Annotated in this window: 45 protein-coding genes and 2 tRNA genes; 2 read left to right on the top strand and 45 right to left on the bottom strand. The window is 58.4% G+C overall.

Translation table 11 applies throughout. From position 1 onward, the window contains the following. Position 1: 1 nt before the first annotated feature. The 21 genes from rpmF to AAAV44_RS03310 form a co-directional block, all read right to left on the bottom strand. Complete coding sequence (gene rpmF / locus AAAV44_RS03410) at positions 2-181, bottom strand: 50S ribosomal protein L32 (protein WP_022094017.1); 180 nt, start codon at positions 179-181, stop codon at positions 2-4. A gap of 64 nt (positions 182-245) precedes the next feature. After that, entirely contained in the window at positions 246-800 is a 555-nt protein-coding gene (locus AAAV44_RS03405; protein WP_128620683.1) for a DUF177 domain-containing protein, read from the bottom strand. Then, on the bottom strand, positions 800-1,297 hold the full coding sequence (locus AAAV44_RS03400) for an ATPase (RefSeq protein WP_040358176.1): 498 nt from the start codon (positions 1,295-1,297) through the stop codon (positions 800-802). Before AAAV44_RS03400 ends, AAAV44_RS03405 begins: the two co-directional genes overlap by 1 nt. Before the next feature lie 68 nt (positions 1,298-1,365). Beyond that, a complete protein-coding gene (gene coaD / locus AAAV44_RS03395) occupies positions 1,366-1,863 on the bottom strand; it encodes a pantetheine-phosphate adenylyltransferase (RefSeq protein ID WP_349114569.1) in 498 nt (165 codons plus the stop codon). Beyond that, complete coding sequence (gene rsmD, locus AAAV44_RS03390) at positions 1,856-2,506, bottom strand: 16S rRNA (guanine(966)-N(2))-methyltransferase RsmD (RefSeq protein ID WP_349114568.1); 651 nt, start codon at positions 2,504-2,506, stop codon at positions 1,856-1,858. Before rsmD ends, coaD begins: the two co-directional genes overlap by 8 nt. Further along, the gene (gene recG, locus AAAV44_RS03385) at positions 2,503-4,680 is read right to left on the bottom strand and encodes an ATP-dependent DNA helicase RecG (protein ID WP_349114567.1); all 2,178 of its coding nucleotides are present in this window, start codon (positions 4,678-4,680) and stop codon (positions 2,503-2,505) included. The genes rsmD and recG overlap by 4 nt, the downstream gene beginning before the upstream one ends. A 10-nt stretch (positions 4,681-4,690) precedes the next feature. Then, positions 4,691-6,352, bottom strand: a complete 1,662-nt coding sequence (locus AAAV44_RS03380) for a DAK2 domain-containing protein (RefSeq protein ID WP_006234030.1) — start codon at positions 6,350-6,352, stop codon at positions 4,691-4,693. Between the two features lie 27 nt (positions 6,353-6,379). Continuing rightward, positions 6,380-6,736, bottom strand: coding sequence for an Asp23/Gls24 family envelope stress response protein (locus AAAV44_RS03375; protein WP_022093773.1), 357 nt, complete (start codon positions 6,734-6,736; stop codon positions 6,380-6,382). Positions 6,737-6,931: 195 nt separating this feature from the next. After that, positions 6,932-7,006 (bottom strand) — tRNA-Asn (locus AAAV44_RS03370). Between the two features lie 33 nt (positions 7,007-7,039). Further along, a tRNA-Asn gene (locus AAAV44_RS03365) sits at positions 7,040-7,114 on the bottom strand. A gap of 188 nt (positions 7,115-7,302) precedes the next feature. After that, positions 7,303-8,664: an RNA polymerase sigma factor RpoD gene (gene rpoD / locus AAAV44_RS03360; protein ID WP_195520470.1), complete on the bottom strand. Its 1,362-nt coding sequence runs from the start codon at positions 8,662-8,664 to the stop codon at positions 7,303-7,305. Positions 8,665-8,774: 110 nt separating this feature from the next. Further along, positions 8,775-10,883 (bottom strand): DNA primase, encoded by a 2,109-nt coding sequence (dnaG, locus tag AAAV44_RS03355; RefSeq protein ID WP_349114566.1) that lies wholly within the window; start codon positions 10,881-10,883, stop codon positions 8,775-8,777. Then, entirely contained in the window at positions 10,876-11,883 is a 1,008-nt protein-coding gene (ribF, locus tag AAAV44_RS03350; RefSeq protein WP_349114565.1) for a riboflavin biosynthesis protein RibF, read from the bottom strand. The genes dnaG and ribF overlap by 8 nt, the downstream gene beginning before the upstream one ends. After that, positions 11,880-12,812: a tRNA pseudouridine(55) synthase TruB gene (gene truB, locus AAAV44_RS03345; RefSeq protein WP_349114564.1), complete on the bottom strand. Its 933-nt coding sequence runs from the start codon at positions 12,810-12,812 to the stop codon at positions 11,880-11,882. The genes ribF and truB overlap by 4 nt, the downstream gene beginning before the upstream one ends. Positions 12,813-12,827: 15 nt before the next feature. Continuing rightward, entirely contained in the window at positions 12,828-13,871 is a 1,044-nt protein-coding gene (locus AAAV44_RS03340) for a DHH family phosphoesterase (protein ID WP_349114563.1), read from the bottom strand. Further along, positions 13,864-14,274, bottom strand: coding sequence for a 30S ribosome-binding factor RbfA (rbfA, locus tag AAAV44_RS03335; RefSeq protein ID WP_117647311.1), 411 nt, complete (start codon positions 14,272-14,274; stop codon positions 13,864-13,866). The genes AAAV44_RS03340 and rbfA overlap by 8 nt, the downstream gene beginning before the upstream one ends. 11 nt (positions 14,275-14,285) lie before the next feature. Continuing rightward, positions 14,286-17,000 carry a translation initiation factor IF-2 gene (infB, locus tag AAAV44_RS03330; RefSeq protein ID WP_349114561.1) on the bottom strand — a complete coding sequence of 905 codons (2,715 nt, stop codon included), beginning with the start codon at positions 16,998-17,000 and terminating at the stop codon, positions 14,286-14,288. A 91-nt stretch (positions 17,001-17,091) separates the two neighbouring features. Then, positions 17,092-18,339 carry a transcription termination factor NusA gene (nusA, locus tag AAAV44_RS03325; protein ID WP_006234042.1) on the bottom strand — a complete coding sequence of 416 codons (1,248 nt, stop codon included), beginning with the start codon at positions 18,337-18,339 and terminating at the stop codon, positions 17,092-17,094. Between the two features lies 1 nt (position 18,340). After that, positions 18,341-18,835: a ribosome maturation factor RimP gene (gene rimP / locus AAAV44_RS03320; RefSeq protein WP_349114560.1), complete on the bottom strand. Its 495-nt coding sequence runs from the start codon at positions 18,833-18,835 to the stop codon at positions 18,341-18,343. A gap of 258 nt (positions 18,836-19,093) precedes the next feature. Continuing rightward, complete coding sequence (gene leuS, locus AAAV44_RS03315; protein WP_349114559.1) at positions 19,094-21,670, bottom strand: leucine--tRNA ligase; 2,577 nt, start codon at positions 21,668-21,670, stop codon at positions 19,094-19,096. Positions 21,671-22,044: 374 nt separating this feature from the next. After that, positions 22,045-23,556, bottom strand: coding sequence for an IMP dehydrogenase (locus AAAV44_RS03310; RefSeq protein WP_006234046.1), 1,512 nt, complete (start codon positions 23,554-23,556; stop codon positions 22,045-22,047). A 193-nt stretch (positions 23,557-23,749) separates the two neighbouring features. On the opposite strand from AAAV44_RS03310, the gene AAAV44_RS03305 reads away from it, so the two are divergent. Continuing rightward, positions 23,750-24,094, top strand: coding sequence for a LysR family transcriptional regulator (locus AAAV44_RS03305; RefSeq protein ID WP_349114557.1), 345 nt, complete (start codon positions 23,750-23,752; stop codon positions 24,092-24,094). A 133-nt stretch (positions 24,095-24,227) separates the two neighbouring features. Here AAAV44_RS03305 and AAAV44_RS03300 read toward each other — a convergent pair whose 3' ends face one another. The 18 genes from AAAV44_RS03300 to AAAV44_RS03215 form a co-directional block, all read right to left on the bottom strand. Next, positions 24,228-25,220: a PLP-dependent transferase gene (locus AAAV44_RS03300; protein ID WP_349114555.1), complete on the bottom strand. Its 993-nt coding sequence runs from the start codon at positions 25,218-25,220 to the stop codon at positions 24,228-24,230. A gap of 96 nt (positions 25,221-25,316) precedes the next feature. Then, positions 25,317-26,858 carry a glycoside hydrolase family 32 protein gene (locus AAAV44_RS03295; protein WP_349114553.1) on the bottom strand — a complete coding sequence of 514 codons (1,542 nt, stop codon included), beginning with the start codon at positions 26,856-26,858 and terminating at the stop codon, positions 25,317-25,319. Positions 26,859-26,965: 107 nt separating this feature from the next. Beyond that, the gene (locus AAAV44_RS03290) at positions 26,966-28,366 is read right to left on the bottom strand and encodes a PTS transporter subunit EIIC (RefSeq protein WP_349114552.1); all 1,401 of its coding nucleotides are present in this window, start codon (positions 28,364-28,366) and stop codon (positions 26,966-26,968) included. Between the two features lie 184 nt (positions 28,367-28,550). Beyond that, entirely contained in the window at positions 28,551-29,522 is a 972-nt protein-coding gene (locus tag AAAV44_RS03285) for a LacI family DNA-binding transcriptional regulator (protein ID WP_349114651.1), read from the bottom strand. Positions 29,523-29,770: 248 nt separating this feature from the next. Then, the gene (locus AAAV44_RS03280; RefSeq protein WP_349114550.1) at positions 29,771-30,436 is read right to left on the bottom strand and encodes a DUF4956 domain-containing protein; all 666 of its coding nucleotides are present in this window, start codon (positions 30,434-30,436) and stop codon (positions 29,771-29,773) included. Positions 30,437-30,439: 3 nt separating this feature from the next. Next, positions 30,440-31,231, bottom strand: a complete 792-nt coding sequence (locus AAAV44_RS03275; protein ID WP_349114548.1) for a polyphosphate polymerase domain-containing protein — start codon at positions 31,229-31,231, stop codon at positions 30,440-30,442. Beyond that, positions 31,218-32,987 carry a CotH kinase family protein gene (locus AAAV44_RS03270; protein ID WP_349114547.1) on the bottom strand — a complete coding sequence of 590 codons (1,770 nt, stop codon included), beginning with the start codon at positions 32,985-32,987 and terminating at the stop codon, positions 31,218-31,220. Before AAAV44_RS03270 ends, AAAV44_RS03275 begins: the two co-directional genes overlap by 14 nt. Further along, positions 32,977-34,521, bottom strand: coding sequence for an exopolysaccharide Pel transporter PelG (gene pelG / locus AAAV44_RS03265; protein ID WP_349114546.1), 1,545 nt, complete (start codon positions 34,519-34,521; stop codon positions 32,977-32,979). Before pelG ends, AAAV44_RS03270 begins: the two co-directional genes overlap by 11 nt. A 3-nt stretch (positions 34,522-34,524) precedes the next feature. Further along, positions 34,525-35,952: a GT4 family glycosyltransferase PelF gene (gene pelF / locus AAAV44_RS03260; RefSeq protein ID WP_349114545.1), complete on the bottom strand. Its 1,428-nt coding sequence runs from the start codon at positions 35,950-35,952 to the stop codon at positions 34,525-34,527. Continuing rightward, positions 35,949-37,829: a DUF2194 domain-containing protein gene (locus tag AAAV44_RS03255; protein ID WP_349114543.1), complete on the bottom strand. Its 1,881-nt coding sequence runs from the start codon at positions 37,827-37,829 to the stop codon at positions 35,949-35,951. Before AAAV44_RS03255 ends, pelF begins: the two co-directional genes overlap by 4 nt. Continuing rightward, positions 37,826-38,731 carry a hypothetical protein gene (locus AAAV44_RS03250; protein ID WP_349114541.1) on the bottom strand — a complete coding sequence of 302 codons (906 nt, stop codon included), beginning with the start codon at positions 38,729-38,731 and terminating at the stop codon, positions 37,826-37,828. Before AAAV44_RS03250 ends, AAAV44_RS03255 begins: the two co-directional genes overlap by 4 nt. After that, the gene (locus AAAV44_RS03245) at positions 38,728-39,396 is read right to left on the bottom strand and encodes a hypothetical protein (RefSeq protein ID WP_349114539.1); all 669 of its coding nucleotides are present in this window, start codon (positions 39,394-39,396) and stop codon (positions 38,728-38,730) included. Before AAAV44_RS03245 ends, AAAV44_RS03250 begins: the two co-directional genes overlap by 4 nt. Next, entirely contained in the window at positions 39,344-40,864 is a 1,521-nt protein-coding gene (locus tag AAAV44_RS03240) for a DUF4118 domain-containing protein (RefSeq protein ID WP_349114538.1), read from the bottom strand. Before AAAV44_RS03240 ends, AAAV44_RS03245 begins: the two co-directional genes overlap by 53 nt. A gap of 288 nt (positions 40,865-41,152) precedes the next feature. Beyond that, complete coding sequence (locus AAAV44_RS03235) at positions 41,153-41,737, bottom strand: hypothetical protein (RefSeq protein ID WP_117820295.1); 585 nt, start codon at positions 41,735-41,737, stop codon at positions 41,153-41,155. Then, positions 41,730-42,941: an ATP-binding protein gene (locus AAAV44_RS03230; protein WP_117820296.1), complete on the bottom strand. Its 1,212-nt coding sequence runs from the start codon at positions 42,939-42,941 to the stop codon at positions 41,730-41,732. The genes AAAV44_RS03235 and AAAV44_RS03230 overlap by 8 nt, the downstream gene beginning before the upstream one ends. A gap of 237 nt (positions 42,942-43,178) precedes the next feature. Then, positions 43,179-44,534, bottom strand: coding sequence for a hypothetical protein (locus tag AAAV44_RS03225; protein WP_349114537.1), 1,356 nt, complete (start codon positions 44,532-44,534; stop codon positions 43,179-43,181). A gap of 96 nt (positions 44,535-44,630) precedes the next feature. Continuing rightward, positions 44,631-45,710: an AbiH family protein gene (locus AAAV44_RS03220; RefSeq protein WP_099431616.1), complete on the bottom strand. Its 1,080-nt coding sequence runs from the start codon at positions 45,708-45,710 to the stop codon at positions 44,631-44,633. Between the two features lie 179 nt (positions 45,711-45,889). Further along, the gene (locus AAAV44_RS03215; protein ID WP_349114536.1) at positions 45,890-46,696 is read right to left on the bottom strand and encodes a UDP-N-acetylglucosamine 2-epimerase; all 807 of its coding nucleotides are present in this window, start codon (positions 46,694-46,696) and stop codon (positions 45,890-45,892) included. A 429-nt stretch (positions 46,697-47,125) separates the two neighbouring features. Between AAAV44_RS03215 and AAAV44_RS03210 the strand changes: the two genes are divergently transcribed. Further along, positions 47,126-47,911 (top strand): hypothetical protein, encoded by a 786-nt coding sequence (locus AAAV44_RS03210; protein ID WP_349114535.1) that lies wholly within the window; start codon positions 47,126-47,128, stop codon positions 47,909-47,911. Between the two features lie 276 nt (positions 47,912-48,187). On the opposite strand, the gene AAAV44_RS03205 is transcribed toward AAAV44_RS03210, so the two are convergent. From AAAV44_RS03205 to AAAV44_RS03180, 6 genes are all read right to left on the bottom strand, one after another. Continuing rightward, entirely contained in the window at positions 48,188-48,892 is a 705-nt protein-coding gene (locus AAAV44_RS03205) for a hypothetical protein (RefSeq protein WP_099431614.1), read from the bottom strand. A gap of 273 nt (positions 48,893-49,165) precedes the next feature. Continuing rightward, positions 49,166-52,822, bottom strand: a complete 3,657-nt coding sequence (locus tag AAAV44_RS03200) for a hypothetical protein (RefSeq protein WP_349114532.1) — start codon at positions 52,820-52,822, stop codon at positions 49,166-49,168. 325 nt (positions 52,823-53,147) lie between these two features. Next, a complete protein-coding gene (locus tag AAAV44_RS03195) occupies positions 53,148-54,983 on the bottom strand; it encodes a P-loop NTPase fold protein (RefSeq protein ID WP_349114530.1) in 1,836 nt (611 codons plus the stop codon). A 168-nt stretch (positions 54,984-55,151) separates the two neighbouring features. Continuing rightward, complete coding sequence (locus AAAV44_RS03190) at positions 55,152-55,763, bottom strand: DUF1524 domain-containing protein (protein WP_349114528.1); 612 nt, start codon at positions 55,761-55,763, stop codon at positions 55,152-55,154. A gap of 122 nt (positions 55,764-55,885) precedes the next feature. Then, positions 55,886-56,800, bottom strand: a complete 915-nt coding sequence (locus AAAV44_RS03185; RefSeq protein WP_349114527.1) for a DUF262 domain-containing protein — start codon at positions 56,798-56,800, stop codon at positions 55,886-55,888. Continuing rightward, on the bottom strand, positions 56,790-56,921 hold the full coding sequence (locus AAAV44_RS03180; RefSeq protein WP_255413097.1) for a hypothetical protein: 132 nt from the start codon (positions 56,919-56,921) through the stop codon (positions 56,790-56,792). The genes AAAV44_RS03185 and AAAV44_RS03180 overlap by 11 nt, the downstream gene beginning before the upstream one ends. Positions 56,922-57,671 lie beyond the last annotated feature (750 nt).

The raw sequence follows: 57,671 nt of genomic DNA, 5'->3' as shown, positions 1-57,671 counted from the left end.
GTTACTCGGTAACGATAACCTCGCGGTCCTTGTAGAAACCGCAGCTGGGGCACACGTGGTGCGGAAGCTTAACAGCGCCGCAACGGGGGCACGTGGACTGAGCCGCAGCCGAGATCTTCATGTTGGCGGAACGACGGGTGTGAGTGCGGATACGACCCTGCTTTTGTTTAGGTACGGGCATAGTGACCTTCCTTATGAACTATCCAGTGTGGCGATTACGCGCAAGTAGCGATACTACCACAGTTTTACTCATCAAGCTTGAGATTCTTCAATGCTGCAAATGGATTTTCCGTGGCTTCGGCCCATTCTGCCTCTGCCTGGGCGGCGCAATCGCATTGTTCGACGTTGAGATTGCAACCGCAAGTGGGGCACAGACCGCGACAATCGGGCTTGCAAAGCACCACAAACGGCGTGTCCATAACGACCGCGTCATTGATGGGCTCGCCCAGATCGACGATGCGGTCCTCACCCAGGAGCTCGTAGCCATCCTCGTAGGCCTCGGGATCCTCGGGCTCTTCAAAGAGGTAGAACTCCTCGATCTCGCCGGCGATATCAAACGAGGCGGGCTCCAGGCAACGGTCGCACTCGCCGGTGGCGTGCGCACGGACCATGCCCGTGAGCAAGACACCGGTACCGGCATTGGTAAAGACAACGTCGTAGTCGATGCCGTCCTGTAGCTGGTACTCCTTCTCGCCCACCGTGTAGGTGGCGACATCGACCTTACCGGTCAGCGGATACGAATCTCCAGGAAACTCGAGCTGCTCGGAAAGATCGACGGTAACGCTCGGGAACTCAGCCATTACCACTGACCATTCTGTTGGGCGGCACCCTCGTTGAGCTGCTGACGGCAACGGGTAACGGTGCCGGTCAGGCTCTTGAGGTTCTCCTCCAGGTGCGTAAAGACCTGCTCTGCGTAGTCCTCGGCAGCATAACGCGTCTCGCGCTCGTACTGCTGGGCACGATCGCGGATGTCGTCAGCCTGCTGCTGCGCAAGGCGGACGATCTCCTGCTCACCGGCAATGGTGAGGGCCTGCTGCTGAGCGTCGGCGATGATGGAATCGGCCTGAGCGGCGGCGGAAGCCATAAGCTCCTCGCGCTCCTTAAGGATACGGCGGGACTTCTGCCACTCCTCGGGATAGCTCATGCGGATCTCGTCGAGGATGTTGAAGAACACGTCGGCGTCGATGACCTTGAACTGAGCGTTCTTGCCGAAAGGCGGCTTGGCTTCCTCGATCAGCCCTTCGAGCTCATCGACCAAGCTGACGATCCTATCGCCAGGAAAATTCTCGCCCGGCATCCGGTCTCCTTTCATAGGTAACATATCATCGTGCTAGTTTACCACATGCCACCAGGCAATAAGAAACGTCACGAAAAGCGATGTCTGAGCGCTTCGACCACGTTGGGCGGCACAAACGTCGATACATCGCTCCCAAGCGACGCAATCTGGCGTACCACCGAGCTCGAGATGTAACCGTACTGCGGAGCACTCATGACAAAGATTGACTCTAGCTCGTTATCCAAGCGGTAGTTGAGGTCGGCTTGCTGCAGCTCATACTCAAAGTCGGTCATGGCGCGCAGGCCCTTGACCACGGCACCAGCGCCCTGCTCGCGAGCAAAGTCGACGAGCAGTCCGGTAAAGGGCAAGACCTCGACGCCATCGATATCACCGAGTGCCTCACGGGCCAGCGCCACGCGTTCATCGAGCGTAAACGTGGTGCCCACACCGTTTTTGCCCTGCGACTCGGCAACGGCCACGATCACACTGGGAAAAATGCGGCGGGCGCGGCGGATGACGTCGATATGGCCAAACGTGATGGGATCGAAGGTACCCGGAACGATGACGCGGTTAATGGTGTCACTCATGGGCATCCCCCTGAAACGTCGTGCCGTCGCTGTCATCGGCATCGGTGGCGGTATCGTCATCCTCGCCCTCGCCGACCCAACGGAGCAGGTCGACCGAGGTGATGCCATAGCGTTTCTCACGCACGGTTACAAAGCCGGCAGGATGTGCACCCGCGTCGGCGGCAGCATGCTCAAACAGGGCAAAAGCGCCAGGTGCAAACAGACCCTGCTGAGCCAGGTTCTGCAGCAGTTCCTCGACCGGCTCGGCACCAAAAGCATAGGGCGGGTCGAGCAGGACCAGATCAAAGGGGCCGCCCGGCACACGACCGCGCGAGGCACTCGCCAGCATGTCGCCCGTGACCACACGCCAACGTGAACGGTCACGGCAGAGCGACTCGATATTCTTGGTAATGAGCCGCGCGGCGTTGCGATCGATCTCAAACGTCGTGAGCGAGCGGGCCCCACGAGAGAGCATCTCTAACCCTAAGGCGCCGGAGCCGCCAAAGGCATCCAGCACGCGGACCTCGTCCAGATCGAAGTCGAATGCCGACATGACCATAGATGCGCACGCCTCGCGCACGCGATCAGTCGTGGGGCGGGTGACATCGCGACCACGGGGCTCCTCGATCTTACGACCGCGCCATTCGCCGCCGATGATTCTCATCCTCCGCTGACCTCCTTAAAAATGTGTCGATATCGCATGGCGACCGCATCGCGCAGGGGGCGCGTCGCCACGGAGTCAAGGGTGCAAGCATACCGCAAGAGCTCGACCGCGTCCAAATGGGCCCACTCGATCAGCTCCTCGTCGGCATCCAGGTCGACAAAACGCAGGGTCACACCACCATGCTGGCGATAACCCAGGATCTCGCCTTCATGGCGCAGTCGCAGGTCCATCTGGGCGAGCGTAAAGCCGTCCGAGGTCTTTTCGAGCGATTGCAGGCGATCTTGCGCTGCCGAAGCGCCGCCGTTGCCCTTGGAGTGCGTCATGACCAGACACGTGCCCGACACGCTGCCACGGCCCACGCGACCGCGCAGCTGGTGCAGGGCAGCCAAACCAAAGCGCTCGCCGTTCTCGATGACCATGACGGTGGCGTTAGGCACGTCGACGCCCACCTCGACCACCGTAGTCGAGACGAGCACGTCAATCTCGCCACGCTTAAAGGCATCGATAACCTGGTCCTTCTCCCCCGCTGGCATACGGCCGTGAAGACGCTCGATGGCAAGACCCGGCAACGCCAAACGCAGGCGATCGAGCTCGGTCGCCGTATCGTGCAGCGGCACGGGGACGGTTACGCGGCCCTCATCGTCGCGGGCAATACCGGGCACGTCTTCCAGCTCATCGGCCGAGTCACTCGGCTCCACGAGTGGGCAAATCACGTAGGCCTGCTGACCCTTTTCATGCGCCTCGCGGATGGCTCCATAGGCGAGGTCACGGCTCGACTCGGTGAGCACACGCGTCGTAACGCCCGCCCCCGGAACGGGACGATGGCGGATGATGCTCGTGTCCAGGTCGCCATAGACCGAAAGCGCCAGCGTGCGCGGGATGGGCGTTGCCGTCATAACGAGCAGATCGGCACCGGGGCCCTTCGCGCGCAGGGCGTTGCGCTGGCCCACACCAAAACGGTGCTGCTCGTCGATGACCACGAGTGACAGATGCTTGAACGTAACGTTATCCGAAAGCACCGCGTGGGTGCCAAAGAGGACGTCGAGCTCACCCGATTCCAGCTGTGCATGGATGCGCTCGCGCTCTGAGGCCGGCGTGGCACCCGTCAGAAGCGCCCAGGACATGCCGGCCTGCGAGAGCAGAGGGCCGGTCTTATCGGCATATTGGCGCGCCAGCACGCCCGTGGGCGCCATAACGCAGGCCTGCGTGCCGCTATCGGCAGCCACAGCCAGCGCGCAGGCGGCAACGGCGGTCTTACCGGTACCGACATCGCCCAGCAGCAGACGGTTCATCACGCGCCCGCCATCGCACATATCGTGCAGGATATCCTGGAACGCGGCCTCCTGCTCGTCGCTCAGCGAAAACGGCAGGGCTTGCTTGAGCACGGCCAGATGCTCGCCCGCGGTGTGGGCATAGGGCACCACATCGACCAGGCCGCCGTCGTTGCGCAGGCGCAGCGCCAGCTGCAGGTAGAGGCACTCCTCGTAGGCAAGCCGTGCGCGCGCGATATCGCGCTCGGCCATACTCGATGGAAAATGGATCGAACGCAACGCGCGGGCATTGCTCATGAGCTTCCGCTTTGCGCGCAGCGGCGCGGGAATCGGATCGAACGGATTGCCGACGACCTCGAGCGCGCCGCTTACGATGCGGCGCATCCACGCCTGGCTCACACCATCACTCACGTAATGGACCGGCAGGATAGTGCCCGCGGCACGCCCTTCCTCGAGCTTTTCAAAGTGCGGCGAGGCCATCTGCTTAAAACCGTAGGCAAACTCAACCTTGCCCATCACGGCCAGGCGGTCGCCCTGCTTAAGCTGCTGGGCAATCCAGGGTTGGCGGAAAAAGGCGACCTGCAGCACGCCCGTCTCGTCAACGAGTGAGACCTCGGTAACCTGCATGCGCGGACGCGGCTGCTTTTGGACGATACGATCGACCGTGGCGATGATGGTGCACACGGTACCGATGGGCGCCATCTCGATGGACCACGAACGGGTAAAGTCCAGGTATCGATGAGGGATATGGAGAAGGAGGTCCCCCACCGTCCGAATTCCCAGACGGCGAAGGGCCTCCTCACGTTTACCCGAAACATATTTGAGCCGCGCGATATCCTCGTCGAGCGCATTGCTCTGGGCAAAGCGCTCCGACACGCGCGGCACGGAGCACAGCTCGGACATGGGCAGTTGCCTACTCGATCGAGAAGATCACGGGATAGAGCGGCTGCTCGCCACGATGGGCGTCGATCTCCAGATCGGGCTGAGCCTCCTCGATAGCGTCGACGATCTCCTGGAAGGCCTCATCGGACAGCTCCTCGCCGGCCAGAATCGTCAGCGCGTCGCCCTCCTCTTCCTCCTGCATGCGGTTGATGCAGTCGAGCGTGACCTGCTTCACGTCAGAGCCGACCACGTCGATGGAGCCGGCGATGATACCCATAACGTCACCGGAGTGAATCGGAGAGCCGTCAGAGGCGCTGGAATCGCGCACGGCGCGGGTGACCTCGCCATCGCGGACCTCGCTGATGGCGTCGACCATGGCGGCGACGGCGTCCTCGAGCTCGGAATCGGGCAGGACCGCGAACAGCGCGGAGAACGCCTGCGGAACGGTCTTGGTGGGAACGACGGCGACCTTCTTGTCGGTGCAGGCAGAGGCTGCGGCCTCGGCAGCCATGCGGATGTTGCCGTTATTGGGCAGGATGATGACCGAGGTCGCGTTGACCTGGTCCACCGCGCCCAGCAAGTCGGCAGTCGAGGGATTCATAGTCTGGCCACCCGAGACGATCACGTCGACGCCAAGGGACTTGAGGATGTCGGCCTCGCCGGAACCGGCGGCAACGGCGACAAAGCCCAGCGCCTTTGCGGGCTCGGCGGCCTTTTCCTGATCCTCGTGGATCTTGGCGGTACGGTCGTGGGCCTCCATCTCCATGTTGTGGATAAAGACCTCATAGATCTGACCGAGCTGCAGCATGTGCTCGAGCACCAGGTTGGGGGTGTTGGAGTGCACATGGATCTTGTAGTCAGGATAGGCGCCCACGAGCAGCTCACAGTCGCCCATGGAGCCTAGGAACTTAAGGCACTCGTCCTCGTCAAACGGGGCGTCGGCCTTAAAGAGGAACTCGTTGCAGTAGCGGAACTCCGAGCCCTCCCAGTCGTCGTTAGCCTCGATCTCAACACGGCCAAGAGCGGCATCGCGGGCAGAGCCGGCGGAGTCAAACGTAGCGGAGAAATCCTCGACCACGGTGCTGCGACCAAGCGCGGCAGCCACAAAGTTCTCGAGGAAAATGGCAAATCCAAAGGCGCCGGAGTCGACCACGCCGTTCTCCTTCAGAACGGGCAACAGATCGGGTGTGCGGGCGACGGACTGGTACGCCTCGACGACGATGGCATCGAGCGCATCCTCAGCCGAGAACTTCTTCTTCTCGCACTCATCGGCCTTGGTCGAGACATCGCGCAGGACCGTGAGGATCGTGCCCTCGATGGGCTTGCGGACAGCCTGGAAGGCGACCTTGACGGCGCGACGGAAGGCGAAGGCAATGTTGGCGGACGTAATGGGCTCATCGGCAGAGACAAGGCCCTCGGCCACGCCGCGCAGAATCTGCGAGGTGATGACGCCGGAGTTACCGCGGGCGCCCATCAGGGAGCCGTGGGTGATGGCGCCGGCGATGGCTTCCATGTCGGCGTCGGCAGGAAGGGCGGAGAGCTCCTTAGTCACCGAGGCGAGCGTGAGCGACATGTTGGTACCGGTGTCGCCGTCGGGTACGGGGAAGACGTTGAGCTTGTTGATCTCCTCGGCCTTGTCGGAAACGGCAGCCGCAGCGATCGGAAAACAGGTGCGAATGGTCTTTGCAATCATGGGTATTTGAATCTCCGTTTTCGGATGCTAGTTCAGACGGCTCTTGAGCGCGTCGATATGGATGCCGATCTTAAGGCTGGCGGGATCGATCTGGGCGATCTCCTGCAGGGTGAAGGCAACGGAGCTCGAAAGATTGTGGCAGACGGACTTCATGTTGACGCCGTTCTCGAGCACGACGTGAAGATCGACCGTAAGGCCGTTCTCGTCGGCGGAGACAAGCACGCCCTTGCGGAGGCGCTGACCGGCAAGCAGGCGCACGCTCTCGGCGCCCTGGAGCTGCTCAGCCATACCGACAACGCCATAGCACGTCATCGCGGCATAACCGGCAATATCGGCAATAACGTCGTTCGAGACGCTCAGGCTGCCGTTAATGGTCTCAGACACAAGAATCTCCTTTTCTTGGTGCTCGCGGCACCATGTCGTGGGAGCAATCATTGCAATATTCTACAACGACCGCGCCATGTTGAGGTGGCGGGCCTCGTGATTACATCCTCGACACGAAATGTTGATACGGTAACGTTCGCGAACGGCGATCGCGGCATGAAAAAACCCGTCGCATAAGCGACGGGTTTTACAACCTGGCTCCCCGGGTAGGACTCGAACCTACAACAGCGCGGTTAACAGCCGCGTGCTCTACCATTGAGCTACCGAGGAATTTAAACCCCAACGGAAAGGGCTGGAAAATTCTGGCTCCCCGGGTAGGACTCGAACCTACAACAGCGCGGTTAACAGCCGCGTGCTCTACCATTGAGCTACCGAGGAATAGGTGCGTGCTCTCAAGCAACGAAGTTTATTATACGGACGAATCAGCTCAGGGCAAGAACTTTTTTAAGAAATTTTCCGACCTAATCATTGGGGACGTTCTTAAACGACTAGTCATTCAAGAACGTCCCCAACGACTACATGAAAGCGCCCCCAAGCGAATGTGCTTGAGGGCGCCTCTTGCTTGACTAACTTTCGATATAGTCCTTGAGCTTGCTGCTGCGGCTCGGGTGGCGGAGCTTGGCCAGGGTCTTGGACTCGATCTGGCGGATGCGCTCGCGCGTGACACCAAACTCGCGGCCGACTTCCTCGAGCGTACGGGGATGTCCGTCGACAAGGCCAAAGCGCAGCTCGATAACCTTGCGCTCACGATCGGCAAGCGAGTCGAGCACCTGCGTGAGCTGCTCCTGCAGCATGGAGAAGCTGGCCGCATCGGGCGGAACGATGGCCTGGGAGTCCTCGATGAAGTCGCCCAGCTGAGAATCCTCTTCCTCGCCGATGGGGGTCTCGAGCGACACGGGCTCCTGCGAGATCTTCTGGATCTCGCGGACGCGGTCGGCGCTCATGTCCATCTCGGCACCGATCTCCTCGGGGGTCGGGTCGCGGCCCAGGTCTTGAAGGAGCTGACGCTGCACGCGTACGAGCTTGTTGATGGTCTCGACCATGTGCACGGGAATACGGATGGTACGGGCCTGGTCGGCGATAGCGCGCGTGATGGCCTGACGGATCCACCACGTGGCGTACGTGGAGAACTTAAAGCCCTTCTGGTAGTCGAACTTCTCGACGGCGCGGATCAGACCGAGGTTGCCCTCCTGAATCAGGTCCAGGAACAGCATGCCGCGACCGACATAGCGCTTGGCGATGGAGACGACCAGACGCAGGTTTGCACTGATGAGCGCCTGCTTGGCTTCGAGGCCCACGTTCTCAATGCGCGTAAGACGACGCATCTCGGCACGCGTAAGCTCGAGCTCACCAGCATCGGCAGCCTCGAGCTTCTCGGTAGCCTCGAGACCGGCCTCGATCTTCATAGCCAGATCGACCTCTTCGGAGGCGGTCAACAGGTCGACCTTGCCGATCTCCTTGAGGTACATACGGACCGGGTCGCCGGTCAGCATCACCGTGGAGGCATCGATGCCACGCACGCGGGAGCGTGAACGGGACGTGCGCACGGTGCGCTTCTTCTTGTTCTTGGAAGAACCCATCTCAGCGTCGGCCTGACGGGCCATCTTGAGCTCGTGATCGTCGAGCGAGCCGGAATCGTGCTCGTCGTCGTCATCGAAATCGTCGGTATCGGTATCGGTATCGGTATCGGTATCGTCATCGTCGACACCCATGGGGGCGTCGTCGTTACCGCTCGCGGAGATAATCTGGATGCCGCTGTTGCGCAGCGCGGAATACACCGCGGTGAGCTGCTCGTCAGAAACATCGATATCCTTCAGGGCGACCTGAATCTCGTCCTCGGTTACCGAAGTCCTGTTTGAGCCGTTGCCCATGAGCTTTGCAACGTAGGATTCCAGCCCAGTACCCGTGCTCTCAGTCTTTTTTGGCACAGATTCTCCCTTCATAGTCCACAGGACTCAATACTTTAGCACACACATTGACGTCTATACCCAAAAAGAAGACTGGATATAGGCGAGAATACGCTGGTTGACCACAACATCTAGGCTTGTTCGGTGCCCGCGGCCTCCAGGCCGATCAAACGGAACGGGTCCGCCACGCCGCCGATCGACTTTTGCAGTTCGCGTTGACGCTGCGAATCCTGCGCGGCCTGCACGGTCAGCGCACGACGAGCCTCATCATCGAGCGAACGATCCTGGCGCAGCTTGGCCTGTGCGGCACGCATGCGGCGCTTGATGGTGTAGAGCTCGAGCGTATCCAGCATAAACACGATGTTCGTCTCGGTAGGGTGTTTGCTCGTCGCCGAGATGCGCCCGGCACTCACAAGCGTTGCCGCATCGGGACACACTGAGCGCGCCGCATCCATGCAGGCTGCAGGATCGGTTCCCGGCGGCGTTGCCAGAACGGCCCATGCAATGGACTCGTGACGCGGGTCAACCCACTCGATGGAGCAGATGCGGTCGGCATACGTGCGGAACAGGTCGGGGTAGCTCGTGAGCATCGTCAGCAGCTCGCGCTCCCCTGCCAAGGACTTGCGTTCAAGATCGGTAAGAACCATCGGCGCCGCCGCAGCCGGTGCGCCCGAACCGTCAGCCACAGGCACAGCGCCCATACCATCAGGCACATCGATCGGCGGCAGGTCGTCGACGACCTCCACGGGCGCGGCGCCGTAGGCATCGAGCGGGACGTAGTCGTACGGCTCTTCTTCGACCGGCGCGGACACCGGCGGCGTCGCGCCCGATGCCCAAGCACCGCGACCGGCATCGCGAGAACCCGACGCCCGACCGCCCGCGCTACCGGACCGCTCAGTCTGTGCCCGCTGGCGCTCATAGTTCTGCTCACGACGTCGTTCCGCATCCTCGCGCTTGGCGACATCGCGAAACACACGACCCGAGCTCGCGCGCACCGTCTCCAGATCCAAACCCAGCAGATCGGCAATCTGGATAAAGTACGTGTCGATCATATAGCTGTTGCGCAACGGATAGATAAGCGTCAGCGCATCTTCCAGCGCCTTAGCGCGACCGCCCGGCGTGGTGATGTCACTCGACTCCTGCAGCGAACGGTAGACAAAGTCCATAAGCGGCTCGGCCGCGTCGATGCGCGCCTGCAGCTCCTGGCCGCCGTGCGCCGTAATAAACTCCATAGGGTCGTTGCCGTCGGGCAGTACCACGCAGCGCAGGTCCATGGAATCCTGCTCGATAAACTGAATCGCGCGACGGGCGGCCTTCTGGCCCGCTGCATCGCCGTCGAACATATACACGATGCGCTTGGCAAAGCGAGTGAGCGTCTTGACGTGATGCTCCGTGAGGGCGGTGCCCAGCGTGGCGACAACGTTTTTAATCCCCGCCTCCCAGCAGGCGATGCAATCGGTATAGCCCTCTACCACGATGGCGGTATCCTGCGCGACGATAAACTCCTTGGCCCAATTAAAGCCGTAGAGGTTTCGCTTTTTATGAAACACGCTCGTCTCGGCGGTGTTGAGATACTTAGGCTGGCCGTCGCCCATAATGCGACCGCCAAAGGCAATGTTGTGACCCTGCTCGTCAAAGATGGGGAACATCACGCGGTCGTAAAAGCGGTCGGCAAGCTGCCCGCGCCCGCGACTCACGGCAACGTTGGCGTCGATCATCTCCTGCGGGGTAAAACCCGCCTGGGACAGGTGCGACACCAGCGCGTTACGGCCCGGTGCAAAGCCCAGGCAGTAGCGGCGGCAGACGTCGCCGCCCATGCCGCGGCTGGCAAAGTACTCGCGCGGACGGCCGTCCTTACCGCGCATGAGCATGGTGTGGTAGAACTGGGCGGTCTCGGCGCACAGATCGTAGATGCGGGCACGCTTGGTGCCGCGCTCGCGGCGATCTCCGGTGTCATGCAGCTCAATACCCGCGCGATCGGCCAAGTAACGGATTGACTCGGGAAAGCTCAGGTTCTCGCGCTTCATGATATACGTGAAAACGTCGCCACCCTCGCCGCAACCAAAGCAATGCCACACCTGCGTGGCGGGGATAATGTGGAAGGACGGCGTCTTCTCGCCATGGAAGGGGCAGCATCCCCAAAACTCATGGCCGCGAGGCTTGAGCTCGACCGTTTCCTGCACGATGGCAACCAGGTCAGACGCAGCGCGTACCTGGTCTTTTTCCTCATCGCTAATCACGGATGCTCACCCCCTGATCGCCCAAGTTGTGACGAATATCCTCGATATTACCCTCGACGGTCGCGATCAACTCATCCAGCGAATCGAACACACGCGAGGGACGCAGCCAGCGCGTAAACGCCAGCGAAACGGAAGCGCCGTACAGGTCGCCCGTATAACCAATTAAATTAGCCTCGAGATGCGCAGATGCCGCATCGTCAGCATACGTTGGCGGCAGGCCGACGTTCACAGCAGCGGGCCACGCGGTGTCATCGACCAGCACCAGACCCTCATACACGCCATCGGCTGGCACCTGAATGCCGTCGGGAACCTGCAAGTTTGCCGTGGGAAAGCCCATGCCAGAACCCTCGTGACGGCCGCGAATAACACCGCCACGCACCATATACGGACGGCCGAGTAACCCAGCAGCAAGCTCCACATGGCCCTGTCCCAGCTCATAACGAATGCGGGTGGCGCAAATGGCCTCACCGCCCTCGCAAAGCAGGTCGTGACCATACACGTCAACGCCGTGCTCGGAACCCCAGGAGCGCATCTCGGCAACACCAGAAGCACCGCCACGACCCAGCCTAAAGTCACTGCCAACGCGAATCGATCGAATGTCGACCAGACGCGACACCAGCGAGAGAAAACCAACATGGTTAAGTGCCGCAACCTCAGGCGTAAAGGGAACGGCCACCACCGCATCGACCCCGGTTTGAGCCAAGGCATGCAGACGGTCGGCCGTCGTCATCAATTTTTGAGCGGGCGAAGGGCTCACCACAACGTCCGGGTCGGGATCGAAGGTAACCACGACCGCCTTACAGCCATGGGCACGGGCATCACGGACAAGCGCTTCGATGAGTTCCTGGTGTCCACGGTGAACGCCGTCGAACACGCCAATGGCGATTGAAGCGGCACCCAAGTGCTCACACTCATCAAACGTATCGGCAGCAACGATGCGAGCCTCGTCCGACTCGCCCGCGAAAAAGACACGCGCGAGCTCGCGAGCGGACAACATCATCGAACACCGCCGATTGCCTGCGGAAACACGTGCTCCATGACAAAGCGGCCGCCCTCAATGCGGGCGAGCGCCTTGAGTCCCCCATCGAGCACCAACGCAAACGGCGCCTTCGAGGAATCGAAATCGGCAAGCGCACGCTCAACGGGAATGCGTCGGCCGCAGAGCAGGTCGTCGGCAAGATTGCCCGGCAAGTCAACACGTGTGGCGCCCAGGGCCGCAATGGGATCCAGGGCAAAGCCAGCCGCGGACTCGGGAGAAAGCTCCTCGACCGCATGACAAGCGCCAATGGAAACAACACCGGAAGCCGTGCGGCGCAGCGCGGAAATGTGCCCAGCGCTACCGCAGGCGCGGCCCAAGTCGCGAGCGAGCGCACGGATATAGGTGCCCTTGCTCACCGAGAACGCCACGGTCCACACACACGTACCACCTTCGCCGCCCACGGCAATCAGGTCGGCGGCATAGACCTCGACAGGGCGCGGAGGTAGGTCAACCGCATTGCCCTCGCGAGCAGACTTGTAGGCGCGAACGCCATTGACCGAGATAGCCGAAAACGCCGGAGGCACCTGCATCTGCGGACCTAGCATGGCGGCCAAGCGCTCACGGGCATAGGCAGGATCGCGGAGCTCGTTGGCAACAGCCACTGTGCGGACCGCCTCGCCCTCCGCATCATCGGTATTGGTCTCGGCACCAAACGAGATGTCGGCGACATAGCTTTTGGTATCAAGGGTTAGCATGCCCAGTAGACGGGTGGCCTGACCCACGCCCACAACCATGACACCCGATGCCATGGGGTCGAGCGTACCGGCATGGCCGACGCGCCGCTCATGGAGAGCGCGTCGGCATTGCGAGACCACGTCATGGGACGTGCAGCCCACCGGCTTATCGACGGCGAGCAGCATATTCAATTGAGAAGGCGTTCGACGAGCCATGTACCATCCAATAAGTTAGAGCTCGACGGTCACCGAAGCGGGATCCTCCCCCACCAGCTCGGCCAGCATGGGAAGTGCCACGGCGAGCGTCTCGCGAATTGTTCCGTTGTTGGAAAAGCCGGCGGCGGCATGATGCCCGCCACCGCCAAAGTTGGCAGCAATCTCGGACACATCGAGGTCGCCCTTGGAGCGCAGGTTGCCACGCACCTTGGTATCGCCCTCAATGCCCTTTAAGAACATGCAAACCTCGACGCCCATCACCGAGCGCACCACGTCAACCAGGCCATCGCACTCATCCGAGGTGACACCGCAAGCCTCAAGGTCACTCTGGTACGCGTAGCTATACGCGACGCGCCCGTGGGCCACCGTCTTGATGCGGCCCATAACGATGGACTTAAGGTGCAAAAACTCAACGCGCATGCTCTGGTAGACCTCGAGTGCAACGCGCGCCGGATCGGCACCGTGGGCAACCAGACGCGAGGCCGCATGGAACGCGGCGGCATCGGCGTTTTGGTACTGAAAACGGCCGGTATCGGTAACCAAGCCGCACAGCAGGCAAGTCGCAACGCCATCACGTGCGACAATGCCACAATTGTCCAAGAAGCGGTCGATGATCATAGCGCAGGCTGCAGCTTCGACGCGCCTCAGACTGAGCTCGGCAAACTCCTCGCGCGCTGGATGGTGATCGAAGCACACCACATGCGCCGATCGACGCAGCACCTCGGCGGAGTTGTTCAGGCGCTCGACGACCGGCACGTCCACCGAGATGAACAGGTCAGGATTGCCGGTATACGCAGATGCCGGCACCAGGCGATCGGAGCCTTCCATAAAGCGGTAGATGCGAGGAACCGGGTCATCGTCTGCCAGCAGCAGGGCAATGTCCTTGTTGGGGAAAAACTTCATAAGCGAGAGGCCCAGACCCAGCACGGAGCCCAGGGCGTCACCATCGGGAGACGTATGTCCCGAAATCGCAATGGAGGACGCATCCTCGATGAGCTCGAGGATGCGTCGCTGAATATCTGCATACTCGCACGATGCGAGGTCGGCGGAATTACTCATCTAAAGCTGCCTCCTGGGCGGCATCCGCTATTGGATAGCCGTCCTCGTCCTTTTCGATCGCAAGCGTGGCGGGAACGTTTTCCAGCGCACGCGTGATGCGCTCGGCCTCATCGGTCGAGCGATCGATGCGAAAATCGAGCTCGGGCGTGACGCGCCAATCGAGCGAGCGGGCCAACAGGCTACGGATGCGGCCCTTGGCGCTGGCGAGCGCCTCCATGACCTCGTCGTAGCGGCTCGCGTCGCACGACACGTACACGCGCGCGAACGAACGGTCCACCGCGACCTCGACCGCGGTCAGGGTGACCAGGTCGAGACGCGGATCGGAAACCTCAAAGAGCAGGATATAACCGAGCTTCTCGCGAAGCTGCTCGCCCAGACGGCGGGTTGCCTGCGTTTGCTTCATAGCGCTACCCCCTACTCGGTACGGGCAACCTGGTCGATGCGGTAGCCCTCAATGGTGTCGCCAGGCTTGATGTCCTGGAAGTTCTCCAGGCCAATACCGCCCTCGGAGCCGCTCTTGAGGCTCCTGGCCTCGTCCTTGTAGTGGCGCATCGAGGCGATTTTACCGTTGAAGACCACGATACCGTCGCGCACCAGGCGCACGGAATCGGTCGCGACGATCTCGCCCTCTTCGACGCGGACACCGGCAGCGATACCGACTTTGGGCACCTTGAAGGTGTCCAGGACGGTCGCGGTACCCGTGGCGACCTCAACCTCGGTGGGCTTGAGCATGCCGATACGGGCGGCGTCGAGCTCCTCGAGGCACTTGTAGATGACGTCGTAGCAACGGATCTCGACGCCCTCGCGCTCGGCGGCGGAGCGGGCCTTACCGTCGGGACGGACGCCAAAGCCGATGATGATGGCGTTGGAGGCGTCGGCCAGAACGACGTCGGTCTCGTTGATGGCGCCAACGGCGGAGTGGATCGTGTTGATGCGAACCTCGGACTGATCCATCTTGTCGAGCGAGTCCTGAAGGGCCTCGATGGAACCCTGGACGTCGGCCTTGATGATCAGGTTGAGCTCCTTGACCTCGGCGTCGGCAATGGTCTCGAAGAGGTTCTCGAGCGTGACGTGCTTGACGCGGCTCTGCTCCTCGATACGGGCCTTGAGCGAACGTTCATCGGCCAGGGCGCGTGCCTCGCGCTCGTCCTCGAACACGCGGAACTCGTCACCGGCGTTGGGCACGGACTGCAGGCCCAAAATCTCGACAGCGTCGGAGGGACCGGCCTCGGTGACGGCGCGGCCCTTGGGGTCGAGCATGGCACGGACGCGGCCATAGGTAAGGCCGGCGACCAGCGTATCGCCCACGTGCAAGGTACCGCGGGTCACGAGCACGGTAGCGACCGAGCCACGGCCCTTGTCGAGCTTGGCCTCGAGGACGTTGCCGGAGGCAAAGGTGTCCGGGTTGGCCTTGAGCTCGAGCACGTCGGCCTGGAGCAGCACGGTCTCCAGAAGTTCGTCGATACCGATCTTCTGCTTGGCCGAGATGTTGACGAACATGTTCTGTCCGCCCCACTCCTCGGGGATGACTCCGTACTCGGTGAGCTCCTGACGCACACGGTCGGGGTTGGCGCCCGGCTTATCAATCTTGTTGACGGCAACGACGATGGGTACGCCGGCGGCCTTGGCGTGGTTGATCGACTCGACCGTCTGGGGCATGACGCCGTCGTCAGCGGCGACGATCAGGATGACGATGTCGGTCACCTTGGCGCCACGGGCACGCATAGCCGTAAAGGTGGCGTGACCCGGGGTATCGATAAAGGTGATCTTGCGGTCGTTGATCATGACCTGCGAAGCGCCGATGGCCTGCGTAATGCCGCCCGCCTCGCCGGCAGCAACGCCGGTGTGACGGATGGCATCGAGCAGCGACGTCTTGCCGTGGTCGACGTGGCCCATGACGGTGACGACCGGGGCACGCGGCTTAAGGTCGGCGGGATCGTCGTAGAACGAGAAGGTGTTCTCCTCCTCGGGGGTGATAATCTTGATCTGACGGCCCAGGTCGTCGGCAACGAGCTCAACGAGGTCGTCGGACATGGACTGCGTCATGGTGAGCGGCGTACCCAGCAGGAACAGGCGCTTGATGATGTCGTTGGCCGGAACGTCGAGCGCCTCGGCAAGCTCCTGGACGGTAACGCCCTGGGAGACCTTGATGGCGTCGAGGTCCTCGGGGTTCACGCCCTGGGCCAGCGCCTCCTCTATCTTGCGCTCCTCCTGAGCCTTGGCAGCCTCGCGCTCGCGCTTCTCCTTGCGCTTCTTGCGGCGACCGGTGGACTCGCGAGAGGCCTCCTCGACGGCAGCACGAGCCTCCTCGAGCACCTTCTCGCGGCTGTACTCCTCGGCCTCGCGAGCCATGCGGCTGTAGTGGTCCTCTTCGTTGTTGTGACCGCCCTTGCGCTTCTTGCCCTTGCCCTGCTTATCGGGGTTGGGGAAGTCCATGCCGGCAGCGACGTTGTTGCTGGCGTTGGTGCGATGGCTGTGCGGACGGCTCTCGGAGGCGTTGCGCTCGGAATTGTTGTCGGAGGCGTTGCGATCGTTACGACGGCCACCGCGGCGGTCGTTGTTGCCGCCACGACGGTTACCGCGCTCGGCGGCGCGCTCGGCCTTGGCCTTGTCCTCGGCGTCCTTCTTCTCCTTGAGCACGGTCTCCTGTGCGGCGATCTGGTCGAGCAGCGAACGGAAACGCGAACCGGAGTCGGAAGCGGGAACGGCGCGGCGCTGGGCCTCGCGGGCAGCCTCCTCCTTCTCGCGGGCAAGGCGCTCCTGCTCGGCCTTCTTCTTGGCCTCGGCCTCGGCGCGGGCAGCCTCCTCGGCAGCCTGGGCTGCGGCAAACTGGCGACGCTCCTCCTCGCGGGCCTTCTCGGCGGCGATGCGCTCGCGCTCGGCCTCGGCGGCGCGAGCGGCCTCCTCGGCGGCAGCTGCCTGCTCCTCGGCCTGCTTGGCGGCCTCGACTTCCTGGGCGCGGGCCTCGATCACCGAGGCGAGCTGCTTGCGGACCATGGCGACATAAGCGTCCTCCAAGGTGGAGGAAGCGGACTTAGCGGGAATCTTCATATCGGCGAGATGACCCATCAGTTCCTTGGAGGTCATGCCGAACTCTTTGGCCAGGGTGGACACACGGACTTTTGCCATATGACTTCACCTACCCTTTCTGGCACCTTGGGTGCCTAGAGACTGAACGAGCGTGGGAGACGCGCCGGGACCCGCCCGGCGCGACCGCGCGCTAGATCAGGTCCTCCGCATCATCGAAGGCGTCGGTGTCGTGGACACCGCAGAAACGGGAGCCGGGACGAGCCTGGTTGCGGCACTGGATGCCGTCCTCGGACACGTACTCGCAGCGGCGGACGTCCTCGTCCTCCTCGTCACCGATCAGGTCGGCGGCGGGCTCCTCGTGAACGGGAACGTTCTTGAGGATGTCGGCGGCAAGCGTCTCGGACTTGATGTCGATGTGCCAGCCGGTCAGGCGAGCGGCGAGGCGGGCGTTCTGGCCCTCCTTGCCGATGGCGAGGGACAGCTGGTCGTCGGGCACGATGACGCCGGCGTAGGCCTTCTCCTCGTCGATGAGGACGCGGGTGACCTTGGCGGGCGACAGGGCGTTGGCGACGTAGACGGCAGGATCGGCATCCCAAAGGATGACGTCGACGCGCTCGCCACGGAGCTCGCCCACGACAGCGCGAACACGGCTGCCCTTGGGGCCGACACAGGCGCCCACGGGATCCAGACGGTCGTCGAGCGAGTGGACGGCGACCTTGGAGCGCTGGCCGGGCTCGCGGGCGATCGACTTGATCTGGACGGTGCCCTCATAGATCTCGGGCACCTCCTGCTCAAACAGACGACGCATGAGCTCGGGGTGGGTACGGGAGATGACAATCGGCGGACGGCTGTGCTCGCCACGAACCGGCTGCAGGTTGGAGTTGGGGTCGCGAACGTCGATGATCACGGCCTTGATGTGCTGGTTGTGCAGGTAGCGCTCGCCCATCGGACGCTCGTTGCGCTCGTTCTCGTAACGGCGCTGGTCGAAGTGCGGCAGCTCGGCCTCGACGCCCTCGCGGATCTTGACGATCGTGAAGTCGGGTGTGGACTGCAGCACGGTACCGCTGATGAGGTCACCGATGCGGCCGGAGAACTCCTCGTAAATCTGCTCGCGGGCGGAGTTGCGCACGATGGCGTTGATCTCGGCCTTAGCGTGCTGGGCAGCGATGCGGCTCGTGTTCTTGGGAGTGACGTCGATCTCCTCGAACTCGGTGAAATTGCCCTCCTCGTCCATGGAATCGTCGATCGGCTCCAGGCGGTAGACGTAGATCTTGCCGGTGGTGCGGTCGATGGTCACCTTTGCGCCCCACTCAAGATGCAGGATCTCGGCATAGCTCTTGGCGAGCGACTGCTCCAGGCGGTCGATCAGGTAGAGCTGGTCGATGTGCTTCTCCTGGCAAAGCTCCATCAGGGCGGACATCATGTCGGATGCTGCCATCTTACTTTCCTTCCTTCGCGGGCTTGAAGTCGTAGGTGGGCTTCAACTTGCACTTTTTAACATCAGAGAAATCGAGGGTGACGGACTCGCCGTCCTCGAGCTCGAGGGTCACGTTCGTCTCGGTGGCGGCGGCAATCTTGCCGGCGTACTTGCGACGGCCCTCGGTAGCGGTAGAGGTGAGCTCGCAGTTCTCGCCCACAAAGCGGGCAAAGTCGCACGGGCGGCGCAGCGGGCGCGCCATACCCGGGCTCGACACCTCGAGCGTATAGCTCGAAGAGATGGGATCGAGCTCCTCAATCACATCGCCGACCCACTTGGTGTTGGCCGTGACGTCGTTGAGCGACAGGCTCTGACCCTCAGCACCCTCGATACGCACACGCACGCAGGGGGCCTTGGTGGCACCCACGAGCTCGACGTCGACGATGTCGACATCGTGCTGGGGAGCGACGGCCTCGAGCGCGTTGATGATCGCCTGCTCGGTCTTGGTCTTGACCATTGCGGCACCTCCATCCATACAAAAAAGAAGCGGGGCCGAAACCCCACTTCTTTCAATTACAACTTCATTTGCAAGCAAACTATACCAATAGCTGCGGAAACGCGCAAGCACAGTACGAACCTGCAGGTCAGCGTGCGCACAGCTTCTCCACAAGAATAGGACAATTGACCGCAGACATCAGGGCAGGTACATGAAAAACGAGGGACGACCCAACCGGATCGCCCCTCGTCTTTTATGCGTCAGTTAAGCGCGCAGTGCTTACTTGACCACCAGGTTGACCAGCTTGCCAGGCACGCAGATGGCCTTGACGACCGTCTTGCCCTCAAGCCACTTGGCAACGGCCTTCTCGGCGGCAGCCTGCATGTCCTCATTGGAGGCATCGCGGGCAACGTCGACACGACCGCGGACCTTACCGAGCACCTGGACGACGATCTGCACCGTGTCCTCAACGGACTCGGCCAGGTCGAACTCGGGCCAGGCGGCGGTGTAGGCGTTGCCCTCGCAGCCGAGCGCCTCGTGCCACAGTTCGTCGGCCCAGAACGGGCAGATGGGAGCAAGGACGCTCACGATGTCCTTAGCCACGCCATAGCACAGCGCCTTGTCGCGGGCGGTACCCTCAGTGGCATTGAGGTAAGCGCTCGCCGCGTTGACGAGCTCCATGACAGCCGAGATCGCGGTGTTGAACTGGCCGCGATCGAAGTCCTCGGTGCACTTGGCGATGGTGCGGTGACGCTCGCGATAGAGCTTCATCGCAACCTCGTCGAGCGCGGACTTGTCGAAGGCCACGTTAGCGTCACCGGACTGGACGAGTTGCCAAACGATACGCCAAGCGCGCTTGATGAAGCGGTTGGCGCCCTCGACGGCCTTGGGATCCCAGTCGAAGTCCTTCTCGGGCGGGGCGATAAACAGGATCGCCAAACGCATGGTGTCGGCGCCGTAGGGCTCGATGACCGAGCTCGGGGGCACGACATTGCCCTTGGACTTGGACATGGTGTCACCGTTCTCGTCCTTAACCATGCCTTGGCACAGTAGGTTGGTGAAGGGCTCGTCCACGCTCAGCAGGCCCAGGTCGCGCAGGGCCTTGGTAAAGAAACGGCTGTAGAGCAGGTGCAGAATGGCATGCTCGATGCCACCGATGTAGTTATCGACGGGCATCCAACGGTCGGCGGCTTCCCTGGAGAAGGGCAGCTCGGTGTTGTGCGGGTCGGTATAGCGCAGGTAATACCAGCTGGAGCAGGTGAAGGTGTCCATGGTATCGGTCTCGCGCTTGGCCGGGCGACCGCAGACCGGGCAGGTGGTCTCGTAGAACTCCTTGCACTCGGCGAGGGTCTCGCCTGCGCCCAGGTCCAGGTTCTCGGGCAGCGTCACCGGCAGCTGATCCTCGGGCACGGGCACGATGCCGCAGTGCTCGCAGTGGATGGCCGGGATGGGGTTGCCCCAATAGCGCTGACGGGAAATGAGCCAGTCGCGCAGACGGAACTCGACCTTGCGACGACCACAGCCCATGGCCTCGAGGTCGGCCACGATGGCAGCCTCGCCCTCGGAGTGCTTACCGCCGCGCATGCCGGTGTACTTGCCTGACTGGACGAGCGTGCCCTCGGCAGTGTGAGCGCAATCCCAGTCGACGGTCTCGGCATGGAAGGTATCGATGGTCTCGCCGCTGGCCTCGACGGCAGCGCGATCGTCATCGTCCAGGATGATCGGCACGATCGGCAGGTCGTACTTACGGGCAAACTCAAAGTCGCGCTGGTCGCCACAGGGAACGGCCATGACGGCGCCGGTGCCGTAGTCGGCAACGACATAATCGGCAACCCACACGGGGACCTTCTCACCGTTGACGGGGTTTACCACATAGCGGCCCGTGAAGGCACCGTGCTTCTCGAGGGTGCCCTGGGCACGCTCGACGGCAGAGATATGCTTGGAGTCCTCAACGATCTTGGTGACGGCCTCCTCGTACTCTGTGCCCTCGACGAGCTCGTGCAGGCCGGCGTACTCGGGAGCCAGGACAAAGAAGGAGACGCCAAAAAGGGTATCGGCACGCGTAGTGAAGACGGTGATCTTGCCCTCGTCGCCCTCGATGGGCTCGCCATCCTTGTCGCACAGGGTAAAGTCGACCTCGGCGCCCTCGGAGCGACCGATCCAGTTGGCCTGCATCTGCTTGACGCGCTCGGGCCACCCGGGGAGCTTCTCCAAATCGTCGAGCAGCTCCTGGGAGTACTCGGTGATCTTGAAGTACCACTGCTCAAGGTCGCGCTTCTCGGGCTCGGTGCCGCAGCGCCAGCACTTGCCCTCGGTGACCTGCTCGTTGGCCAGAACGGTCTTGCAGGTGGGGCACCAGTTGACCGGGTTCTTCTTGCGGTAGACCAGGCCCTTTTCCCACAGCTTCTCAAAGATCCACTGACCCCAACGGTAGTAGTCGGGGCTGCAGGTCTTGACCATGCGATCCAGATCGTAGGAGAAGCCCATGCGCTTCATCGTGGTGAGCGCCTGGTCCATGTTCTTATACGTCCAGGCAGCAGCCTGCGTGTTGTGCTTGATGGCGGCGTTCTCGGCGGGCAGGCCAAAGGCATCGAAGCCGATGGGATGCAACACGTCGTAGCCGCGCATGCGGGCCTGACGGGCCATGGCATCGCCGATGGTATAGTTGCGCGCGTGGCCCATGTGCAGGTCGCCCGACGGATACGGGAACATCTCGAGCACATACTTCTTGGGCTTGCTGTCGTCGGTGTCAACGGCAAAGAGGTTGGAGTCCTCCCAGGCCTTCATCCACCTGGACTCAATGGCCTGCGCGTCGTAGGCAGGGATCTCGTCCTTATGATCTGTGCAATCGCACATATCAGCTCCTTTGTTATCTCGGTTGGGGCGGGGCGCTCTTACCTTTACTCGCTGCTGCGGACAGTCCTGCGCAAGACGAAGAGCACATTTAGTGCTCTTCTTTGCGTGCGGAACTTGCAGCGAGCAAAGGTAAGAACGCCCCGCCACATCGTTAACTCGCATGATGATAGCAAATACGACAAGCGAGATGCCTGCGACTTGCGGGCATCTCGCTTTATCTAAATAACGTGGTTGTGAATCAACCGCTATCTGTTATCCGCCCAAACATGGTCGGGTTTTCCAAGTGCCGCAGATTGCCGTGAAAGAGGAGCGACGCGTACTTTGGTACGCGAGCGACGGTTTGAACGGCAAGGTGCGGTGCTTGGGAAAGCCGCTTATCGATAGGAAACGCTCTGCTGGGAATCCTTGACGACTACGTCGTGGGCGCCGCCTTCGACGATCGAGGTCGAGCTGACCAGAGTCAGGCGCGCCTTTTCCTGGAGTTCGGGGATCGAGAGGGCGCCGCAGTTGCACATCGTGGACTTGACCTTATAGAGCGTGCCGCCCACGCCGTCCTTGAGGGAACCGGCGTAGGGAACGTAGGAGTCGACGCCCTCGACGAAGCTAAGCTTCGCGGCGCCGCCCAGGTCGTAGCGCTGCCAGTTGCGAGCACGCGCAGAACCCTCGCCCCAGTACTCCTTCATGTACTGACCGTTCACGTTGACGCGCTCGGTCGGGCTCTCGTCAAAGCGGGCGAAGTAACGACCCAGCATCATAAAGTCTGCACCCATGGCCAGGGCGAGCGTCATGTGGTAGTCGTAGACGATGCCGCCGTCGGAGCACACGGGCACGTAGACACCGGTCTCCTCATAGTACTCGTCACGGGCACGGCAGACGTCGATCAACGCGGTGGCCTGGCCACGACCGATTCCCTTGGTCTCACGGGTGATGCAGATGGAACCGCCGCCGATACCGACCTTGATGAAGTCGGCACCGCAGTCGGCCAGGAAGCGGAAACCCTCGGCGTCGACAACGTTACCGGCACCGACCTTGACGTCCTCGCCGTAGTTGGCGCGGATCCACTCGATGGTGCGCTTCTGCCACTCGCTGAAGCCCTCGGAGGAGTCGATGCACAGAACGTCGGCACCGGCCTCGATGAGCAGTGGCACGCGCTCGGCATAGTCGCGGGTGTTGATACCGGCGCCGACCATGTAGCGCTTGTCGTTATCGAGCAGCTCGTTGGGGTTGGTCTTGTGGCTGTCGTAGTCCTTGCGGAACACAATGCCCATGAGGTGATCGTTGTCGTCGACGATTGGCAGGGCGTTGAGCTTGTTATCCCAGATGACGTCGTTGGCAACCTTGAGGCTGATGTTCTTGTCGCCCACGATGAGCTGCTCACGCGGGGTCATGAACTCGGAGACCTTCGTCTGGTGGTCATCGCGACTGGGACGATAGTCACGGCTGGTGACGATGCCCAGGAGCTTACCCTTGGGAGTGCCGTCGTCGGTAACCGGCATGGTGGAGTGACCGGTCTTCTCCTTGAGCTCGATGACCTGCTCCATGGTCATGTCGGGGGTCAGCGTGGAATCGGACTGAACGAAGCCGGCCTTGTGATCCTTGACGGCCTTGACCATGGCGGCCTCGGACTCGGCGCTCTGGGAACCGTAAATGAAGGACAGGCCGCCCTCGGTAGCGAGCGCGACACCCATGTCGACGCCCGAGACGGACTGCATGATGGCGGAAACCATGGGGATGTTCAGGGTGATTGCCGGCTTCTCACCGCGCTTAAAGCGGGTTAGCGGCGTCTTAAGAGAGACGTTGTTGGGGATGCACTGCGAGGACGAGTAACCAGGGACCAGCAGATACTCCGAAAACGTGTGGGACTCACCGGGAAAGAACGTAGCCATGTTTCTCCTTTTTCCATGCGACCGGTCGGCTGCAGGCCTCGTAGGACCCAGCCCAACCTTGGGCGCCCAATACTGGGGAAGTATCTTAACGCACTTTGACTGCTACAATGCATGATTTAAGAAGAGCACACGAGGGTTTGACGCAGGCTTTGCGTTTGCCCAGCAAACACTTTAGCGGGAAGACGTGGAGCACATGGAGTACAAGACGACGGCAAAGTTGGTCATTCAAGCGTGCGACAAGGAACTGCCGGGCGTGTTCGGCCACGGCTGCGTCTTGCTGCTGCAGGGCATCGCCCGCGAGCACTCGCTCAACCGCGCCGCCAAGAGCATGGGCATGGCGTACTCCAAGGCCTGGCGCATTGTGAACGAGGCCGAAGGACAGCTGGGCTGCAAGCTCATCGAGCGCGACGGCGCCCGTGGATCCACCCTCACCCCCGCCGGAGAGCGAGCCATAGCGGTCTACGAGGAGCTGCAGACCGACATCAACAACGTCATCGCCACCAAAGCCAACGACCTCATCGCCAGCATCAAAGAGTAGCCCATTTGGGACGGGGCCTTATAGCCACACAACCCCTTCTCATAAGTTGCGGTGAAATAGGGACTGTTTATGCGGTTAAAGCCGTAAATCAATCCATATTTCACCGCAACTTATGGAGTCGAGGATGATTTAGCTAGTTGCGAAGGGCATTATCTAGGGTGGCGGCCACGATCAGTGGGTTGTCAGTGCCGGCGAAGAGGCGGACGGTGCTCCCCTGCTTGCCGCGTGGGGCCGAAAGGCGCGTCGTTGCGCCGCCGGCCGGCGATGTGCGGAACTCCCCCGGCAAAGAATCAAAGAGATCGCCCGCACTGCGCTCGATAAGATCAAACTCAGCTGCCGGGCCAAAGCCGTGCTCGAGGATTCCCGTTGCAACCGCATGGTCGGGATGCGAACTCAGCCCGGGATAGCGCACGTTGCGCACCATCTCATTGGCGGCCAGATACTCGGCCAGCGCACGTGCGCGGTCGAAATGCGCCTGCATGCGGACATCAAGCGAGTCCAGCCCGCGCTCCAGCACACCGGCCTCGTCAGCAGGCATATCAAGCTTGGCCAAGCCACAGCCCTCGAGCAGGGCATGCGCGCACTCAGCCGCGGCATCCACGCGATGGCGCTTGAGCTGCGAGCGCGCGGCCGATACGGCAACCAACTTGCGCGGAGCATCACCGGCGCATACACGATCGAGCGCCTCGAGCGACAGCGCAGCACCCAGCCGCAGCGGATCGCAGCCAAAAGCCGACGCCACGGTGTTGTCCACAACCAGCAACGCGCGGGCCTCACGCGCCGCGCGGCCCAGAGCGCGAAGGTCGGGCACGCGCAGACCAAACCCGCCGATGGAGTTGACGAACCACCACAGGTGCGGACCCCCGGCATCAAACGAAGCATCAAAGCCCTCGGATGCGGCGGCAAACGCCTCGGCGGACGGCGAGCCCACGAGCACAACATCGCAGCCATCAAAGCCGCTCGCAAACGCATCGGCAAAGTCATCCGCAAAGGCCACCAGACGGTCACCGGGACGCACAATACCCAACAGCGACAGCGCCGCCGGCACATGCGGGGCCGCAACAAGACGCGCCTCGCGCGCACTGGACCTCAAAGCCCAGGCCTCTTCTAGCTGCTGTACATCCACACGGCACCGTCCCTTCATAAGCAAAAACCCACGATGCGGGTGTTCCCCGCATCGTGGGCAACGGCTGCAGTATAGCGCCGATATGCGACGACTCGCCTAAATGCTGAGCGTATGGTAGTTTACGCTCGCACCCGGGGCGTCAACGGACACGCCATAGGCCTCGGGATAGATGCGTGTCGAAAACACGAGCGCGCCATCGTTTACAAACACCTCGACCGACGAGACATCGCCGACAATGCGCGCATTACGAACCTCGTCGACGGGCTCCCAGCGCACGGTACGACCGCAACCGGCAGAAGTGCGACCCCCATCGGTAAATCGCATCTCAAAGCGCGCGGGCAGTTCGCCCTCGGCGGGCACAAACGCCAGCTTCAGCTCGCCATCAACGGTCGCGGTGAACGCACCGTCAACACCGTCGACAACAACGTCAAAGCAGGTATCGCCGGCAACCTCCAACAAGCCCTCCCCTACACGCACCGAGGCATAATGGTGCTCAATCTCGCGCGCCGGCTGCTGCAGTACCACGCCGCCGTCACCGGCCATAAGCTCGCGCGGCACCGTCATGCAGTGCTGCCAGCCGCACACCACGGTCGGTGCGTTGCCATAGGTCGGCTCATCGGGCATGCCCATCCAGCCGATTAGAATATGGCGACCGTCCTCGGCCGTGAACTCCTGCGGCGCATAGAAGTCAAAACCGGCGTCCCACAGGCGGAACTCGCCCAGCTCATAAGCGTCCTTGCCACCCGTAATGTCGCCCGATACAGGCATGTAGCCAGCGGCATACACATTGCCGCGATCCCAACGACCGCCCTCAAGGCCCTGGGGCGAAAAGGACAGCCACTTCGCCGGTACACCGCCATCCGGCTCAAGCTCAAGGTATCCCGGGCACTCCCACATAAAGCCAAAGCGCTCGGGCGTAGACACACGACTCTCGAGCTCCCAACTCAGTATATCGGCCGAGCCATACACCAGGATCTCGCCCACATCGCGCCCGGCACCCTCGCCGTGCATGGCGCAAAATCGACTATCGACATGCGGCCCATCCACGCGACGACGCGCGCCCAGCACCATGTGGTAACGCCCGTCATCATCGCGCCACACCTTGGGGTCACGCACGTGGCAGGTCAAATCCTCGGGATAATCATCGGACGCCAGCACCACGCGCTTTTGGCTGAACTCCCGACCGGCAAGGCCATCAACGCTCTCGACATAAACAGTATCGGCGCGGCGGCCGGTATTGACGTAGTCGTACGTGCCGTCTGCATCGGAGAGTTTAACGTTGCCTGTGTACAGTACGCGAATGCGGCCGTCCTCGGCAAACGCGGAGCCCGAATACACGCCATGGCAATCGAACGGCTCGTCGGGCAGCAGCGGGGCGCCAACATATTCCCAGTTCATAAGGTCGCGGCTTGTGGCATGGCCCCACATCTTTACGCCGCCGTTCACATCAAACGGGGCATACTGGAAGTACGCGTGAAACACGCCGCCCGCTTGGCAAAGACCGTTGGGGTCATTGAGCCAACCCGCCGGCGGCATAATGTGGAAATGCTGGCCATACGCGCCATGACCGCACTCAGAGGCGGCAGCGTCAACAGCGGCAACCAGCTTTGCAAGGTCGCGACCAAGTGCATTAGACATATCAAAGTCCTAACGGATCGAAAGTAACAAGGCGCCAGAGAACGGCAGCAGATACAGGAAACGCCCGTGAGCATACAACCAGCGGGCATCCCCTCAATCAAAAGCTCTTAGGCCTGCTCGGAAGCCTTGGGCTCGTCCTTGTACAGGAGAAACGAGACGGCAAAGGACACGACCGCGGCGACCGCAAACATGATCGCGTACTGCACGGGCTGGGCCAGGCACAGCAGGATACCGAAGATACCGGTAACGCCCGTGCCGGAGGCAGCCAGCGAAGTGAGCGCGCAGACCAGGGCACCGCAACCGCCGCCGATGCAGCCGGCGATGAAGGGCTTAAAGAAGCGCAGGTTCACACCAAAGATGGCAGGCTCGGTAATGCCCATGAAGGCGGACAGGGCCGAAGGAAGCGCCAGACCCTTGATCTTGGCATAGCGGGTCTTAAAGGCAACGGCGAGCGCGGCGCCACCCTGGGCGATGTTGGCAGCGCTGGCGATAGGCAGCCAGTAGGTCACGCCGTACTGGGCGAGCTGGCCCAGGTCGATGGCGGTGTACATCTGGTGGATACCGGTAACGACCGTGGGGGCATAAAACAGGCCGACGATAAAGGAACCGATGCCGAAGGGCAGGGTCAGCAGGGCCTGGATCAGACCGAGGATGGCGTTCTCGGCCCAGACAAAGATGGGGCCGACGGCAACGAGCGTCACGAGCACGGTCACGAACACCGAGACGAGCGGAGTCACAAAGAGGTCGAACATCTCGGGAACGATCTTGTGCAGGCGCTTCTCGAGGAAGGCGAGAATGGCGCAGGCGATGACGATGGGGATCACATGGCCCTGATAGCCGACCCACTCAAAGCTGTACACACCGGGAATAACAGTAACCATGGTCTGAACGCCCTCGGAAGCAACCGTGTAGGCGCTCTGCAGCGAGGAGTTGATGAATGCACCACCGACGACAGCGCCCAGATACGGGTTGGCGCCAAAGGCCTTAGCGGCGGAGTAACCGATCAGGATCTGCAGAATGCCAAAGGACGTGCCCGAGACCAAGTCGGCGATCTTATAAATAAAGTTATTGGTGTCGAGCGCGATAAAGCCGTTGGAGGCCATGAAGTTGAGGGCGCTCATAATGCCCAGCAGCAGGCCCGAAGCCACGATGGCGGGGATGATGGGAACAAAGACGTCGCCGAGCACCTTAATGGCACGCATAAAGATGTTCTGCTGCTGAGCCGCGGCCTCCTTTACCTCGGCCTTGGTGGCAGCCTCGACGCCGCTGAGCGCGATGAACTCTTCGTAGACCTTGTTGACGGTGCCAGTGCCAAAAATAATCTGGAGCTGGCCCTGGGCCTCAAAGACGCCCTTGGCGCCATCGACATTCTCGATGGCCTCCTTGTTAACGTTGGAATTATCGGCAATCACCAGGCGTAGACGCGTGGCGCAGTGTGCGGCCGAAACAACGTTGCCGGCGCCACCGATGTTGTTGAGCACCTCTTGGGCTGATTTGCGGTAGTCCATGACTTCCCTTTCCTCCAACGGGCGCATCTGCACCCGGCCATCTTTGACACTTACACTGTAATCGTTTTCAGTTTGATATGACTGTAATCGTTTTCATAGTAGGGTGAACGGTAGGAAAAAGCCGGCGAAAGGTAGTTTTGAAGCAAAAACAGGGGTCTCAGAGGCAGGCAGACGTGCCCAAGGCCTAGACATTCATAAGCTGATGGCCGAGCTTGAGCGTCTTGAGACCGCTCTCCCCCTCCTCACCATCGAGCGCGTTGAGCAACATATTGGTCGCCTCGACGCCACTGGTCAGGTAGCCGTAATGCACGGTGGGAATGCCGCCCGTCAGCGCGCGCAAAAACGCGTTGTCGCCAAAACCGCTCACGCGACGCACGCCCTCGCCCACGCCGCGCAGCTCGTCAAAAGCGCGCAGGGCGCCGGCCGCCATAGTGTCGGTCGCGCACGCGATAAACGAAACATCGGGATCGACGGAGAGCAGTTCGCGCGCAGCGCGATAGCCCGAGTCGAGCGTAAAGGACCCCTGGCGAATCAGGCTCGGATCAAGCACAACGTCCACGGCGCGCAATCCGGCCTCAAAACCGCGACGGCGGTCATAACCAGCAGCGCGGTCCTCTTCGGTAACTCCAATGTAAGCGATCTTGCCGTCCACGCGACCCGCAAGCGCACGGCCCAACTCAAAGGCAGCCTCGTAATCGTCGTGATAAACGCAAGCCGTGCCCTCGACATTCTGGCCGATCAGCACGATGGGCACGCGGCACGACTCAATCGCCCGACGGTGCTCATCGGTAATCATAGTTGCCACCAGCACAATGCCATCGACCGGGTGGTTTTGGAATAAATCGAGGTATTCGAGCTCACGATCGGCCGCGTTGTCGGTGTTGGCAAGGAGCATCTGGTAGCCACGACGACCGAGCACCTGGCCAATACCGGCGGTAATGCGGCTCACGGACTCCGAGTTGATCTTGGGCACGATGACGCCAATGAGCTTGGTGGAACCGGTGCGCAGCGCGCGAGCCTGGCTGGATCGCACGTATCCGGTCAACTCGATTGCCTGCTTAATGCGCTCGGCCTTGTCCGCCGAGATATATCCACCGTTGAGGTAGCGCGAGACGGCGGCGCTCGAAACGCCGGCCAGCTCGGCCACATCTTTCATCTTTACCACGAGCACCCCCGTCGTTGAAATCGCTTTCACCATGATACCCGTGAAGACGGCATGCGAACCAAATCGGCCCACCCGGGTCGAGCAAACGTCAGCGAGCGGGCAGCTGCCGTGGCGAGGTGCCGCGAAAGAGGAGCGAAGCGTACTTTATGTACGCGAGCGACGGTTTGAGCGGCAGATCGCCCGGCAGATGCCCGCGCAGCGTCGAGCGGTCCGGCGTTCGTTAGAACGCCGGAACATAGTTACCCGTGGTACTCGCCGTTATATTGAATGAGCGTCAGGTCCTCCACGCCGTCGAGTGCGCAAATGGCGTCCGCATAGGGCATGTCAACGCCGTCCGAGAACACCTCGGCGGCCATTTCGACCTTGTCGCCGCGCATAGTCTTGGACTTGACGGTAAACTTGGTGCGGCCAAATGCACGCACGATATCGTCGCCGGTGGTCTGGCCCGTGTAGTGGATGACCATCATGTACACGCGCGCCTTGTCCTGGTGGCTCGCAAAGCCGGCAATCATCACCACGATCACCACCGCCGTGAGTGCCACGAGCGCATACATGCCGGCTCCCGCCGTAATGCCCGTGGTAATGGCCCAAAACAGATACAGAAGGTCGAGCGGGTCCTTGACCGCCGTACGATAGCGGACGATTGACAGAGCACCGACCATACCGAGCGAGATAACCACGTTCGTCGAAATCGCGAGCGTGACCATGCAGGTGAGCACGCACATGCCCACGAGCGTCACGGCAAAGCTGCGCGAATACACCACGCCGGTAAAAAAGCGCTTGTACACGTAATAGATCAGGATGCCCATGGCGAGCGCCACGAGCAGCGAAAGGCCAATCTTGGCAGGGTCGACCTGGCCAAACGCCTCCAAGACGGAGTTCTTAAAAAAGTCCCTGGTGCTCATGGTCTAAATATCCCCTCGGTTCTCAAAATCCGATTCCCAGTAATTAAATCCGCGCAGGTAGGCGGTCTTTTCGTAACACAGGCAGTACTTGGAGACCGCCGTAAGCTCGGCCGCTCCCGGCGGCACCATATCACGCACCAGCTGCGGGCAAAACTCCGTAAACTTGACCTCCATCACCAGCTTGCCGGGCTCCAGGACCGGCAGCGCGGGCAGCATCGCGTCAAAGATATCGAAGCTTCCCACCACGGCACGCACGTTCATGTCAAACGTAATGCGCACGGTGCCCTCATCCATCACCCACGGCTCGCGCTCGTAGTCCACAATAGTCCGCGGGCGCATCATGTTGCAGATGCACTCGATGTAGAACTCTCGGCAGAGCGGATAGGGGCTCCTCAGCAAAAAGTCGTAGTCGCCAGCCAGGATCTGCTCAAACTCGCCGCGCGTAAGCGGCGCGTCCTCCTTATAGATCCAGCTGCCGAACTTCTTTTTGCGCTCGAGCTTAATCACCTTGTCGCTGCCGTTATAGATGCGCACGCGATACTTTTTGCGCATGAGAATACCGGCGTCTTTTTCCTCGTAGGCCGAGTTGCAGTAGTCGTCAAAATACAGGCTGCGAATGGTGTAACCACCCGCCCGCGCATGCTTGTCCAGTTTAAAAACCGGCGCCATGCGACAGGCAAGCGCGGCGTGCTCGCCCTCGTTAATGAGATATTTGAGCTCGTGGCGGTAACGCTCCTGCGTGGTACGCACAGGCGGAGCCGCCAAGCGCTCAAGCAGCGCGCTAGCCCTCCTCATACGTGTCCTCCACGACCTTACCGCCGTCTTGCACGTAAAAACACCTCATGCCGTAGTGCTTGCCGTCGTCGGTCACATAGTAGTCAAACGCATCTTGCGTATAGCCGTCGGAGTTGTTGGCACGCACGCGCACAAAATACTGGCCGGCATCGGGCGCATCGCAGGTCACCTCGGGAAGCAGCACGTCCTCGGCCTTAAAGACCACGTCGCTTATGGCATAATCACGCGCAAGCTCCACGGTGTAGCGAATGTCGCGCGCCTCAAAGTCGTAGGACGCATCCCAGTTAATACGCAGCTTACCGTTATCGATCTGCGGCACGCCGATGTAGAACGGCATGGGCTTTTTAAAACTCTCGCGAAAGCTCTTGTAGTTCTCCTCGATCTCGGAGGGAATCGCAGCGGCGATCTGCTCGTATTGGTCCTTGGTGACAGGCAGATGATCGATATCGGGCGAAGCAAAGACCAGCGATTCAGTAACCTCGCGGTAGTGCTTGATCATCTTGCTCAGGCGTGCCTCGGTCATATACGAGCGCAGGTCCTTGACGGCGCGGTCGAGATCGCTGCGGAACGATTTGCTGCGCAGCGCACGATTGAACAGAACGTTGCCCCAGTAGTTGCTTACGCCGCGCTCCCAGCTCGCGTAGTCCGAAAACCCGGTAAGAGAAAGCTCCAGCTTACGCAGCATGCCGTCGTTATCCCAATCCAAAAGGTACCAGGTATTTGAGTTGAGCGGGCTGTACAGATAGCAGTTACGGTTCTGCGTATCGCAGTTGCCCGTCAGGATCTGAAACGCCAGCCAATAGACCAGATTTTCGGTATCAAAGTAGGTGCCGAGCACGTCGTCGATCTTTTGCGATTCGTCGTTGAGCGCATCGAGCATCTCGATGAGCTTGGTGTGGTCCGAATCGCCCTTAATCTCGAGCATGCCCTCAAATTTAGCCTGGTTGTAGTCGGGATCGTCGGCGAGCTTAATGGTATCCTCGTAGCGATGGAAATCGAAGCTGTTCACCTTATACAGGTGTCCGCTCTTATCCAGGCCATGTGCCTTAAGCGCCGTCTTGTTGAGCTGCTCCACCTGCGTAAACAGGCCGTAGTCCTCAAAGGTGTCGTTGGACTTTTCGGTCTGGTCGCACACCCACAGATGCACAAACTGCGTGCGCAGGCCCATCATCTGGGGAATCCCGCGGATAAGGTCGTAGGCCATCTTGTTGCGAAAACGCATACCCTCGCCCATGTGCTTGTTGAGCGCAATCGCGCGCTGTTGGCGCCAGGTACCCTTGCCCTTTTTGAGCTCCACCTTGTAATTCTTTTGCGAGTTGTTGCTCGATGTCTGACCGCGCACCTGCACGGTGGCATTGGGCGCTTCCTCGCCATAGCCAACCTCGCCGGCCACCGGGCCGTCTTCGTCGCCCGGCTGCAGCAGGCCCATAACCTGATAGCGCGTCACGCCCATGTCGGCATAGTCATACACCGAGTACGTGTTGATCTCGGCCCAGCTGTGGTCGGTGTTCTCGGAGCTGTTGCCGCGTGAGACCGTCAGGTACATGGTCACAATACCCGAGTCGTCGTAGACCTCGTACAGCTCATCTTTATCGCGAAGATGCTTGGACTGATCGGAGGCCTCGGCCTTTTTAATCTTGTCCTGCTTTTTGACCTTTTTGGTCGAGGAGTCTTCCTGCACCGAGCAGCCCGAAAGCAACAGCGCACCGGCAGCCGCCTCAAACAGGCGACGGCGGGACATCATTCTATCGGTCATCAGAACCTCCCCAATGGTTGCGATACACGTGAACTACTGCGCGCTCAAACGCACCATGCGGCTCACCCTTATGGCGACCTTCCTCATAGCGCTGCTCGGCACGGTCGAGCAAGCGGCCCAGGTGTGTAAAGCAACCCGTTTTGTCGGTCGCCACAATGGGCTGCTGGCTCAGGATACGATACGGCAAGTTAGCGGTATAGGTATCGAGCCGCAGCAGCGCCACGATAAAAAACACCGCCGCACCCAACAAAAAGCCAAAGCCGTAAAACTGCTGCGGCAAAAGCAACGACACGGCAGTCGCCAGCCCGGCCACACCGGCAAACAGGCCCGAAGCCAGCACGGCCCCCTTATAGTCGGTAAAGTACAGCAAGATGAGCATCACCGTATTACCCACGGCATACAGGCCATAGCCCACGCACAGCGTGCGAAAATACCCGTGCATAAGGTTGTTAAAGCCCAACGGTAGGGCCGACAGCACCGTGGTCTCGAGCGAAATGACCGCCGCGGTCACAAACAGCTGCTTGAGCGCACAAAAGCGCAGTTCGCTGTTAAGCGTGGAGAGCATCTCCTCCTCGGCCACCACAATGTCGCCCACCACGCCGCCGTCGTTGAACAGGCTGTAGTAGTCGCGATAGCGCGGATAGAAATTGACCTCGACCGAGACCACAAAGTTGACGGTCGTGACCAGGATCGTCAAAAACGCGATGAGCGCCGGCACATCGTAGTAGGGCGCGCCATAAAACAAGCCCTTGACCTGCACGCCAATGGGACCGGCCCAAATAATCACCAGGTGCGCAAAGAGTCCCAGATTGGTTAACAGGCCCGTGAGCGCCAGCGGCATAAACTGATCGAGCCACTGCAAAAAGGGCCAGGGGCTGCGGTCGCTCTGAGGAAAATACCGGTACAGCAGTACCACGTCCCAGGCGAGCATGACGCCGTAGCCCAGAGCAATTGACGCCAACAGGCCCTCGACCGGCGGCAGTCCCAGCGCCAGCGCGGCCAGGGCGCACAGGCACGCCACGCCAATGGCGGCCGCAAAGCTGCACAGGATGCCGCGGTAATCCTTGATGGCCGTGAGGTAACTCATGCCGTTCCAGTTGACGATCATAATGTTGAACAGCCACAGGCATAGCAGCCCCTGCAGCAGCGTGGCGCCCGAGAACAGCAAAAAGACGCCGTAGAGCACCGTGCCCGCAACGAGCATGATGGCGTTGGAGCCCCAAAACGAGGGCAGAATCTCGTCCTCGCGCTCGGCAAACAACATATCAGCCAAAAAGCGCGTGATCGGCATGGAGAAAAAGCTCGTGAGCAAAAGCGAGGCCAGCAGTGTGTAAGTCACCATGCACACCAGCAAATCCTGGTTGGCACGGCCCACACCCCACAGACCGCACAGCACCAAGATACCCACCTGGAGCAGCACGCCCAGCAGCATCGGGCCCGTGCACACAATGCCGGCGTAGCCGTAAGCGCGCATCGTGGCAAACAGGCCCTTGCGCCTAAACAGGCGCTTGAGCTCAAAACCAATTCCGGCCACCGGCTACTCCCCCTCTCTGGACAGGTTAAACGCACGCGCCGTCTCGTCGTACAGCGCGCGATAGTTGGCGAGCATCTGCTCGTGCAAAAAGCACGTGGCAACGCGACGCTGCCCGCGCTCCCCCATCTCAATGCGACGGGCGCGACTCACGCACATGCGTTCCATGGCATCGGCCAAGCCCTTGCGATACATAGGCGGCGTCACAAAACCCGCCACGCCAAAGTCGTCGCCCAGGGCGCCTTCGAGCAGCTCGCGGCAGCAGCCCACCTCGGTCGTCACGCAGGGACGACGCGCTGCAAGCGACTCCAGTACGCTAAGCGGCTGGCCCTCGGAGATGCTCGTCAAAATGGTAAAGTCGAGCTTTTCCATGTACTCGACCACGTTGACGCGGCCGGTAAAAATCAGGTCGCGCACGCCCAGGGTTTCTACCAGCGCGTGGCACTCGGCGCCGTACTCCTCGTCGTCCACGCCGCCCATGATGTGCAGGCGCACCTTGGGCAGTCGCTCGTGCAGCTCAAAGAAGGCATAGATCATAGTCTTGACGTCCTTGATGGGCGCCAGGCGCACCACCGCGCCAATGTCCACCCAGCCGTCATCGGGCTTTAAGGGAATGTCCTTAAAGCGGTCGAACTGGATGCCGTTCGGGATGACCAGACATTTGTCCGCATCGCAGCCCATATCGATCTGCGTCTTGCGGGCGTTATGGAACAAACTCGTCACACGGAAGGCGCGGCGGTAGATCTCCTCCGAAAGCAGGTAGAAAAAGCGGATCCAGCGGTCCTTAAACGATGGCACCACCCAGTCGGCGCGAATGATCTCTTCCTCGCGCTCGCGGGTATAGATGCCATGCTCGGTCAGCAGCACCGGCGCATGGTGAACGCTTGAGCCCAGGCAGGCGAGCAGGCCACCGTAGCCGGTCGAGATGGCATGGTACACATCGGCCACCGGCACCTTGCTGCCCAGCAGGTAGAGCACGGGCAGTAGCATTGAGCGCATGGTGTGGAACGCATCGGCAAAGGGCGTGTAGGGGTACTCGGCCAAGCACATGTCGCGAAAGATATCCATAAACGTGCGGCTCTGCAAAAACGAGAGCGGGTGCACGCGACGGCGCTGGAAGATATCGAACAGCACGTCCCAGTCCGGATTGGAGAGCGACACCAGGCGGCGCAGCGCCTCACGCTCGCGGTCGTTAAAACTGGCTTCATGCTGCTCGCCCGAAAGCCGCAGGGCATCGTCCAGAAACACCTCGTGCACCTCGACCACGTTGCCGGGCAGCTCGTAGACAAACTTGCCACGGTCGGCAGCATGCGCGCCGATCACCCACAGCACAAACTCGTGCTCGGGCATGGCCTGGATATAGCCATGCATCCAGGTAGATACGCCGCCGTGCACATAGGGGTAGCAACCCTCGAGTACCAAGCAGATTCTCATTTATCGCCACCCTCCTTGCGCTCGATCGTCACGGTCTTATCATTTGCCTTGAGCAGATACAGATTGCCCGTAAGGTGCGTCAGTTCGCCACCCGTCACCGCACCCGGCTCGCCATTATTAGCGCGGAACATGAGCCACGCCTCGTCGTGAAAATTGCCCAGGCTGAGCGTCCAGGCATCCGCACTGGTATCCACGCTCACCGTCACGGACGAAAAGCGCTGGATGGCACCGGAGCACTCCGACGCCGTCTGGTGCCGCAGGTCGGGCGCGGATTTGGAAAGCCACTCCAGGTAGTCGACCAGGCCGCCCTTGTAGACCTCCCAGCCCTCCTTGGCTCCGCGATCGGGGTCCAAAAGGTCGTCCGGGTGCATAAAGTGCGTGCTCACGTAGTGCATGTTGAGCTCGGACACGGCTGCCAGGCGCATATAGGAATCGTCGACCATGCCGCCCGAAACAATGCGCGGCTGCTCCACAATGCCATCGCTCGCCACGCCAAACTCCTGCACGTACGGCAGGTCGGTGCCATCCTTAAAATACGTACTGGCAATGGTCTTAATTCGCGGAACATCGGTACCGATAAGCTTGCGCGCGCGGGCCGAAAGGATATTCGACGGTGGCACGTAGACCGAGCCGTGCGCATTGGGCAGCACCTCGTCCTGGAAGGCTATAAGCTCGTTGAGCGAAGCGACAAGCGTTTCCTTGTTCTTCCACGTCTTGTAGTCGTACAACGTGCCGTAGTCGGTGTCCCAGAGCGCGAGCGGCTGATGGTTGTAGCCGTGAAAGCCCAGCTCTCCGCCCATCTGCAGCAGCATGCCGCCAAAGTAGCGGAACTGTGTGGCATCGGCTTGGTGCGCGGGCTCGGTCTGGTTGACCGCGTCCTCGTAGTTTTCGATCATCACGCCGGTATAGCGAATGCCGTATTTTTGCGCGAGCTTTTGCAGATCGGGCCACCAGACCTTGGTGTAAAAATCGGCGACGGAAAGCCCGTAGTCGCGCTTGATGTAGGTGCCGTCGCCCGAGGGCACAGGGCTGGGAAAGTCGTCCAAATAGAACACGGCGCCGTTGATGACCGGATAGGCCGTGGCTTCACCCAGCAAGCTTAAGGCCGAAGCATAGAACCCACGCATGACCTTGTCGTAGATGCCAATGTTGCACACCACGGTGTGACCACTTCCGCAATCGTTAGACCAAATAAGCGGCGTGCCCGCATCGCCGGTCTTTGCCCAGACGTGCGCCGTTTCGCGCAATGAAACCGAAAGTGAAGAATCGAAGGGATCCGAGAACTCGTAGCGCTCTCCCCCGCCCAGCATAAAGTCCTCACTCGGAACGATACTTTCGGCTTTCGCATAGTCATATCCGGCCGATTCGATCCCAAGCTTGGAAGCAATAGCCTGCAGGCAGTTCGAGTTATCTGGCGTCATGCCCAGCATGAGTGAGCCGCCCACACTCACCCAACTCATCAGATCGGTCAGATGCGTACCCAGTCCGTCAAGCGAGGGCATAAGCACAATCACGCGATCAAACGACGTGAGCGATGGGATCGCGTCCGCACCGTCGGTGGCAATATCAACATCGCGATGGGCGATCTTCATGTCGAGCAGGATCTGGTCGAACTGTTCCTTTACGTCCTCGACGCCAGCTTGATCGGAATCGGTAATGACCAGGCATGTGGGCTTTTGGCCAAAGATTGCCGAGGAGGCAGGCACCGCATCGTTGGCGGCAAGCATCCCCAGCTTATGCTGGCCCGCACTGTACTGCACGCCGGCACGCTCCACCAGCAGCACGGCGGCCATGGCAATAAAGACCGCCCACACCACGAGGAGTCCCATCCAACGAAAGCGGCCTGCACGGTCGCGGATATGTTGCGCCGCACTCATCCGGCCTCCTCCCCGTCGCGCCAAAACGCCAACTTTTCGCGGTTGTCGGCGCTCAAATACACATGCTGCTTGTCAATCGCATCGATCACACGGTGAACCTCGTCACCATCGCGGCGCATCACGGCAAGGCGCAGGCAAAGCATCCAAACCTCCTGCTCCTCGGGCACGTCGAGAACCAACTGATCGGTCACGGCCTGCGCCTCGTCGATCTGTCCGACATCGGCCAGCGTCGTCGCGTATCGAATGCGCAGCTCAAGGGTATCCTCGCGCTCGCAGCGACGCGCAAGCAGGCGCGCGTACTGTTGGCGCTGAATCTGAGCCACGCGCCCCTCGGCCAAGCCCGAGCCCAAGTATTCACCAAGAAAATCGCAGTATTCGTTGAGGTTTTGCGCACTCGGGTCCGTCTTAAAGGCACGCTCCAGCTGCTGCAGTTTAAGGTCGGACTCCTTGGAGATCTGCGCCACCGCCGTCGCGGCATAGTGCGCCACCTCAACGTCGTCGTTAAGCTTAGCCGCCTGCAGCTGCGCCAGGTACGCGTCGGGCTCCTCGGTGAGCATGGAGAGCATTAGGCGGCGTCGGTATGCCGGGTCGTTGACGATGAGCGCCTCCTCGAGCGGGACCACGCCCGCATCGGCGTCACGGTCGTGCACCAGAATGCTGCGATGCAGGTCGTCGTTAAAGCGCAGCGACTCCAGCGCAGACTCTTTCAGCCCCTCGCCAAACACCGCGCTGCGGACCGATAGCAGAACCACCAGCAACGGGCCCCACAGCGGCACCAGCACTATCACAGCCAGCATGTGTCCGCGCACCGGCAGCAGACCCAGCTTCATGAGCGTCCACAGCATCAGGCAAACCAACGCATGAATCAGCAGCAAGACGGCAGCAACGACAAGCGAGATCAAGCGGCACCCCCCTCACCGTCACCGGTGTAAGAGATGTGCTGCAACAGCGCCACGATGTCCTCGCCGTCGACGGGCTCCACCGCAATATGCTTTGCGCTCAGGCGCTCGCGGATAATGGGCAGATCGCACGCCTTTGCCTGGCGCATAAGCAGGTAGAGCACGTCGCCGTCGACCAAGCCCGCCGCGTCGCTCTCGCGGATTGCCGACCCAATTGCGCCCACCAGCTCGCCGACAGGCTCCATGCCCGGTACCACGCGCAGGAGCAAAAAACTCCCCATCTTGCTATCTGCCAGCGCCTGCTCCGCCGCGAGCTCTTGGCCAAAGGCAGCCTGCTTGAGCACGCAAGTGCCGTCAACGCAGCGTTTATCCTGCGCCACCGCCTCATAGTCAAAGGCACGGCCTAGCGCGCTTTCGACCAGCCCGCACAAGATGCGGAACAGGTTTTGATAATAGAGGGTCATTTGGTTTTCGGCCGCACTACGCACAAAGATCAACACGGCGGGTGCCCCGTCGCGCTCGATCGCGTATCCAAACATGGGAAGCCCCGGCGTCAGCTCGCGGTTCACCCACAGGTTCGAACGACCCCCGTCGCCCAAAAGAGGTGCAAGCTGCTCAAGCGTGAGCGAGCGTGCGGCATCTTCGGCAATCGCGGGACTTGCTGCCACCAGGCGTGCAAATGCCCCGCCCGAAACATGGTAGATCGCCACCGAATCGTTCTCGAGGATCTCGCCCAGAAGCTCGCAGCACTTGCGATAGATGTCGCGTGGGTTGAGCACGTCGAGCTCCTGCGTCACGGCAAAGATCTTGCCAAAGCTGTTGTGGCGACCCACGATCTGACGTCTGTACGCGCTTGTCCTCGATCGCGTCGTGGTAGAGCTGCGTAAGGAACGTATTGCGGTTGCGCACGAGCTCGTTTTGATCGCGCTCCGCCCTAATGGCCTCGCTGTTGCGCAGCTGCACATAGCCGCACACGGCACCCACCACAAAGTACGCAATAAACGGCAGCCAGTTGGACGGCTCGTAGAACAGGCCCTGGAAGGTATAGCCGTACTGAGTAAAGTAGCTCGCGGCCAAACCCACCGACGCCAGCAGCGCCGCAACCAGGCCAAAGTCCAAGCCATACAGCGTGCCGATCAACACCACGTAGAGCAGGCGATAATCGAGCACGTTGAGCTGGACAGATTGGGAGAACAGATGCTCCAGCACCTCGAACAGAACCCAGGCAACGCCCGTCTCCAGGCATTTGATGGGCAGCGAGCGCATCTGGATGCGGTCGATGGCGGCACGCAAGGGGTTGACCTTCTTCGCGCGACCGGCATCCCAACGCGCCTGAATGGTCGAAAGATCGCGCAGCAGGTCGTACCGCTGAAACCAACCATAGCGCACGCGAACGACGTCGCTGACGGGCAGGGCGTAGCCGGCAGAATCGCCATAGGCAACTGAGAGCCCCGAGAACAGCGCCTTAAGGGCCTCGCCCACTTCACCCGCCGTGTGATGGAAGGCATCGGCTACGTCGAGCGTCTCAAAATTGTCATCCCAGCTGTCGAAGATACGGCGTACCAGCACCGCGAGCTCCTCGGTGCACAGCAGGGGAAACGCCGCATCCTCCGCGCCCTGCAGAGCAACCGAGCCGGTTGAGCACGCGTCGAACAGCGGCACCAAAAACGGGTCCTCCAGCGCGGCAGACGCGGTATACAGGAACGGCACGCGCAGGATCTTGGTTTGAACGCCCTCGCGAGCGGCGTAGTAGCGGCACAGGTCGTTTGACGCGCGGGCGATAATTCCCTTGCCCGTTCGCCCCGCGGCATCGGCGGCGCCCTCGGCACCCGCGGGCCCCGCTACATACAGCAGTTGGATCCGGCGACCCGCGCACGCACGAAAGACCGAGCGCAGCGTCTCGATATCGCCCACGGTATCGGTATGCGGGGTAAGGTAATTGGATAGGTAGACCACGCGTTCGAACTCGTAGGCCTGATCCAGGTGTTGCAGAAGCTCTTTCCACGAGGCATGGGGCGACGACTCGTCGCGGCGCGTGTCCTGCACGGCTACGACCTGCACATGGTCCCCGGGGAACGCCTTGGCACAAAAGTCATCGTCAACATATGCGGTGTTGCCAACAACCAGCACCTCCATGGCGTTCTCCTCCCCTAAAATCCACTTCGTTCATAGTCAAACATGCGTATTTTACGCTGTCAACGCGAGCTGGAAAGCCTTTAAGGCTGTTTTAAGAACTTTTTTAGAGGATGAGGGGACATTAAGAGTGCTAAATGAGCGCTCAATCCGGAAGTATGCGGCAAATTCTTGACATGCCGACCACACTGGATAACGGCAACGCTTCTACCTGCGGTTTCTTTACATGAAAAGGGCGATGTGTTCGAGGGTTCCGAAATTTGCCGCATACTTCCGTCGGGCATTCAGCTGCTATTTCAACAAGTCAACCAGTAAAAACTCTCCGCTCTTACGCTTACTCGTCTCCGCATGGGCCTTAATTGCTTTTACAAGTTTTTCGCCGTTGCCCCAATATTCCTCAAGAAAATCTTTCTCTTTAATTTTGCCTAGCCCAAGACGCTGTTTGCAGAATTCATTAGGCTTAAGTTGCCTGTCCCTTCTGGTCGCAATTCCCCAATCCCGATAGGCACCCTCGGCGTGAATCACAAGCATCTCGATCTCCGGTCGCGTAACAAAACTCAGCACTTTAGTACCGTTCTGCCTGCGCTTTGGAAACTCAAACTTGGGAGCACCGCTATCCACAATCCGTGCGACCGCAAGTCCTTCAGCCCCAGCAGTCTCGTAGTTCATCGAGAAATAGTCGTTTGCAATTTCGGAAGCCTTGCGTTTTCGCGTGTAAGGACGATCAACAATGAGGGCATCTTTGACCACTCGGTCTCTTGGGACGATCAACAAATCGTTGTCATACAGCACCTGAATAACAGCGCCCTCCGCAGTTCCCTCACAGCTAAACAAGACAAAACAACTTGATAGAATGTCTTTTGCCTGATTACCCATTGATGTGCTCGCAAACATACTCGCGCATCGCTTGAACGTCGGGGTACTTAGGCATAGATCCCTTGATTACATTGTTGATAATCACATCGCTCTTTTTGTTCTCAATCCGATTGATACGCTCGGAATACTTGATGAGCTCCGTCTTAAACGAATCGTCGCGCACAAGAACAAAGACATTGTCCTTGCGCCTCAGCACATCAAGAAGCTCCGAGTAATGAGTCGAAAAGAGCAAGGTTGCCCCATGTGGGTTCGTAACAGGAGAAGCAAAAAGCTCAATCACTGTGCCAACAAGTGATCTATTAAGACCCGTTTCAATCTCGTCCACAATCAGATAACCCCCATTTCTGAGAGCAGTTATCGCTTGATTGACCAGCTCAGCGCCCAAGATCGTTCCATTTGACAGAACAGAAGTCGCAATAGCGACATTCATCACTCGCTCCGCTCGCTCACCCTTAAACTTAAGATGGAACACTTGGTTTTCTTTGTTCCAGACAAGATATTCAACACTCGGATCAAAAGCCTGAACAACAGGGGTTGGCAAGCTCGTCAAAGGCAGCGTGCGCTCGGGGGACTCCACCGAGACCACCTTTTTACCCGTGATGACAGACACGATTGACATGTTGTCATCCAGGAAAGTTCGTTGGGCATCGTTAAGAACAAGGTCACCATCATCAGGCCCCTCACGAACCAGAATAGGCTCAGAGACATCCTTCAGACGCTCGATATTCAAAACGACCTTTCTAGAGACGCGTGATGCGGGGCATCTCCAAAGCCATTCGTTCTCAAATGCAAGTGATTCCGCAAAAGAAGTATCCTCCGCAGCTACGCCATCTACTTTGCGAAGCCGAGACTCAATAAGATAGACTGAACCTTTTTCGAAAAATACACAGGCGACATTGACCTGGCGCTCCAAGTTTCCGAGAACATCGGAGCCAGTTGCAAAGCGGCGCATAACAAAGCTGCCAGACATATAACCAAGTACAAAGCGCACAAGGTTGAGAGTCGTTGTCTTACCGGATGCGTTTACGCCAACAACGCCCATTACATTTTGAGAATAGATCGAAGACCCCACCGGTAGCGGGAACACGTCGGCGACATTACCTTCTTCATCGCGAGAAACGCGATCGGAGGCAATAAAATCAAGTTCCAAACGCTTGTCCTTAAACAGCGTGACCCCATCGATTCTTAATTTAAGAAGTTTCACAGCAACCTCCTCTTAGGCAATTCAATTATAAACATTTTTCTTGTTTATAATCCAAGAAACATCATGCCTCCGGATCGTTCAGAGGAAGTCTGAAGAAACAACGTAGCTTGACGAATATAAATACATCCCAAACGGTGACGCATAATTTCTTTTGCTAATTGACCACCGTGCAGCGGAACATGGAGCGTGCCCCGTCATAGAGAGAAGCATCGTTAAATCATCCAGTCTCAAGCGTAATCACAAGTAAGATTTATCAACATAAAAGCTGAAGTGCCAGTTTTTAAGTCGCGTATCAGCATCCCCGCTGTCATCAACAAACTCAGAGAGCATATCCGCACCGTCAGTAATTGGGCAGCGATCGCCCTCGTATTTCATAAAAGGAAAAGCACCATCTCTGGAACCGGCAGCAAACACAAAACCTGATGAATTAATTACCCAACAGACGTATGTATCCTTTCCGCGAGAAAGCAACAACGATCCATTGCAGCCTTTAGGCAAGAAGCAGTTAAACGCCTCATCCAAAGACGAATAGGCACCGGATTCCATCCAACTCCGATTCTCCAAGCTTGCAATTGTCCAATGAAAGGACTTCATCTCTTCCAGATGTGTCCAGTCAAGCCATATCCCATCTTCATCAAACCCGTTACTCCCCTTACCCGATTCAAACCGTTTAACCTTAGCGTTGGCGTTAGCGGCGACCGTGTCGATCTCGCGCTTAAAAGTACCCAAGTAGCAAGCTTTTTCAGACGGGTTTAAACACTCTAGATACTCATGGGCATTCCATCCGTTGAAATGCCTGATATATCGAAAGTTTGGAAGCAACGCCATTGCAATCTTAATAAACTCCTTTGTAGGCAGGTTCTCTTCCGAAACTTTAATCCGCATGGCCATCGATTCAAGCGAGGCATAATAAGCAAGGGCAAGAACATAAGGCATGATAAATACCGGGTACCAAATTGAAAGAAATAGCGAACTTAATTCAACGCCCCAGTCCATAGAAAACCAAGCATTTGAAAGCAGCAACGTTGTTGCAACACAAACAATGATGCACAAAACAACCCTCATGTTTTCAAACAAGCATAGATTGGATACATCACGTCTGGATGAAAATTGGGCATGGCCAATACCCAGAAACAAAAGGACTACTTGAAGAGCAACTTCAAACGGAATAGGGAAGCAGACCAGATTGATATAGAAAGACGCTAGTGCACCAAAGCGGACCTCAGGCACAATCAATTCGTTTTTAATTGAAGTGACCGATGTTGCCTTAGATGCAATTAACATAGAGGGAAACCCAACAAATACAACCTCAAGAATCGTGTCCAGCAAGATACCCGTATTCCAAAACCCGAATTCAAACGCTCCGTATATCAAAAGCGCAGAGTACGTTACAAGAATGAGCGCAGGAATCAGAATTTTGGGGCTTAGCGCACACTTGACAACATCAGCAAACGATTTAATAACGCTTAACAACTTACCCTTAGTCAGAAGATAAATCGCTATAAGACCCATCAATATAATTGATGCATATTCACGGTTATCCATTTGTCCGATGAGAGTTGCAACCACCCATTGGACTCCACTGAGGATCAATCAAGCCCCTCCTTAGCCATGTTGAATCTAGACTCAAGATCACGCCGGGAATGTTGGTGCAAACGCGCCGACGACCAGCCATGCGTCGCCGAAGCCCTATGGAAGTCTGCGAACCATGAGGCGGCCCTCGAGGAGGAGCTTGTGCATGAGGTTCTTCCCGTGGTCTTTGTTGTCGAAAGACTCGCCGTAGGCAGCCAAGAGCTTCGTCACGTTTTTATGAACTTCCCTGCGAGCCTTTTCGACCATAACCTTCTCGGTCTCACCCTTCTTGCCATGAGGCCTATAGTAGAAGACGAGCCTCGTATCGCCACCGTAGAGGTCCACGGCATCGAAGATCGACTGAAAGTAGGAGTAGTCGGCCTCGGAAAGGGAGTGGCCGAAGAACTTGATGAAGCCCATCGAAGCGCCGTTTGACGACTTCGGCCGAACGACCCTCTGGAAGTCGACGGGGTCCTGCGCGAGCAGCCTGTAGGTCTTGGTGAACGGTATGGCCACGCTGGTGGGCCTGATCCCCTTCGCGTCTATGCCGAAGACGATGCCGTGCTCGTAGTCGCTCGCCCTACCGTGTATGTTGCAGAAGCAGTCGATGCCGAGGGCGTCGGAAAGGCGAACGTTGCTCGACAGGGGCTCGGTGTAGTTGAAGCTGAGGACGGAGGTCGAGGGGGGCACGCCATCTTCGTCAACCAGGTCTCTGCAGATGCGCTCCATCCGGGTCGCGGCGGAGTCGAGGTAGCCGGGCGTCCGCTGCACAAGGTCGTTGAGGTAGGTGGCGAAATACGACTCGTAGCGGTTCAGGTCGGCAAGGGACAGCGCGGCGAGCACGCTGCCGTCCAGCTTTCGGTCCCTCAGCCAATTGCTCAGCACATAGGAATAGACGGCATTGGTGCGCGCGGTCTGCGAGGGCTTGACCGAAGGATCGAGGACACATTCCGGGAGCCGGAGCATCTGGGGATCCTTCTGCCCGCTTTTGTACAGCCACCGCCTAATCTGGTGTTCGACGTCGCACCAGCGCCAATTATGCCCCTTCTCCTGCTTGAGAATGAGATCCCAGATAGTGGTGTTCTCCGGATGGGCAACCAAATCGGATTTCGCTCGGTAGTCGTGAAAGTCGGAGAAGCTCGATTTGAGGTCGCAGGAAAGATCGAACCCGTTGCCGATTACGATGAGCTGATACATCAGACACCTCCTCTACGCAAGCATGAAGGCACAGGCCATGCAGTGAGTCTTTTCTTCAACGGTCAAACTAGACGATATAATATCTTTGAGCCACTTGACCATAACGTGTGAGTCTTGCCATAGAGCCTGCATACCCATCGATTCAGCGACCAACGGCGAACCCGTCGTAAAAAGAGACATTAGTATTTCCTCCACACCATGCGGTCAACGATGCCGGTGTAGGACTGGATGATACGGACGACCTTGGGGGCCACGTCGTCCTGGTAGTCCGGCACGGGGATTCCGTGGAGGCCATCCTCCGTGAGCGCAACCGCCGTGCGCACGGCGTTGAGCAGGCCCCGCTCGTCGATGCCCGCGAGCACGAAGCATCCCTTGTCAAGCGCCTCGGGGCGCTCGCTGCTCGTGCGGATGCAGACCGCCGGGAGCGGGCGGCCGACGCTCGCGAAGAAGCTCGACTCCTCGGGGAGGGTACCGGGGTCAGAGACGACGCGGTAAGCGCTGGACTGCAGCTTGTTGTAGTCGTGGAAGCCCATGGGCTCGTGGGTGCGCACCAGGGGATGCGCCTGGAAGCCCGAGGCCTCCAGGCGCTTGCGGGAGCGGGGGTGGCAGCTGTAGAGGATGGACTTTCCGTATTCCTCGGCGAGGGCGTTTATCGCGCCGAAGAGGGACGTGAAGTTCGCTTCGGTGTCAATGTTTTCCTCGCGGTGGGCGGAGAGCAGGAAGTAGCCTCCCGGCTCCAGGCCCTCGCGCTCCAGCACGTCACTCGCATCGATGGCCGCCAGGTTCGTGCGCAGCACCTCCGCCATGGGCGAGCCCGTCACGTAGGTGCGCTCCGTCACGCAGCCCGTCGCGAGCAGGTAGCGCCGCGCGTGATCGCTGTAGGCGAGTTCACGTCGCTGATGACGTCCACGATGCGGCGGCTCGTCTCCTCGGGCAGGCACTCGTCCTTGCAGCGGTTGCCGGCCTCCATGGGTTCCAGTACTCATACGCCCTAGCTGGGCTCCTTGTTCGGAACGTGGTTCCGGAGCGAATTAGCACTCCAATGCCAGAGCGGCTGTGCCGGCCGCCCGTGAGCGATACCGCTCTTTCGAAGAGACATCAAATGGAGCTTGAGCAGCCCTGTCGCCAACAGTGCCCTCAACTGAAAACGCGTGCAACAACCTCGATACCATGTGCTACGGTGTCTATGCGAGCTTAGTTAAGTGCGGCAGCTCGCAAAAACATTTCTACAGTGTTTGAGGAAATGCGCCGCACAGAGAGACATCGCGGCGAAACCGCATCACCGCGCGCCGTTCGGGAAGACGACCTGCAGCTGCCCGCCAGCCCAAGTCGGTAACAGGTCAGAGCCTAATGACAGCCAGGGCCAAATGCGGGCACAGCCACTTCACCAAAGACGAACGGAGACCTGAAATCAGATGATCGACCTGAGAGAGTACTATCTCGATAACATTTCAGAGAACGACTACTACTATCACTTTTTCTCACTTATCGAAGGCGTGAACAGAACTTACAACGTCTTCTACGGGAAGGATGAGACACAGGGATTCGAGTTCCTAGTCCACGACGAGATAGAAGCGATAGAGAAGTTCCGGCAGCTGTGTCAACCAGAAAACGAGCCGAATAGGAAAGAGGACAGGTGCTGGTTCTATGTCGTCGCCTACTATCTGAACGCACACGGCTATATCATCGATCAATTCCCCGACGTACTGCGCAGGCCCCCGAAAGAACCATCCAGTTTTACATACGGGACAATCAGGGACAGAGCCATATCGCTTGGGCTCGACGATGATGGCACGGTACGCTGGGCGACCCGCCGCGCGATGGTTGCCGACATGACCTTCGTGCGCAAGGCGTCCTCGGTGGCAATCGGCGATAATCTGAACAAGAGGATCCAGCTCATCTCCGCAGGCAATTCGCGATTCGAGGAGATGGAGGACAACGAGAAGCTCAGGGAGATCGCGAACCTGATCGAGAACCCGCTGAAAGAGAACGGGAAGTTCATACAACCTGACTACTCGAAGGCGACGCTTGGACTCGTCGACGACAATACGGTGAAGAGCTTCAGATACAAGATCCAGTGTTTCAGGCACTCGAGCAAGGAATCACTGGAAGAGAGAGCAAGGCTAACCGATGGACAAAAAAGGTTCCTGGTCGACTTCGGCGTGACAATCTGCAAGGCAATTTACTCTCTCGTCGAATAGCGCCATTCGCGCCGCCTCTCCCGTTGTCAACGATAGCCGCAGCTCTTGTTTCCATGCGAATTAACAAAACGAAGACGAAATAATCAACCGAAGATGAGGAAAGTCATGTTCGCTTAAAAGCGGCTTAGAATTTCGCCATCATGTGTATTAGCCGATTTAGGCCACGCGTATTGGGCTAATAAACCATTCGACCAATTAAGCTAATTGCTTTGTCACTGGCATGCGAGCAGTTTAATCAAGACGACAAGAGCGCGCTCAAATTGTTGCCTGCAGCAGCTAGCCAAGTATAGATACCATCCTGTTTCCAAATTCGGTCCTACGATAAACCCTTTCTTCTTTCTCGATATCGCCGGGATCGTCGAAGGTGAGCGTCTCGTCTACTACGTCCCACTGCTGCCGATGGATATCCTCAATCAGCAATCCAAGTCCGGTTAATCGAAGCAGAACTTCTGTATCTTTGCCTCTGAGCGTCTGAAAAGTTTCCTTTTCTCGAAGCATCTCGTAGTCTCCAGGTAGAAATCTGTCCAGCGTCTCTGCGAACAAACGAAGATCGCCCCAGCTAATTTCTTTATCTAGATAGGCCTCATAAATCTTTGCTAGTCGCCGCGCTTTGTCCTCCTCAATGTATCTTTCGAGCAGGATAAGCAGGTACTCAATATCGCGCTTCCTATTTGACTCTTCAAAGTATTGCTTGTACTTTTTCCTCGAGCCATTTTCAAAAGAGTCGCGGTTGAACTCATCGAGGAAACACGCATACTTCTTCAGTAGGTGCGCATTGTGGATATTGTTTCCGATTTTATAGATGCTCACTGCGCTTGAGATGACGGGAATGTCCTTCAAGAACTCGTTTTGGAGAATTTCGTCCAGACCAACCTCTGCGACATTCGAAATAAGTTCGAGAGAGTCGCTGCAAATAGTTGGCCTTGCGTCGTCTTGCAAGCGCGTTAGAACGGCCTTAGTTGATTCCTCCGTGTTTGCCATAAGATTACCTTTCATAATAATTTGCCAGTTTTAGCATGCGTTTGTACCGCCGCTTTCTACCCAGTTCACCTATATTGCCTAGTTCGCAGTCATCCGAGCATGGCGGCTCACTGCGACATGCTGCGGAACGTTGGTGGGACAGCGCTGGGACAAAAATCGAAACACAAGCGAAACTCGGACAGGTTGAGTTTCGATATCTATCCCAATGGTAAACGGGGTATGGTTTAGGCCGAAGCGCCTGAGACTTGTCCTAATTCTAGGTGTCAAAGTCGATTACTGCCTGTCGTGGAATAGCCCCCACTTTTCGTCTTCGATGTCTCCTTCAATTGATGACTTCACTTTTGACAGCCATTCTCTGTGTTTTAAATATGCAACACCTGCGGGCAGCTGAGCAGCAATCGAGTCAATCGCCTCAATCTCCTTGAGCTTTGCTGGAATAAAGCCTTTTTCAGGGGACCCGCTCATTGAAGATCGACGGAGATCCAAATGGTTGATCGATATCCCGTCTTTATCGAGCGTCAGAATGAGGGTGATAGCCCTAACCCTCGCCTCGTCATTGCAATCGGACAAGGCCCAGCTTATTCTATCGAGACTATTTGCGTCGGCGATCCTTTCGCGGATGGTATATTCCAGGCGCTCCCAAAAAATATCGCTCGAGAGCGCATTTGCATCATGAACGGGAAACAAAAAGGCTATTTCATACCTGCCGAGTGGTTTGCTCAGCGCTTCATCGATCATTGCTTTCAGCAGATTCCAAGCGTGATCGTCCTGGACGGTCCAAAACGAGCTGATTCTTCGCAGGAGATCGTGCCTTTGTCGGTAGTCGAGGTTGGCAGCGTATTCCAAAAAACGGTCAATCATTGAACTGTCAAGGCGTAAAAGGCAGCGTAGGAAAGCGAGGTTATAGTCGAAAGAAGGGCGTCCTTCAAGTGCGAGAAAATACAGGTTGACAGCCGGTGAGGGATTGGATCCGAAGTACGAATCTAGAGCGGAGACGCGCTTTTCGTCTCCGCAGTTGCCGAAAAACCGCCAAACCTCATCATTGTGTGTATGTTCGGAAAACCTAAAAGCATATTTGAGCATATAGCCAGGATGCTTTGGCTCGACTATCTCCAAATCTTCCAAGCAGAGATGCGTTCTGCCGTCATCGAGTCTTGCGAGGATCTCGTCGAGCTCCTCCTTGTCGGGCCCGCTCTTTATTGCTAGCAAATCAAGATAGTCAAACAGGGCCGGATGGTCACTCACGTCGAGCACCGCGCCCAGCTCGTTTCTAAGGACCCTCCTGCCGATGGCTTCAGCAAGGTAATCAAGTGCTTCATACGGAACGGGGATCGTCGAGGGCAACGATGCGATATTGCGTGCGATTATGCTTGAAGCGGTATCTGGGGTCCTTTTGGCAATTTCCAGAAGGACTTTTCCGATAGCCCTGCCCGGCTCCCACTCTTTACCGGAAATCTCATAATCTTCGGCCAGCTTTCCCAGGGCTTCGGTCAGTCGTTCTAGCGGTAACTCTTCCGCGGATATTCTAGGTTCTTTCTCTTCGAGAGACCAAGAGTTCTCCAAGCCAAGCGCGTCGAATGTGCTCTGGCGGAACCCATCGAGGCTCAGAGGGGAGTTCTGCGCGCATGTTTCGTAAATCTGGTTGATGCTTAAGCCGCATGAAAGATCGGTTGTCGAGTCTTCGCTTATATATTTGGGGAATAGCTCTTCGATCCTCGAGAGCACCGAATGCATGTTTTCTGCGTGCTCCGCTTCAGGTTCTTTGCCATAGAACGAGAAGTGCTGCCGAAAGGTGGATTTAACTTGCCTGCTGAATTCGGTTTCGACTAGAACGGAGAGCGCCCGGAAGCAATGGGCGTGGAGCTCGGCCAACTCTGATGTGAAACTGAAGGTCAGGGTGTTGTATGTGTACGTTATGCCATTTTGCCAAACGCGCTGGGCCCTTGAAGAGAGGTATGAACTCGTCAAGACGATCAGACATGCTGCAACATTGCGGGAATGCGATTGTTGATATTTTTGAGCGAGGGCATCGAGTTTGCTGTTTTCCAAATCGAATCCCGTACGATCGAGATCGTAAGCGAAAGCGCCGTCCGGCCCGCATGCCCAGTTGTACTCGGCCGCTCGCTCGGTGCCTCTTTCTACACACTTCACGAACAACTCGGAGGCTGTTTGCGAATACTCGCTTGAGTTCATCAGGGATACAGAAATTTGCAGGGGCATAGATCCGTCGGATGTCGAATTCATGCCGAGAATTTCTTCCGATACGTCAGCGCAATCAGCGTTTTCGATGCGGTTTGAGGCAAAGGCGAGCGCCTGTATGGGGAGGAATTGATTGAATGTGACTATGAACTGATCGGCAATTCGCGCATCCCGATTCTTTATTTCATCCCAAGCTTTCTCGCATTCCCTTCGAAGGTAGTCGTACACGCTCGCACTTCCGCACACTTCAGCCATTGACTTGGCGGCTTTGAGATACGGCGCGTTCGGCATTTCTGCGGTATGCAGAATGAAATCCGCAAAACTGCCGTTCCCTTCTTTTGCGAAGTGGCGGCATATCAAGAAGTCGCGAAGATTCTGCTCTTCCATTCTTATGGCTAGCACACCATCGGCGGAGGTAAGGATCGTGACAATTTCCTGGTCGTTCAATCTGGATGCAAAATCCCGAATCTCGGCGTCGTCGTACCCCAGCCCCAAGAGTTCCTCGTAACAAGGGTCTCCTTCAATAAGATCGCAGCAGTCGTAGATTGCAAGGTTCTCTGCGAGACGCTGCTCCCTGCTGGAGTACCCAGCTAAAGCAGAATTCATATAGATGTTCAAAAGATCGTATGGCTCTTGGATGGCTTCGAAATTGCCGTCTGCTATGGGGCTTGCTGCCATGATAGCCAAGCGCAGGTTTCCGTTTGCGATTGCCGATACTCTCTCCCTCAGTGCTATGTTTTTTATGTTGTATTCGGTCTCGAGTATCGCTTCTATATTTTCCGCGGTTAGAGGCTCCAGCTCTATTTCTCTGAAATTTAGATAACTGCCGATTTTTGCGGTCAACTCGCTTCGGTGCATCTTCCTGCAGGTGAGGACAATCTTTAGCTTTTTGTTTTCCAAACAGATTCCCAGCAAGTGCTCAAGTGACAGGTTGCCGTTTGCATCATCGACTAGAAGGATAATGTTTTCCGACTCCGACAAAATCAGCTCGATATCATCGTCGAGATGCGATGAATACCTAGAGTCCAAGATAAGAAGATCCCAGTGATGCCGTTTGCTGAATGAGAGGCATGCGTCGAGGGCGATCTTGGTTTTCCCCGATCCAGACTGCCCCTGAATCACCACTGCCTTGTTTTGCTCTATCGATTCGACGATGACTGAAAACTCGGAATCCCTGTGCATGAGGAGCTTCGACAGGTCGGTTGAGAAACGGTCGTTCAGGCTTCGCTCGATGAAGCGGTCTGGGGCGATGAATGATCCCTTTCCGAGTGGAACGCCCAATACCGTATGCGCTAGCGCAGGGTATTTTCCATCAAGGTCGCTCGCAATTGTCTCTGGCCCGATTATTTCTATCCGTGGATCGATGGCACGGACCTCCTCGAGTACCAGAGGTGAAAGGCGAAAGTATGTGTGGCACAGGATGATTCGATCTATGAGTTGCGGATTGATTCCGGTTTTGCTCCTGTCGAGGCAGTCTTTAGCATCATTTAGCAGCTTATTGCGGATGTCGGATTTAGAGGTTGTGTATGCCGCGAAGAGGTAGTGTCCATTCTCTCCTACGGAGTACATGTCTGGCACTCCGGTCGTGGTTTTATCCGTGCCGCATTGGGATCCTAATTCAATGATGTTGTTAAGCGAATATCTCCTATATAGATACTGATTTGCTAGTGTTTGAAAACGCCCGCCTTCGATCTGCCTTAGCTCTTCTTGGATCTGATTTATTTGGGACATTTTGCTCCTCGCGATAAATTCGCCTTTTGATTTCTCTTTTCTTACTCTAGTCCGCCTACCTCAGCAAGCCTTACAAGCTCGAGGGACGAGTCGACGACGTCCTCGAAGTCAAGCCCCGCCGCATAGGCCCTCGGATAAGGAGAGCGGAGGGCGCGTGACCCCGTCGGAAATGGCCGCCGTTAGGTGCGTGTTCGAGAGCTGCGCGGCGGAGCTGGATGGAGCCTGGGCAAGGCATTAGGGCATCCTCGTCCTTGTCGTAAGACTGCCATTAGAAGATCTTCTGCAAATCCTAAGCCACGTTTCAACTTGGCAACAGCTGCGGATCCTAGATATCGGCAAGACATTCGAGACTCTTGGATATGGCGTCGAAATAGATCCTTTGGTAATACTCCATGGTCTCGACCTTGCCGATCTCCGATCCGAGCCTCTTGGCCCAAGCTACGAGGGCCTTCCTGTCCTCGCCCTCGAGCGAGGCCGTGCACGACCTCATGTGGTCGCCCGGAAAAAGGACACTGTGCACAAGCCGAATATCTTCGGGAGGCATCTTCTCCATCGCCCTCGCGAGGAGGGAAGTGTCGAGGGAAATGAGCGACAGGATGGGTTCCGACCAGTCATCTGATTTCGAGAAAGCCAGATAGAGCTTCGTCGCGAATTGGTCGGGGGCGTTTATCAGGACGTTGCCAAGAGACTCCGACTCCCGTTCGCGTAGCGTCGTCAAGGCGAGCTCCCTCAGCCTGTCGACCTCCTCCAAAGCCGGAATCTCATGCGCTTCGCTCGAGTCGAAAGGGATCTCCTGCCATTCGACTCGATTCTTTCCGATTGACCTCACTGCAGACTCGGGATCCCGTCCAATGGAGGATTCCATCGCCTTGACGAGCGGCGCGACCCCTTCGGGAAAGGCGTCAGCAAATTCCCCCGCAATGCCTTTGACGGCACGCAGGACGTCGGGATAGACGTCGAACGACAAGCCGCGGCTCCCGTCCCCGGGGACAATCCCGGCGACTAAAGTCTCCACCATGCCAAGGACATCGGCATCGCGGAAAGTGGCGTGTCTGATGCCTTCGATACATTCAATAGCTTTCCGCGCGGCCGGCCCGTCGGGATGAAAGGTCGCAAGGTAATCTTCCAGGCAGGAACGAACATGCTTGGAATCAACCCCCTCACACCTCTCGAAAAAGCGGGGGATGAAGTCCAGAGCGGCGTATTTGAGCCGGTGCGACTCGAAAATGCCACCCCTAAGGATGGAATCCTCCCGGCTTGACGGAGGCCCGATGCGCATCCCCTTCGCCGCCCCCGCTGCAAAGCCGAAAGCCTCTTTGAAAACTGCCCTGGCAGACTCCGGGTCGGTGGGTTCAGCGAAGAACCCGGATTCCTTCATCCCGACCAGCACGGGGCGCATCTTGCTGAGGGATCGCAAGTTCGGCGATTCGCTTCCTTCAATCGCCGAAACGGCGTCCTCGAGCGCGCCTGGGTAGATGCCGCCCAGCACGCCTCCCAGAACGCGTTCCACAACCGAGCCGACCGAGGGCCTGAACCGGCACTTCCGCCAGACGGTCTTCTCGATGAGGCTCTCGTACTCCCTGGTCGTCCCCTTCTCCCCCTTCGGTCCTAGCCCTTTCCTCCACTCATCCTCGTTGCAGACGAGGAGGACCTTCTTCCTGCAGCCAACGACGAGGTGGTCGACCGCCCCGAGCAGCTCGCGAATGCCCATGTCGCACCTCTCCACGTCGTCTATGACGAGGAGGGTCTCGGGGCCGATGATGAGGTTCACGGCATTCAGCGGCGCCATCTTGAGATCGACGCCCGCCTTCTTCTCCAGCTCCCTGATCTTTTTCCCGAGGAACGATATTCCCGTGTCCTTGGCGAACCCGACGAGTGAATCCCACCTGCCCCTCTCCCCGCCGGCCGCGCACCCTATGGCGTATTTCGAGATGAAACCAGACTCAATCGCCCCGCAGAGCTCCGCTAAGTCCTTGGCGCCGTAGGCGGACGCCACCACGACGGGATGCCGGCTCTCATCCTCCTCCAGCTTCTCGGTCAGTGCGTGCTCGACAAAGTAGGTTTTCCCGCATCCCCATTCCCCGGTAAGCATGAGGGCGTACGAGTTCTCCTTGTCCTCGATGTACTCCCTCACGACGCCGATGATGTCATCCTCGTTCACCTTGGTCGCTCCTTGTCCGCCATCGGTTTCCACCCTTACCTTTCCTATGGCCAGGCGAGAGCCTACTCCAGCGCTTTCGGATCCCATTCGAACCCTTCGGCCTGCCGCCTTATCGCCGGGTCGATGCACTTCTTGACGAGCTCAAGCGCCGCGGCCGCGCGGTGCAAGCTAGTGGATGACCATTTCAAACAAATCTTTCGCGATAAAATCAACGCGCTTCTTAACGTCAAAACAACCATTCGCATAGCGTTTAGCAAAAGCTCTTGTAGTGGCATAACGCGATTCAGCGTATATGGGCAGCTTTTCCTTAAGCGATTTGTCTTTACATTTCGCGTTAAGTCGCTCTTCTAGCATGAGCAAGTTCCCAATAATCGAGTTTTCCTGAGCCTGCGAATCCGGAAGAATGTGCTCTATTGTGAATGCCTCAGAAACCCTAACACCAGACTTAAGCTCCTCGAGCAAGGCAAGGACCAACTTGCAGCGATCCTTCAACTTTGTTTCGCTATACAACGGCCACGAATGAGACCATCCAAGCGAAAGGAGATTAATTCGAAATGTTTCTTCTGAAGGCAGTTTTTCGTTAAAACTATTTTTCCACTCATCTAACACTTGCTGGGTGCAGTTCAACTCGATTGCGTATGAGTGTTTCACGATCGAATCCGATAGGTGGTTCGACTCCATTCCCCCGATTATCTTATAGCAAATATAGAACCGGTAAATAAATCCAATCGCATCATCATACTGCTCGCTCGTTAGCTGCTCTATTTCGCGAGCGTGCATTAAACTCATAAGAAGCGGCCTGAAGACGCGGACATTGTGTGTTCTTAAGAAACTCAAGATTTCCGCATTTCTGTCATCGCTGGTTGGCTCGACAATCTCTGCATAATATCCGGCTTTTAGCCTTAAATCATAGAGAAGATCAGCAGCCTTCTTTGGATCGTAAAATCCCTTATTTTCTTATATGCTCCATCCTTGTCGCCTTGACCTAGGCGATATTTTTGAATTGCGTAGTGACGCAAAAAAGCTTTCATGTTCGAGCCGACTGTTGCTTCAATTTCCGACCATACCTGTTTTGCATCATCGCGCTTTTCTATAGGATGGATATAGCGCATAATATAGTTCTTCAGAAGCTCATGGTCCTCAAGCTCGATACCTCGCGCATTCAATATTTCGAATATTGTGTACGAATCTTCCTCAGACGATGATTTGATGTTTACATATGCGACAGAAATGACCGCATCCCTGAAGGCCAGCAACTCCTCATCCTTCATCTTGGCGAAACTTGCACTGAAATATTGGAAGGCTTTAACGATCAGTTCGTCTTTTGATCCGGACGCGCGTTTGCTCTTCGAGAAAGCCACAGCAGACATGGCAGCCGCATCTTCAGGAGAGATAGCAATTACTCCTTCGACGATCCTCGTTAATGATAAATGATTCTCCGGAGCGACGATCGCGTGCTCAACATCCTTAGTATCTATCGCCACTAGATATTTTTTTGTGCCATTAGCGTGGTTAATCATATTCCTTTTCTTGAAAGCGAACATGAGGCTAGACAGCAAGAGCGTTAGGGTAATAACTCTTTGTTGACCATCAATTATTGTAAAAACCCCGAGGCTGTCTTCTTCTTCTTCCTCCATCAGCACTATCGAACCGATGAAATGCGGCGTAGCAACTTCCTCTGTCACAAGCTTGATGTCTTCGAATAGATCTTTCCAGTTATGCTCATCCCACACGTAAGCGCGCTGATTGCGAGGGATTCTATAGATTGAGTCATTAAGCAGCTTTCCAACCGTACTCTGACGTGCTTCAAATGCCATGTTGATCCCTTGCCTTCGCAATAGTTTTGTCGGCCTTGCCGCCTCTCGGCGTCACCAACGCCTTCGCTACAATAAAAGTCGGCACATCGCCGAGCAGGGCCGCCTTTTCGCTCGCGAACATGCCGACTGCCCCAATCAATCTCCGTCGCTGCCATCATCGTCGATTAACCAACATGTCAGCAGCAGGCAATCGTCACGTCCACAGTCCATTCTATATGCCGGCTGAGCATGGGGCGCATCTTAATCGCCAAGATATCCAGGAAGCCCGAGCTTCCAGGGAAATGCCTTCAGACGCCTTACGTTGGGTAGGCCCCCTACAGAGATCTATTGGCCGTGCACCGCAAACAACGCGTTAGGCCGTTGCACGCAATCGGCCAGCCACCCAGCATCCCCAATCCGCGTCACAACTCCCTACCCCGCTCCAGCCATCGTCATCTCCATACAGTGTCCAAACCCACACCAATAAAACCAACCCACGCAACAAGCAGCCCTCGCTTAGCAACCCAAACACCACCACAAGCCAGCAAGCAATCACCAGTCTGCGTTCGCAACATCGCTTGGAACGGCAAATGCTTACCGCGCCCTTGAAACACGCCAAACTCGTCTACAACCTGCGGTTTTTCGTTTATACTGCAATCGTTGAAATGCCGGTACGCTTGCAGAATCGTACCTGTTCCGATTACAGACGATATGAGCAGGACATAAAAACATTGAGAGCCCCTGCTGCATGAAAGACCGCGGATCAGGCCGACAATGGTGAGTGTCTAATCCAACCGTGGCGGCCACGCCGCATTCATGGAAGGGGCTCCCATGCTCGATACTACCACCTTCGTCGGCCTCGACGTCCACGCCCGCTCGATAAAGGCAGTCT

This window comes from Collinsella sp. CLA-AP-H1 (assembly GCF_040092945.1).
Classification (GTDB): domain Bacteria; phylum Actinomycetota; class Coriobacteriia; order Coriobacteriales; family Coriobacteriaceae; genus Collinsella.
This window is presented reverse-complemented; position numbering and strand designations above follow the sequence as displayed.

Bases quoted from the DNA above. Each gene is read 5' to 3' on its own strand.
- rpmF (WP_022094017.1), bottom strand. From the start codon at position 181: ATGCCCGTACCTAAACAAAAGCAGGGTCGTATCCGCACTCACACCCGT.
- AAAV44_RS03405 (WP_128620683.1), bottom strand. From the start codon at position 800: ATGGCTGAGTTCCCGAGCGTTACCGTCGATCTTTCCGAGCAGCTCGAG.
- AAAV44_RS03400 (WP_040358176.1), bottom strand. From the start codon at position 1,297: ATGCCGGGCGAGAATTTTCCTGGCGATAGGATCGTCAGCTTGGTCGAT.
- coaD (WP_349114569.1), bottom strand. From the start codon at position 1,863: ATGAGTGACACCATTAACCGCGTCATCGTTCCGGGTACCTTCGATCCC.
- rsmD (WP_349114568.1), bottom strand. From the start codon at position 2,506: ATGAGAATCATCGGCGGCGAATGGCGCGGTCGTAAGATCGAGGAGCCC.
- recG (WP_349114567.1), bottom strand. From the start codon at position 4,680: ATGTCCGAGCTGTGCTCCGTGCCGCGCGTGTCGGAGCGCTTTGCCCAG.
- AAAV44_RS03380 (WP_006234030.1), bottom strand. From the start codon at position 6,352: ATGATTGCAAAGACCATTCGCACCTGTTTTCCGATCGCTGCGGCTGCC.
- ribF (WP_349114565.1), bottom strand. From the start codon at position 11,883: ATGATGTTGTCCGCTCGCGAGCTCGCGCGTGTCTTTTTCGCGGGCGAG.
- truB (WP_349114564.1), bottom strand. From the start codon at position 12,812: ATGGCTCGTCGAACGCCTTCTCAATTGAATATGCTGCTCGCCGTCGAT.
- AAAV44_RS03340 (WP_349114563.1), bottom strand. From the start codon at position 13,871: ATGAGTAATTCCGCCGACCTCGCATCGTGCGAGTATGCAGATATTCAG.
- rbfA (WP_117647311.1), bottom strand. From the start codon at position 14,274: ATGAAGCAAACGCAGGCAACCCGCCGTCTGGGCGAGCAGCTTCGCGAG.
- infB (WP_349114561.1), bottom strand. From the start codon at position 17,000: ATGGCAAAAGTCCGTGTGTCCACCCTGGCCAAAGAGTTCGGCATGACC.
- nusA (WP_006234042.1), bottom strand. From the start codon at position 18,339: ATGGCAGCATCCGACATGATGTCCGCCCTGATGGAGCTTTGCCAGGAG.
- rimP (WP_349114560.1), bottom strand. From the start codon at position 18,835: ATGGTCAAGACCAAGACCGAGCAGGCGATCATCAACGCGCTCGAGGCC.
- leuS (WP_349114559.1), bottom strand. From the start codon at position 21,670: ATGTGCGATTGCACAGATCATAAGGACGAGATCCCTGCCTACGACGCG.
- AAAV44_RS03310 (WP_006234046.1), bottom strand. From the start codon at position 23,556: ATGGCTACGTTCTTTCCCGGTGAGTCCCACACGTTTTCGGAGTATCTG.
- AAAV44_RS03305 (WP_349114557.1), top strand. From the start codon at position 23,750: ATGGAGTACAAGACGACGGCAAAGTTGGTCATTCAAGCGTGCGACAAG.
- AAAV44_RS03295 (WP_349114553.1), bottom strand. From the start codon at position 26,858: ATGTCTAATGCACTTGGTCGCGACCTTGCAAAGCTGGTTGCCGCTGTT.
- AAAV44_RS03290 (WP_349114552.1), bottom strand. From the start codon at position 28,366: ATGGACTACCGCAAATCAGCCCAAGAGGTGCTCAACAACATCGGTGGC.
- AAAV44_RS03285 (WP_349114651.1), bottom strand. From the start codon at position 29,522: ATGAAAGATGTGGCCGAGCTGGCCGGCGTTTCGAGCGCCGCCGTCTCG.
- AAAV44_RS03280 (WP_349114550.1), bottom strand. From the start codon at position 30,436: ATGAGCACCAGGGACTTTTTTAAGAACTCCGTCTTGGAGGCGTTTGGC.
- AAAV44_RS03275 (WP_349114548.1), bottom strand. From the start codon at position 31,231: ATGAGGAGGGCTAGCGCGCTGCTTGAGCGCTTGGCGGCTCCGCCTGTG.
- AAAV44_RS03270 (WP_349114547.1), bottom strand. From the start codon at position 32,987: ATGACCGATAGAATGATGTCCCGCCGTCGCCTGTTTGAGGCGGCTGCC.
- pelF (WP_349114545.1), bottom strand. From the start codon at position 35,952: ATGAGAATCTGCTTGGTACTCGAGGGTTGCTACCCCTATGTGCACGGC.
- AAAV44_RS03255 (WP_349114543.1), bottom strand. From the start codon at position 37,829: ATGAGTGCGGCGCAACATATCCGCGACCGTGCAGGCCGCTTTCGTTGG.
- AAAV44_RS03240 (WP_349114538.1), bottom strand. From the start codon at position 40,864: ATGGAGGTGCTGGTTGTTGGCAACACCGCATATGTTGACGATGACTTT.
- AAAV44_RS03235 (WP_117820295.1), bottom strand. From the start codon at position 41,737: ATGGGTAATCAGGCAAAAGACATTCTATCAAGTTGTTTTGTCTTGTTT.
- AAAV44_RS03220 (WP_099431616.1), bottom strand. From the start codon at position 45,710: ATGTATCAGCTCATCGTAATCGGCAACGGGTTCGATCTTTCCTGCGAC.
- AAAV44_RS03215 (WP_349114536.1), bottom strand. From the start codon at position 46,696: ATGAGTACTGGAACCCATGGAGGCCGGCAACCGCTGCAAGGACGAGTG.
- AAAV44_RS03210 (WP_349114535.1), top strand. From the start codon at position 47,126: ATGATCGACCTGAGAGAGTACTATCTCGATAACATTTCAGAGAACGAC.
- AAAV44_RS03205 (WP_099431614.1), bottom strand. From the start codon at position 48,892: ATGGCAAACACGGAGGAATCAACTAAGGCCGTTCTAACGCGCTTGCAA.
- AAAV44_RS03200 (WP_349114532.1), bottom strand. From the start codon at position 52,822: ATGTCCCAAATAAATCAGATCCAAGAAGAGCTAAGGCAGATCGAAGGC.
- AAAV44_RS03190 (WP_349114528.1), bottom strand. From the start codon at position 55,763: ATGCACGCTCGCGAAATAGAGCAGCTAACGAGCGAGCAGTATGATGAT.
- AAAV44_RS03185 (WP_349114527.1), bottom strand. From the start codon at position 56,800: ATGGCATTTGAAGCACGTCAGAGTACGGTTGGAAAGCTGCTTAATGAC.
- AAAV44_RS03180 (WP_255413097.1), bottom strand. From the start codon at position 56,921: ATGTTCGCGAGCGAAAAGGCGGCCCTGCTCGGCGATGTGCCGACTTTT.